The sequence below is a fragment of the Hydrogenophaga sp. Root209 genome (assembly GCF_001428625.1).
GTDB lineage: Bacteria > Pseudomonadota > Gammaproteobacteria > Burkholderiales > Burkholderiaceae_C > Hydrogenophaga.
The window spans coordinates 245,614-301,337 of sequence record NZ_LMIE01000029.1 but is presented as its reverse complement, the minus strand read 5'-3'; the positions used below and the strand labels follow the sequence as shown (position 1 = coordinate 301,337).

General features: G+C 65.6%; 57 protein-coding genes (1 of these 57 running past the window's edge). 41 read left to right on the top strand and 16 right to left on the bottom strand.

Going from position 1 to position 55,724, the window contains the following annotated elements:
- The 17 genes from ASE11_RS14945 to ASE11_RS14865 all read left to right on the top strand — a co-directional run.
- On the top strand, positions 1-219 hold the 3' portion of the coding sequence (locus ASE11_RS14945) for a DUF883 family protein (RefSeq protein ID WP_056273030.1). 102 nt of this gene lie to the left of the window's left edge; only the last 219 of its 321 coding nucleotides appear in the window; its start codon lies beyond the left edge, outside the window; the stop codon is at positions 217-219.
- Positions 220-230: 11 nt separating this feature from the next.
- The gene (locus ASE11_RS14940) at positions 231-605 is read left to right on the top strand and encodes a phage holin family protein (protein ID WP_056273027.1); all 375 of its coding nucleotides are present in this window, start codon (positions 231-233) and stop codon (positions 603-605) included.
- The gene (locus tag ASE11_RS14935; RefSeq protein ID WP_056273023.1) at positions 602-916 is read left to right on the top strand and encodes a YqjK family protein; all 315 of its coding nucleotides are present in this window, start codon (positions 602-604) and stop codon (positions 914-916) included. Before ASE11_RS14940 ends, ASE11_RS14935 begins: the two co-directional genes overlap by 4 nt.
- 10 nt (positions 917-926) lie before the next feature.
- On the top strand, positions 927-1,385 hold the full coding sequence (nudB, locus tag ASE11_RS14930; RefSeq protein WP_056273020.1) for a dihydroneopterin triphosphate diphosphatase: 459 nt from the start codon (positions 927-929) through the stop codon (positions 1,383-1,385).
- 41 nt (positions 1,386-1,426) lie between these two features.
- Positions 1,427-2,155 (top strand): endonuclease/exonuclease/phosphatase family protein, encoded by a 729-nt coding sequence (locus tag ASE11_RS14925; protein WP_056273016.1) that lies wholly within the window; start codon positions 1,427-1,429, stop codon positions 2,153-2,155.
- Positions 2,152-3,468 (top strand): cardiolipin synthase ClsB, encoded by a 1,317-nt coding sequence (gene clsB / locus ASE11_RS14920; RefSeq protein ID WP_235501309.1) that lies wholly within the window; start codon positions 2,152-2,154, stop codon positions 3,466-3,468. The genes ASE11_RS14925 and clsB overlap by 4 nt, the downstream gene beginning before the upstream one ends.
- A gap of 7 nt (positions 3,469-3,475) precedes the next feature.
- Positions 3,476-4,519 carry a ligase-associated DNA damage response exonuclease gene (locus tag ASE11_RS14915; protein ID WP_056273013.1) on the top strand — a complete coding sequence of 348 codons (1,044 nt, stop codon included), beginning with the start codon at positions 3,476-3,478 and terminating at the stop codon, positions 4,517-4,519.
- Positions 4,516-6,369 (top strand): ATP-dependent DNA ligase, encoded by a 1,854-nt coding sequence (locus ASE11_RS14910; RefSeq protein WP_056273011.1) that lies wholly within the window; start codon positions 4,516-4,518, stop codon positions 6,367-6,369. Before ASE11_RS14915 ends, ASE11_RS14910 begins: the two co-directional genes overlap by 4 nt.
- 45 nt (positions 6,370-6,414) lie before the next feature.
- The gene (gene folE, locus ASE11_RS14905; protein WP_056273008.1) at positions 6,415-7,140 is read left to right on the top strand and encodes a GTP cyclohydrolase I; all 726 of its coding nucleotides are present in this window, start codon (positions 6,415-6,417) and stop codon (positions 7,138-7,140) included.
- A gap of 29 nt (positions 7,141-7,169) precedes the next feature.
- Positions 7,170-7,595 carry a BLUF domain-containing protein gene (locus ASE11_RS14900; protein WP_056273005.1) on the top strand — a complete coding sequence of 142 codons (426 nt, stop codon included), beginning with the start codon at positions 7,170-7,172 and terminating at the stop codon, positions 7,593-7,595.
- Between the two features lie 134 nt (positions 7,596-7,729).
- The gene (locus tag ASE11_RS14895) at positions 7,730-8,611 is read left to right on the top strand and encodes a DMT family transporter (RefSeq protein WP_056273002.1); all 882 of its coding nucleotides are present in this window, start codon (positions 7,730-7,732) and stop codon (positions 8,609-8,611) included.
- Between the two features lie 7 nt (positions 8,612-8,618).
- The gene (locus tag ASE11_RS14890; RefSeq protein ID WP_056272998.1) at positions 8,619-9,464 is read left to right on the top strand and encodes a DUF429 domain-containing protein; all 846 of its coding nucleotides are present in this window, start codon (positions 8,619-8,621) and stop codon (positions 9,462-9,464) included.
- A gap of 49 nt (positions 9,465-9,513) precedes the next feature.
- The gene (locus ASE11_RS14885) at positions 9,514-10,017 is read left to right on the top strand and encodes a 6,7-dimethyl-8-ribityllumazine synthase (RefSeq protein WP_056274230.1); all 504 of its coding nucleotides are present in this window, start codon (positions 9,514-9,516) and stop codon (positions 10,015-10,017) included.
- Positions 10,018-10,088: 71 nt separating this feature from the next.
- Positions 10,089-10,370 (top strand): hypothetical protein, encoded by a 282-nt coding sequence (locus tag ASE11_RS14880; RefSeq protein WP_056272993.1) that lies wholly within the window; start codon positions 10,089-10,091, stop codon positions 10,368-10,370.
- 32 nt (positions 10,371-10,402) lie between these two features.
- The gene (locus ASE11_RS26160) at positions 10,403-11,086 is read left to right on the top strand and encodes a preprotein translocase subunit YajC (RefSeq protein WP_082585760.1); all 684 of its coding nucleotides are present in this window, start codon (positions 10,403-10,405) and stop codon (positions 11,084-11,086) included.
- Positions 11,083-11,304: a hypothetical protein gene (locus tag ASE11_RS14870; RefSeq protein WP_056272989.1), complete on the top strand. Its 222-nt coding sequence runs from the start codon at positions 11,083-11,085 to the stop codon at positions 11,302-11,304. The genes ASE11_RS26160 and ASE11_RS14870 overlap by 4 nt, the downstream gene beginning before the upstream one ends.
- 103 nt (positions 11,305-11,407) lie before the next feature.
- The gene (locus ASE11_RS14865) at positions 11,408-11,872 is read left to right on the top strand and encodes a thermonuclease family protein (RefSeq protein ID WP_235501308.1); all 465 of its coding nucleotides are present in this window, start codon (positions 11,408-11,410) and stop codon (positions 11,870-11,872) included.
- A gap of 1 nt (position 11,873) precedes the next feature.
- On the opposite strand, the gene ASE11_RS14860 is transcribed toward ASE11_RS14865, so the two are convergent.
- The 3 genes from ASE11_RS14860 to gpmA form a co-directional block, all read right to left on the bottom strand.
- Entirely contained in the window at positions 11,874-12,626 is a 753-nt protein-coding gene (locus ASE11_RS14860) for a HesA/MoeB/ThiF family protein (protein WP_056272982.1), read from the bottom strand.
- 34 nt (positions 12,627-12,660) lie between these two features.
- A complete protein-coding gene (locus ASE11_RS14855) occupies positions 12,661-14,142 on the bottom strand; it encodes a S41 family peptidase (protein ID WP_056274227.1) in 1,482 nt (493 codons plus the stop codon).
- 147 nt (positions 14,143-14,289) lie between these two features.
- A complete protein-coding gene (gene gpmA / locus ASE11_RS14850; protein WP_056272979.1) occupies positions 14,290-15,033 on the bottom strand; it encodes a 2,3-diphosphoglycerate-dependent phosphoglycerate mutase in 744 nt (247 codons plus the stop codon).
- 115 nt (positions 15,034-15,148) lie between these two features.
- On the opposite strand from gpmA, the gene ASE11_RS14845 reads away from it, so the two are divergent.
- From ASE11_RS14845 to ASE11_RS14830, 4 genes are all read left to right on the top strand, one after another.
- Entirely contained in the window at positions 15,149-15,559 is a 411-nt protein-coding gene (locus tag ASE11_RS14845) for a rhodanese-like domain-containing protein (protein WP_056272976.1), read from the top strand.
- Between the two features lie 40 nt (positions 15,560-15,599).
- Positions 15,600-15,857 carry a glutaredoxin 3 gene (gene grxC, locus ASE11_RS14840; protein WP_056272973.1) on the top strand — a complete coding sequence of 86 codons (258 nt, stop codon included), beginning with the start codon at positions 15,600-15,602 and terminating at the stop codon, positions 15,855-15,857.
- A 104-nt stretch (positions 15,858-15,961) separates the two neighbouring features.
- On the top strand, positions 15,962-16,420 hold the full coding sequence (gene secB / locus ASE11_RS14835; RefSeq protein ID WP_056272968.1) for a protein-export chaperone SecB: 459 nt from the start codon (positions 15,962-15,964) through the stop codon (positions 16,418-16,420).
- 22 nt (positions 16,421-16,442) lie between these two features.
- Entirely contained in the window at positions 16,443-17,465 is a 1,023-nt protein-coding gene (locus ASE11_RS14830; protein ID WP_056272965.1) for an NAD(P)H-dependent glycerol-3-phosphate dehydrogenase, read from the top strand.
- 33 nt (positions 17,466-17,498) lie between these two features.
- On the opposite strand, the gene ASE11_RS14825 is transcribed toward ASE11_RS14830, so the two are convergent.
- Genes ASE11_RS14825 through panB form a run of 3 tightly spaced genes read right to left on the bottom strand, consistent with a single transcriptional unit; the run spans position 17,499 to position 19,504 of the window.
- Positions 17,499-17,744: a DUF1272 domain-containing protein gene (locus tag ASE11_RS14825; RefSeq protein ID WP_056272961.1), complete on the bottom strand. Its 246-nt coding sequence runs from the start codon at positions 17,742-17,744 to the stop codon at positions 17,499-17,501.
- 18 nt (positions 17,745-17,762) lie between these two features.
- Positions 17,763-18,614, bottom strand: coding sequence for a pantoate--beta-alanine ligase (panC, locus tag ASE11_RS14820; protein ID WP_056272954.1), 852 nt, complete (start codon positions 18,612-18,614; stop codon positions 17,763-17,765).
- Positions 18,615-18,616: 2 nt separating this feature from the next.
- On the bottom strand, positions 18,617-19,504 hold the full coding sequence (panB, locus tag ASE11_RS14815; protein WP_056272951.1) for a 3-methyl-2-oxobutanoate hydroxymethyltransferase: 888 nt from the start codon (positions 19,502-19,504) through the stop codon (positions 18,617-18,619).
- A gap of 72 nt (positions 19,505-19,576) precedes the next feature.
- Between panB and nadC the strand changes: the two genes are divergently transcribed.
- Together nadC and nadA are read left to right on the top strand one after the other, a co-directional pair.
- Positions 19,577-20,440 carry a carboxylating nicotinate-nucleotide diphosphorylase gene (gene nadC, locus ASE11_RS14810; protein ID WP_056272947.1) on the top strand — a complete coding sequence of 288 codons (864 nt, stop codon included), beginning with the start codon at positions 19,577-19,579 and terminating at the stop codon, positions 20,438-20,440.
- A gap of 21 nt (positions 20,441-20,461) precedes the next feature.
- Complete coding sequence (nadA, locus tag ASE11_RS14805; RefSeq protein ID WP_056272944.1) at positions 20,462-21,568, top strand: quinolinate synthase NadA; 1,107 nt, start codon at positions 20,462-20,464, stop codon at positions 21,566-21,568.
- A 122-nt stretch (positions 21,569-21,690) separates the two neighbouring features.
- Here nadA and nadB read toward each other — a convergent pair whose 3' ends face one another.
- The 4 genes from nadB to ASE11_RS14785 form a co-directional block, all read right to left on the bottom strand.
- Positions 21,691-23,298, bottom strand: coding sequence for an L-aspartate oxidase (nadB, locus tag ASE11_RS14800; protein WP_056272940.1), 1,608 nt, complete (start codon positions 23,296-23,298; stop codon positions 21,691-21,693).
- Between the two features lie 12 nt (positions 23,299-23,310).
- Entirely contained in the window at positions 23,311-24,162 is an 852-nt protein-coding gene (locus ASE11_RS14795) for a segregation and condensation protein A (protein ID WP_056272937.1), read from the bottom strand.
- A gap of 26 nt (positions 24,163-24,188) precedes the next feature.
- Positions 24,189-24,401 carry a DUF3460 family protein gene (locus ASE11_RS14790; RefSeq protein WP_056272933.1) on the bottom strand — a complete coding sequence of 71 codons (213 nt, stop codon included), beginning with the start codon at positions 24,399-24,401 and terminating at the stop codon, positions 24,189-24,191.
- A gap of 61 nt (positions 24,402-24,462) precedes the next feature.
- On the bottom strand, positions 24,463-26,094 hold the full coding sequence (locus ASE11_RS14785) for a SulP family inorganic anion transporter (RefSeq protein WP_056272930.1): 1,632 nt from the start codon (positions 26,092-26,094) through the stop codon (positions 24,463-24,465).
- Positions 26,095-26,206: 112 nt separating this feature from the next.
- On the opposite strand from ASE11_RS14785, the gene bamE reads away from it, so the two are divergent.
- Positions 26,207-26,725 (top strand): outer membrane protein assembly factor BamE domain-containing protein, encoded by a 519-nt coding sequence (gene bamE / locus ASE11_RS14780; protein ID WP_056272926.1) that lies wholly within the window; start codon positions 26,207-26,209, stop codon positions 26,723-26,725.
- A 5-nt stretch (positions 26,726-26,730) separates the two neighbouring features.
- Here bamE and metG read toward each other — a convergent pair whose 3' ends face one another.
- Complete coding sequence (gene metG / locus ASE11_RS14775) at positions 26,731-28,785, bottom strand: methionine--tRNA ligase (RefSeq protein WP_056272921.1); 2,055 nt, start codon at positions 28,783-28,785, stop codon at positions 26,731-26,733.
- Positions 28,786-28,941: 156 nt separating this feature from the next.
- Between metG and apbC the strand changes: the two genes are divergently transcribed.
- A complete protein-coding gene (gene apbC, locus ASE11_RS14770; RefSeq protein WP_056272918.1) occupies positions 28,942-30,033 on the top strand; it encodes an iron-sulfur cluster carrier protein ApbC in 1,092 nt (363 codons plus the stop codon).
- A 145-nt stretch (positions 30,034-30,178) separates the two neighbouring features.
- A complete protein-coding gene (locus ASE11_RS14765) occupies positions 30,179-31,030 on the top strand; it encodes a GNAT family N-acetyltransferase (protein ID WP_056272913.1) in 852 nt (283 codons plus the stop codon).
- A 15-nt stretch (positions 31,031-31,045) separates the two neighbouring features.
- Here the strand turns inward: ASE11_RS14765 and ASE11_RS14760 are convergent, their stop codons facing one another.
- Positions 31,046-32,608, bottom strand: coding sequence for a benzoate-CoA ligase family protein (locus ASE11_RS14760; RefSeq protein ID WP_056272908.1), 1,563 nt, complete (start codon positions 32,606-32,608; stop codon positions 31,046-31,048).
- A gap of 123 nt (positions 32,609-32,731) precedes the next feature.
- Positions 32,732-34,309, bottom strand: coding sequence for a 3,4-dehydroadipyl-CoA semialdehyde dehydrogenase (locus ASE11_RS14755; protein ID WP_056272902.1), 1,578 nt, complete (start codon positions 34,307-34,309; stop codon positions 32,732-32,734).
- Between the two features lie 176 nt (positions 34,310-34,485).
- On the opposite strand from ASE11_RS14755, the gene ASE11_RS14750 reads away from it, so the two are divergent.
- From ASE11_RS14750 to ASE11_RS14715, 8 genes are all read left to right on the top strand, one after another.
- Complete coding sequence (locus ASE11_RS14750) at positions 34,486-35,439, top strand: helix-turn-helix transcriptional regulator (RefSeq protein ID WP_056272900.1); 954 nt, start codon at positions 34,486-34,488, stop codon at positions 35,437-35,439.
- A 120-nt stretch (positions 35,440-35,559) separates the two neighbouring features.
- Positions 35,560-37,269 (top strand): 2,3-epoxybenzoyl-CoA dihydrolase, encoded by a 1,710-nt coding sequence (gene boxC, locus ASE11_RS14745; protein WP_056272895.1) that lies wholly within the window; start codon positions 35,560-35,562, stop codon positions 37,267-37,269.
- 38 nt (positions 37,270-37,307) lie between these two features.
- On the top strand, positions 37,308-38,735 hold the full coding sequence (boxB, locus tag ASE11_RS14740; protein ID WP_056272892.1) for a benzoyl-CoA 2,3-epoxidase subunit BoxB: 1,428 nt from the start codon (positions 37,308-37,310) through the stop codon (positions 38,733-38,735).
- 144 nt (positions 38,736-38,879) lie between these two features.
- Entirely contained in the window at positions 38,880-40,172 is a 1,293-nt protein-coding gene (gene boxA, locus ASE11_RS14735; protein ID WP_056272889.1) for a benzoyl-CoA 2,3-epoxidase subunit BoxA, read from the top strand.
- Positions 40,173-40,293: 121 nt separating this feature from the next.
- Positions 40,294-40,914, top strand: a complete 621-nt coding sequence (locus ASE11_RS14730; RefSeq protein WP_056272885.1) for a DUF3305 domain-containing protein — start codon at positions 40,294-40,296, stop codon at positions 40,912-40,914.
- Between the two features lie 2 nt (positions 40,915-40,916).
- Complete coding sequence (locus tag ASE11_RS14725; RefSeq protein WP_082585790.1) at positions 40,917-41,549, top strand: DUF3306 domain-containing protein; 633 nt, start codon at positions 40,917-40,919, stop codon at positions 41,547-41,549.
- Complete coding sequence (locus tag ASE11_RS14720) at positions 41,509-43,575, top strand: 4Fe-4S binding protein (RefSeq protein ID WP_056272878.1); 2,067 nt, start codon at positions 41,509-41,511, stop codon at positions 43,573-43,575. The genes ASE11_RS14725 and ASE11_RS14720 overlap by 41 nt, the downstream gene beginning before the upstream one ends.
- A 14-nt stretch (positions 43,576-43,589) precedes the next feature.
- A complete protein-coding gene (locus tag ASE11_RS14715) occupies positions 43,590-44,207 on the top strand; it encodes a molecular chaperone (protein ID WP_056274224.1) in 618 nt (205 codons plus the stop codon).
- Positions 44,208-44,214: 7 nt separating this feature from the next.
- Here the strand turns inward: ASE11_RS14715 and ASE11_RS14710 are convergent, their stop codons facing one another.
- The 3 genes from ASE11_RS14710 to ASE11_RS14700 all read right to left on the bottom strand — a co-directional run bounded on the left by ASE11_RS14710 (position 44,215) and on the right by ASE11_RS14700 (position 49,499).
- Positions 44,215-45,879, bottom strand: a complete 1,665-nt coding sequence (locus ASE11_RS14710) for a hypothetical protein (RefSeq protein WP_162258052.1) — start codon at positions 45,877-45,879, stop codon at positions 44,215-44,217.
- Between the two features lie 94 nt (positions 45,880-45,973).
- A complete protein-coding gene (locus ASE11_RS14705; protein WP_056274223.1) occupies positions 45,974-48,076 on the bottom strand; it encodes a cache domain-containing protein in 2,103 nt (700 codons plus the stop codon).
- 34 nt (positions 48,077-48,110) lie between these two features.
- Complete coding sequence (locus ASE11_RS14700) at positions 48,111-49,499, bottom strand: sigma-54-dependent transcriptional regulator (protein WP_056272869.1); 1,389 nt, start codon at positions 49,497-49,499, stop codon at positions 48,111-48,113.
- A 99-nt stretch (positions 49,500-49,598) separates the two neighbouring features.
- Here ASE11_RS14700 and ASE11_RS25935 point away from each other — a divergent pair, with 99 nt between their 5' ends.
- From ASE11_RS25935 to ASE11_RS14670, 7 genes are all read left to right on the top strand, one after another.
- On the top strand, positions 49,599-49,838 hold the full coding sequence (locus tag ASE11_RS25935) for a hypothetical protein (RefSeq protein ID WP_156406369.1): 240 nt from the start codon (positions 49,599-49,601) through the stop codon (positions 49,836-49,838).
- 139 nt (positions 49,839-49,977) lie between these two features.
- The gene (locus ASE11_RS14695) at positions 49,978-50,208 is read left to right on the top strand and encodes a hypothetical protein (protein ID WP_056274221.1); all 231 of its coding nucleotides are present in this window, start codon (positions 49,978-49,980) and stop codon (positions 50,206-50,208) included.
- Positions 50,209-50,306: 98 nt separating this feature from the next.
- Positions 50,307-53,273: a formate dehydrogenase subunit alpha gene (locus ASE11_RS14690; protein WP_056272865.1), complete on the top strand. Its 2,967-nt coding sequence runs from the start codon at positions 50,307-50,309 to the stop codon at positions 53,271-53,273.
- Positions 53,274-53,288: 15 nt separating this feature from the next.
- Complete coding sequence (fdh3B, locus tag ASE11_RS14685; RefSeq protein ID WP_056272861.1) at positions 53,289-53,891, top strand: formate dehydrogenase FDH3 subunit beta; 603 nt, start codon at positions 53,289-53,291, stop codon at positions 53,889-53,891.
- The gene (locus ASE11_RS14680) at positions 53,888-54,133 is read left to right on the top strand and encodes a hypothetical protein (protein ID WP_056272858.1); all 246 of its coding nucleotides are present in this window, start codon (positions 53,888-53,890) and stop codon (positions 54,131-54,133) included. The genes fdh3B and ASE11_RS14680 overlap by 4 nt, the downstream gene beginning before the upstream one ends.
- 13 nt (positions 54,134-54,146) lie before the next feature.
- Positions 54,147-55,367, top strand: coding sequence for a formate dehydrogenase subunit gamma (locus ASE11_RS14675; protein ID WP_056272853.1), 1,221 nt, complete (start codon positions 54,147-54,149; stop codon positions 55,365-55,367).
- 33 nt (positions 55,368-55,400) lie between these two features.
- Positions 55,401-55,724, top strand: a 324-nt coding sequence (locus tag ASE11_RS14670) for a hypothetical protein (RefSeq protein ID WP_235501307.1), incomplete at its 3' end; no start/stop codon positions are given.

Sequence of the window (55,724 nt, the reverse complement as noted above, 5' to 3'; positions counted from 1 at the left end):
CACCAGACCGAAGGCAAGGTGGTGGAGTTGCGCGAGCGCATCAACGAAAACCTGCGCCTGGCCCGGCACAAGCTGCTGGACGCGGAAGACGCGATCAAGGAAAAGACCCGCGAGATGGCCCGCGCCACCGACGATTACGTGCACGAGCACCCCTGGCGCGCTGTGGGCACTGCTGCCGGCATCGGCTTGGTGATCGGCCTGCTCATCAGCCGGCGTTGAACGGACTCGGCATGTCTGTGCCAACGACCCGCTTGTCGGCCTCGCTCAAGGGGTTGACCGCCACCGTGCTGGAACTGCTCCAGCTGCGGCTGGAGTTGCTCAGCGTGGAAGCGCAAGAGGAAGTGCTGCGCGTCGGTGGCCTGCTGGTCTTTGGTGCCGTGGCGGTGGCCTTCCTCAGCCTGGGGCTGGGCTTTCTGGCCATGCTGATCACCGTGGCACTGTGGGACACCCATCGCCTTGTGCCGCTGGCGGTGTTCGCCGGACTGTTTCTGGGCTTGGGCGGTGTGGCGGCCTGGCTCGCCCGCGAGCGCGTGCACCGCGGAACCCGGCTGTTTTCGGCCACGGTCGAGGAGCTCAAGCAGGACCGGGAGGTGCTTCGCTCATGACCGCACGCAAGCCCGACCGCGCCGAGCAGTTGGCTCGCCGGCGCCAGTTGCTCTTGCACCGGTCCGGGCGCTTGCGCGTTCAGGTGGTTGACCAGCTGCAGGTGGTCCAGCCTGCGCTGGCTTGGGCCGACCGTTTGCAGGACGCCTGGCGCTGGTTGCGGGCGAACCCGCTGGCCGTGGCGGGGAGCGTGCTGGCGGTCGCAGTGTGGCGGCCACGCCGATCGCTGGGGTGGGCGCTGCGGGTGTGGTCGGCCTGGAAGCTGTTGCAGCGGGCACGTTCGGCCGGCAACGCCGCCTCTCGCCTCTTCTGACCTTCTTTTCATGGTGGAGAAGATCCCGCAATCGGTGCTGGTCGTGATCCACACACCGGCGTTGGAGGTGCTGCTGATCGAGCGCGCGGACGCGCCAGGCTTCTGGCAATCGGTGACCGGCTCCAAGGACACGCTGGATGAGTCGTTTGAACGCGCCGCCGTGCGCGAGGTGGCGGAGGAAACCGGGCTGAACGCACGAGCGAGCGGCCACGCGCTCACCGACTGGGCGCTGGAGAACGTGTACGAGATCTATCCGCAGTGGCGCCATCGCTACGCGCCGGGTGTGACGCACAACACCGAGCATCTGTTCGGGCTGTGCATCCCGGAGCCCGTGCCCGTGCTGTTGAGCCCACGCGAGCACCGCGACCAGGTGTGGTTGCCGTGGACGCAAGCGGCCGAACGCTGCTTCTCGCCGTCAAATGCCGAGGCGATCTCCTGGCTGCCCAGAATGGCGGCGAGGTTGAACTGATTTGCACATGTCGCGGGTGGCGTTGGTGGCATGATTTGCTCATGAGCATTCTTCGCGTCGCCACTTACAACATCCACAAAGGCGTACAAGGCCTGGGTCCCGCGAGGCGGTTGGAGATCCACAACCTCGCACACGCGGTGGAGCAGTTCGATGCCGACATCGTCTGCCTGCAGGAGGTGCGTCAACACAACCGCAAGCTTGAGAAGCACTTCACCCGCTGGCCCGACCTGGATCAGGCGAACTACCTGACACCCGACGGCTACGAGGCTGTTTACCGCACCAACGCCACCACGCGCCACGGCGAACACGGCAACGCGCTGCTCTCGCGCTGGCCGGTGATCGACAGCCAGCACTCCGACGTCTCCGACCACCGCTTCGAGCAGCGCGGACTGCTGCACGTGCGGCTGTTGATCGAAGGCATCGACGTGCACGTGGTCGTGGTTCACCTGGGGCTGATCCATTCCAGCCGAGCGCGCCAGGTGCAGCGCCTGGGCGAGTACGTCGCCACCGGGGTGCCCGAGACCGCGCCGCTGATCGTGGCCGGCGATTTCAACGACTGGGGCGCGCAGCTGCTGCGGCCCATGGCAGACCTGGGCCTGCGCACCTTCGAAGGCATCCGTTTGCCGACCTACCCCTCGCGTCTGCCGCTGCTTCACCTGGACCGCATCTTCGTGCGGGGGTTGCGGCCGGTCTCGGCGCAGGTGCCGCACGGGCGGGCCTGGTCGCGCATGTCGGACCACCTGCCACTGATCGCCGAGCTGGAGTTGTGAAAGCCACCGACAAGTTGTTGCGCCGCTCGCGCGCTGTGCGCGGTGCCTTGCGAGGCGGTCACCAGCTGCTGTTGCTGCAGGGCGGCGCCGAGCTCTTCCCGGCCCTGGTGGCCGCCATGGATGCCGCGCGCCGTGTGGTGCATCTGGAAACCTACATCTTCGAGTTCGCCGGCTCTGCGCTCAGCGTGGCTGAAGCGATGGAACGCGCAGCCCGACGTGGCGTGGTGGTGCGGCTGGTGATCGACGGCGTGGGCACGCCGACGGTGCCCACGACCTGGCAACAGCGGTTTGACGAGGCAGGAGTGCGTTGGCACATCTATGCGCCGCTGGGGCGCTTCGGCCTGTTGCTGCCCAGCCGCTGGCGGCGGCTGCACCGCAAGCTCTGCGTGGTCGACGGCACGGTGGGTTTTTGCGGCGGCATCAACATCATCGACGACCAGGACGACGTCGCGCTGGGCAAGCTGGATGCACCGCGACTGGATTTTTCGCTGCGCGTGGCCGGGCCGTTGGTGCGCGACATGGCCGAGACCATGGAGCAGCTCTGGTGGCGCCTGCAAGCCGCTCGCAGCGCACGCCGGCGCGAGTTCAAGGCTGCGTGGGATGCCTTGCGCGAATCGCGTCCCGTGGGGGATTTCTCGCGCCTGCTGCAGAAACTCGACACGGCCCACACCAGCCCGCAGGGCGCGGGCAGCAACAGCACGTTTGGCGACGCGGCCACCATACCCCTGGGCGTGGACAGTGCGCGCGCCACCCTGCTGCTGCGCGACAACGTGAGCCACCGGCACGACATCGAGCGCGCCTACCTCAAGGCCATCGGCGCGGCGCGGCGCGAGATCGTGATCGCCAACGCGTATTTCATTCCCGGGCGCAAACTGCGCCGCGCGCTCATCCTGGCGGCCGCGCGGGGCGTGCGAGTGCGCCTGCTGTCGCAGGGCAAGTACGAGAACTTCTTTCAGTACCGTGCGGCGCGGCCGGTCTACCAGCACCTGGTCAACGCCGGCATCGAGATCCACGAGTACGCACCCAGTGCCCTGCATGCCAAGGTGGCGGTGGTGGACGAGCGCTGGGCCACGGTGGGTTCGACCAACCTGGACCCGCTCTCGATGCTGCTGGCGCGCGAGGCCAACGTGATGACCACCGACCAGCGCTTTGCCCGTCTGCTGCGCAGCCACCTCGATAGCCTGGTGCAGAACGCAGGTGACATGGTCGATGTGCGGGCGTTGAGCAGCCGACACTGGACGCAGCGTGTGCTCGACCGCATTGCATTCGGCATCATGCGCGCGACTTTGTTCGTGACGGGCCACAGGTATTGAGTTGGCCATGCAAGACGACCTGATCGTCCAGCGCCCGCAAGGCTTGTACTGCCCCGCGGGCGACTTCTACATCGACCCGTGGCGCCGCGTCGAGCGCGCCGTGATCACCCATGCGCATGCCGACCACGCACGCCCTGGCCACGCGCACTACCTGGCCACCGCTGTGTCCGAGGGCCTGCTGCGTTCGCGCCTGGGGCAGGGCATCACGCTGCAGGGGCTGGCCTACGGTGAGATGGTGGAGCACAACGGCGTGCGCATTTCGCTGCACCCGGCCGGCCACGTGCTGGGTTCGGCCCAGGTGCGGGTGGAGCATGGTGGCCGGGTGTGGGTGGCCAGCGGCGACTACCGCACCGCACCGGCCGGCTCTACGCCCGACCGGACCTGCACACCGTTCGAGCCGGTGCCCTGCGATGTCTTCATCACCGAGTCCACGTTCGGCCTGCCCATCTACCGCTGGCGGTCGGACGCAGAGCTGTTCGGCCAGATCGACCAATGGTGGGCCGACAACGCCGAGGCCGGGCGCGCCAGCGTACTGATCTGCTACAGCCTGGGCAAGGCGCAGCGCATCCTGGGCGGGGTGGATGCATCCATCGGCGCCATCGTCTGCCACGGTGCGGTCGAACCGCTCAACCGCGCCTACCGTGCCGCCGGTGTCAACCTGCCCGAGACACTGGAGGTGAGTGACGCGAGCGCCAAGGCCAGCCTGCAGCGCGCGCTGGTGCTGTGCCCCGGCAGCGCGCTGGGCACGCCGTGGATCAAACGTTTCGGTGATTTTTCGGACGCGTTTGCCAGTGGCTGGATGCAGGTGCGCGGACAGCGCCGGCGTGGCGGGCACGACCGCGGCTTCGTGCTCAGCGACCACGCCGACTGGCCCGGGCTGCTCGGCGCCATCGGTGCCAGTGGTGCCGAGCGCGTGATCGTCACCCACGGCAGCGTTCCGGTGCTGGTGCGCTACCTGCAGGAGCAAGGGTTGCAGGCCGAGGGCTTCGAGACCGAGTACGGCGACGAACACGAGACCCGCACCGAAAGCACGCCAGCGTCGACCCCATGAAGCGCTTTGCCGACTTGTTCGCCGAGCTGGATGCGACCACCGCCACCAGCGCCAAGGTGACCGCGCTGAGGCGTTACCTGAGCGCCGTGGACGACGCTGACGCAGCCTGGGCGGTGTACTTCCTCTCGGGCGGCAAACCGCGCCAGTTGATCAAGACTGCGCAGTTGCGCGCCTTGGCGCAAGAGGCATCGGGGTTGCCCGAATGGTTGTTTGAAGCGAGCTACCAGACCGTCGGCGACCTGGCCGAAACCATCGCGCTGGTGCTGCCCGCTCCCGAGGGCAGCGAGGGCCTGGTGGCCAGCCTGAGCGACTGGATGGAGCAGCGCCTGCTGCCCCTGCGCGGGCAGGGTGAGGACATCGTGGCCATGGCGGTGCGCGCCTGGTGGCGCGAGCTGGACATGACCGGGCGTTTCCTGCTGGTCAAGCTGGTGAGCGGTGGATTTCGCGTGGGCGTGAGCAAGCTGCTGGTGCAGCGCGCCATCGCTCAACACGCGGGACTGGATGCCAAACAGGTGGCCGCGCGCATGATGGGTTTCACCGACAGCAAGCGCCTCCCGACCGCGGCCATGTACCGCGCCCTGATTGCACCGGCTGGTGAAGCGGGCGGCGAACATGCTGCACGCGAGCCCAGCCAGCCCTATCCGTTCTTTCTCGCCAACCCGCTGGGCATGGATGCCGGCGACGACCTGCTGAGCCTGGAAGTGGCCAGCTCCGACATCGCGCAGGCCATGCAGGCGCGCCTGGGCCCGGCCATCGACTGGCAAGCCGAATGGAAGTTCGATGGCGTTCGCGGCCAGATCGTCAAGCGCGCCGGTCGGGTGTGGGTGTGGTCGCGCGGGGAAGAGCTCATGAGCGAGCGCTTCCCGGAACTGCAAGCCCTCGCCCAGCGTTGGCCCGACGGCACGGTGGTTGATGGCGAGATACTGGTGTGGGACGAGGGTGATGGTGTGAGTGCCTTGCCCGGCAGCGACCGGCTCGGCCGACCCGCGCCGTTTGCCTTGCTGCAGCAGCGCATTGCCCGCAAGACACTGAACGCCAAAGTGTTGGCCGATGCGCCCGTGAGTTTCATGGCCTACGACCTGCTGGAAGCCGATGCGCAAGACTTGCGCGCGCAGCCACAGACCGAACGCCGCGCGCGCCTGGAGACCCTGGCCCGGGGCCTGAACGCCGTGTTGGGCCCGCGCCTGTGGCTCTCACCCGGCATCGCCGCCAGCGACTGGCCCACGCTCGCCGAGCAGCGGTCGAAGGCGCGTGAACTCGGCGTGGAGGGGCTGATGCTCAAGCACCGCCGCAGCACTTACGGCACTGGCCGGCAGAAGCGCTGGACCGGCCCGGGCACCAACACCGAAGACGGGGTGGTGGCCTGGTGGAAATGGAAGATCGACCCGCTGAGCATCGACGGCGTGTTGATCTACGCCCAGGCCGGCCACGGCCGTCGCGCCTCGGTCTACACCGACTACACCTTCGCGGTCTGGAACCGCTTGCCGGCCAGCGCCGAAGAGGCGCAGGCCGTGGTGGACGCGATTGCTCGCCGAGAACCCGCCGTGCCCGGTGCGTTGCAACTGGTGGCCTTCACCAAAGCCTATTCGGGCCTGACCGACGAAGAATTCAAGTCGGTCGACGCCGTGATCCGCCAGCAAACGCTGGAGAAGTTCGGCCCGGTGCGCAGCGTGCGACCGACCCTGGTGTTTGAACTTGCCTTCGAAGGCATCGCCCGCAGCACCCGCCACAAGAGCGGTGTGGCGCTGCGCTTTCCGCGCATGCAACGCATCCGGTACGACAAGCCGCTGCACGAGGCGAGCACCTTGCAGGAGCTGGAAGCCTTGCTGGGCGACTCCCCATCCCGGTAAAAGCCTTATTCATGCTCGAACGAAAAGCGGGTGATAGCATGCCCCATGCTCATGAAATCCGACTCCGCCATGACCCCAGCCGTCCCCGACGACGACCACGGAACACCCGTCTCCGTCAAGATCCGCGAGCGTGTGAAGGCGGCTCGCCAGCGCTTTCACTCGAACGACAACATCGCCGAATTCATCCGGCCTGGTGAACTCGACCTGTTGCTCGACGAGGTGGCCGAGAAGATGAAGGGCGTGCTCGACAGCATGGTCATCGACCTCGACAACGACCACAACACCGGCGACACCGCGCGCCGCGTGGCCAAGATGTACATCAAGGAAGTGTTCAACGGCCGTTACGTCAAGGGTCCGGCGGTGACCGAGTTTCCGAACGCCGAACACCTCAACGAACTGATGATCGTGGGCCCCATCACCGTGCGCAGTGCCTGCAGCCACCATTTCTGTCCGGTGATTGGCCGCATCTGGATCGGGGTGATGCCCAACGAGCACACCAACGTGATCGGGCTGTCCAAGTACGCGCGGCTGGCCGAGTGGATCATGGGCCGCCCGCAGATCCAGGAAGAAGCCGTGGTGCAGCTGGCCGACCTGATCCAGGAGAAGACTCAGCCCGACGGCCTGGCCATCGTGATGGAGGCCAGCCACTACTGCATGGCCTGGCGCGGTGTGAAGGACATGGACAGCAAGATGATCAACTCGGTCATGCGCGGCGTGTTCCTCAAAGACCCCAACCTGCGGCGCGAATTCCTCTCGCTCATCCCTCGCTGAATTCACCGCTCATCCAGAAGAAGACCGCCATGCTTGTCCGCCTCCTCTACGTCAGCCGCGCTGTCGACAAAGACTCCCCCCGCGTCATCGAGTCCATTCTGGAATCCGCGCGTTCGCACAACATGGGCTACGGCATCACCGGTGTGCTGTGCTATGGCGGCGGCGTGTTCCTGCAAGCCATCGAAGGCGGCCGCAGCGCGGTCAACACGCTCTACAGCCACATCGTGGCCGACCCGCGCCACTCGGGCGTGGAGCTGCTGCACTATGAAGAGATCACCGAGCGCCGCTTCGGGGGCTGGACCATGGGTCAGGTCAACCTGTCCAAGCTCAACACCTCCATCGTGCTGAAGTACTCGGAGAAGCCCGAGTTCGATCCGTACCTGGTCTCGGGCAAGGTGTCCCTCGCCCTGCTCGAAGAGCTGATGGCAACCGCGAGCATCATCGGCCGGGCTTGAAGATATCCCCCCTGCGCCGCTGCGCGGCTTCCCCCCACTCTGGCGCGCCTGCGGCGCTTGGCGGGGGGACGACACCTTGGGCCGGCAGAGCCGGACCCTTGGTGCCCCTGGGCTCTCGCTCATCCTGACGCTGCATGTCGCTGACAGCACTGGGTCTGATCGTTCTCGCGGGCCTGATCCACGCCTGCTGGAACATCGCCGCCAAGAAGGCTGGGGGCGACGCGCGCTTCGCCTTCTTCAGCGCCTTTCTCATGATGCTGGTGTGGGCGCCGCTGGGCTGGTGGGTCGGGCGTGATGTGGTGGCCGGTTGGGGCACCATCGAGTGGGCGCTGGTGCTGGCCAGCGGTGTGCTCCACGTCTTCTACTACGTGATCCTGCTGCGCGGCTACCGCAAGTCCGATCTCACGGTGGTCTACCCCATGGCGCGCGGCACGGGGCCGTTGTTGTCCTCGCTGATCGCCATCGTGCTGCTGGGTGAGCAGATCTCCGCCCTCGGCGTGGCGGGCATTGCCGGCGTGGTGGGAGGCGTGTTCCTCATTGCCGGCGGGCCCGGCCTGCTGCGCGCGGCGCACGACCCGGTGGCACGCAAGCGCGTGCACAAGGGCACGGTGTACGGCGTGGTCACGGGTGTTTTCATAGCGGCCTACACGGTGGTCGACGGCTATGCGGTCAAGGTGGTGTTGATGTCGCCCATCCTGGTGGACTACATGGGCAATTTCGTGCGCGTGGCGCTGCTGGCGCCCAGCGTGCTGCGCGACCTGCCCACCGCCCGCCAGCTGTGGCACACGCAATGGCGCTACGCGTTGCTCGTGGCGGTGGTCAGCCCGGTGGCTTATGTGCTGGTGCTCTTCGCCATGCAACAGGCGCCGTTGTCGCACGTGGCGCCCGCGCGCGAGGTGTCGATGTTGTTTGCCGCGCTCATCGGCGGGCAGTTGCTCGGCGAAGGCGACCGGTTCGCGCGCTTGCTCGGGGCCATGTTGATCGCCGCCGGCGTGATGGCGCTCGCGCTGGGATGATCGCGGCATGACGACTTCACCTTCGCCAGTCTTGCTGGGCTGCGATTTCACCAGCGCGCCGAGCCGACGCAAACCGATCGTGCTGGCGGTCGGCCGGACGGAGCGCAACCGCGTGGTCTTGAGTGGCATCGAGCGCTTCGAGACGCTCGATGGCTGGCTGGCGCGCCTGTCAGCACACGGTACCTGGGTGGGCGGCTTTGACCTGCCCTTTGGATTGCCGCGTGAGCTGGTGACCACCTTGGGCTGGCCCACCGACTGGGCCGCCTGCATGGCGCACTACGCCGGCCTCAGCCGGGAATCGATCCGCGCGTCGTTTGCCGGTTTTTGCAACGCACGCCCGGTGGGGGGCAAGTTCGCCCACCGTGCCACCGACGGCCCGGCGGGTTCAAGCCCCAGCATGAAGTGGGTCAATCCGCCGGTGGCCTTCATGCTGCACGCGGGCGTGCCGCGCCTCATGGCTGCGGGCCTCACCTTGCCGGGTCTGCAGCCGGGCGATGGCTCGCGCGTGGGCCTGGAGGCCTACCCCGGCCTGCTGGCGCGCAGCGTGCTCGGTGCCACGTCGTACAAGAGTGATGACAAGGTCAAGCAGACACCTGATCGGCTGATCGCTCGCAAAACGCTGATCAACGCACTGGAAAACGGCCAGGCACCGCTGCTGCTGGCTGGTGGCCTGCGCCTGAAGCTCACGCACGCCCAGCGCGATCAATTGGCCGACGATGCCAGCGGTGACAGCCTGGACGCCGTGCTCTGCCTGCTGCAAGCCGCCTGGGCGCATGCGCAGCACGCCGCGGGCCACCCGCGCTGGGGCCTGCCCGAGTTCGATCCGCTGGAAGGCTGGATCGTGACCGCCTGACACCCCGATACCTACAATGGCCGTGAGCCCCCTTGCCACATTCCACACCATGAACACCACCCCGGCCGAACTCCCCACGCTGCCCGAACTGCCCGCCAGTCTGCGCTTTGCTTTCGTCGAAGCTTCTTGGCACGCCGACATCGTGCACCAGGCCCGTGATGCGTTTTTTGAAGAAATGGCGCGCGGTGGTTTTCAGGCCGATGCCATCGACGTGTTCGACGTGCCCGGCGCGTTTGAAATTCCGCTGCACGCGCAGCGTCTGGCGCGCTCGGGTCGCTACGCCGCGGTGGTGGGCAGCGCGCTGGTGGTGGACGGCGGTACCTACCGCCATGATTTCGTGGCGCAGACCGTGGTGCAGGCGCTGATGGACGTGCAGCTGGACACCGGCGTGCCGGTGATCTCGGCGGTGCAGGCGCCGCACCATTTCCACGAGCACGTGGAACACCGCCGCTACTTCATGCGCCACTTCGCCGTGAAAGGCACCGAGGCCGCACAGGCCTGTCTGCAGACCGTGGCCGGGCTGCGGCGTCTGGACGCCTTGTTGCTGTCCTGAAAGCGGCCCGTCGGCTGTAAGGCTTTCGCCCGCCGCCAGACGAACCAGGGTCTCGTTGAAGGAGTCCTTCCATGTCCGACACCGCCCGCCCCGCTTTTCGCCGCCGCATGCTGATGCTCATGGCGTCGCACGCGCTGGTCTTGCTCGTGGGCTTCGCCGCAGGCATCTATGCATTGCCCATCCTGATCGCACCGGACGGACCCAGCGCCCAGCTAGTGGCTCAAGCCGCCGCGGGCAGCACGTACAGCGGTGAGTTCCGCCGCGACTTGAAGGACAGTGATGCCCTGCACTGGGGCGAGGGCACGGTGACCGTGAGCCCTCGGCAGATCACGAGATCCGGCCTGAGCCGTTGAAGCCGGACTCAGCGCGCACAATCATCGGCACCATGAACCTCGCCAGCTTCGGCCCCTTGTCTCTCACCCTGTTCGCCTCGCTGGTCATTGCGCTGGTGCTGCTCGCCATCCGCATCGTCGTGATGCAGCGCGTGCAGCAGCGGCGTCAGCGGGAAAACCGCCAGGAAACCGAGCGCCTCAAATCGCTGGTGGCGGCTTACCGCGCATTGGCTGGGTCGTTCTCGCCAGCCACGGTGGAGAACGCATCGCAGATGGAAGAAACACTGGCCGAGATCGTGCTGTTCGGCTCCCTGCCGCAGGTGGAGCTGGCAGCGTCTTGTGCGCGTGCCATGCGGCGCGGCGAGTCGCCCGACTACCAGCCGCTGGTGGAGGAACTGCGCTCCGACCTGCGCCGCCAGCTTGGGCTGGATCCGATTCCTGACACGCTGGTGCTGCCGGTCTCGGGGCCGGGGCGTTCCACACGCACGGGCCGTGGTGAAGGCGAGGGCGGCGGTGGCCGGGGTGGTGCCGGCGGCGGTGGAGGGGGGGGGAGGTGGTGGCGCAGGCGCCGGTGGTGCTGCGGGAGGGCTGGGTGCTGGCCTGATCGCGTCCGAGGCCATGAACGGCTGAGTGGGGCAGTCTCGCTTGCAATTGATGCATCATCGCTCCAGCGCTTCGTCGAGGCCGCTCCTGGATCACCGACGCAAGCGCAGACATCAAGAACGGAACAATCATGAACTCGACCAAACTGATCGGCATCCTTCTCATCGCGGCGGGCGCCATCGCCCTCGTGTACGGCAGCTTCAGCTACACCAAGGAAACCGAGGCCGTGAAGCTCGGCCCTCTGGAACTGACGGTGAAAGAAAAGGAAACTGTCAACGTGCCGGTGTGGGCTGGCGTTGGCGCCATCGTCATCGGAGGATTGCTGCTCGTCATGGGTGGCAAAAAAGGCTGAGGCACTTCGCATCCGGTTCGTCGTCCATGCTGCGCCGGTTTGTCGCATGACATTGCGCGGGATGTGCCGGTTTGCACTCGCTGGCGCTTGCGTCTTGGGCGGCATGGCCCACGCTCAGGAGCGGGCGGACGAGGTGTACAGCGCGCGCGTCAGCCGCGTGTTTGACGGTGACACACTTTGGGTCAAACCGCTGCAGGGTGGGCGTTACCGCAAGCTGCGCCTCGATGGCATCGACGCCCCCGAAATCTGCCAGCGTGGCGGAGAGGCGTCGCGCGAGGTGCTGGCCCGACGCGTGCTGAACCAGGTTGTCGAGGTGCGCGTGCGCAGCCAGGATGACTATGGTCGGGGCATTGCACGCGTTGTGCACCAGGGCGATGATGTCGCCGCCTGGCTGGTGGGCAATGGTCAGGCTTGGTCGTACCGCTGGCGGCGCAGCCTGGGGCCGTTTTCTGCCGAGGAGGCCGCCGCAAAAGAGCGTGGTCGGGGCTTGTTCGCAGAGGCTGCACCCGAGCTGCCGCGTGATTTCCGCAAGCGCCACGGGCCGTGCCCGATGCCATCGCGCGGCTGAATCAGTGAGGGTGGCCGCACACCGCGCACTGCGGGTTCTGTGGCAACGTGATCTCGGTGAAGGCGAGGTCGCGCCCGTCGAGCATGAGCAGTTTGCCGGTGAGGCGCGAGCCCAGGCCGGTGAGCAGTTTCAGCGCCTCGGCCGCCTGCATGGTCCCCACGATGCCCACCAGCGGCGCGAACACGCCCATGGTCGCGCAGCGGGTTTCCTCCAAGTCTGCCGATTCGGGAAATACGCATGCGTAGCAGGGGTTGTCCGGGCTGCGCGCGTCGAACACGCTGAGCTGCCCGTCCATGCGGATTGCCGCGCCCGAGACCAGCGGCTTGCGGTGTTTCACGCACGCGCGGTTGATGGCGTGGCGCGTGACAAAGTTGTCTGTGCAGTCGAGCACAACGTCGGCTTGGGCAATCAGTTCGCTCAGCAAGTCCGCGTCGGCCCGCTGCACGATGGGTATGACCCGCACGTCGGGGTTGATGGCGGCGATGGCTTCCACGATGGACTCGGCCTTGGGGCGGCCCACGCGCGCCAGGTTGTGCGCAATCTGGCGCTGCAGGTTGGTCTCGTCGACCACGTCGTGGTCCACCACCGTGATGCGGCCCACGCCAGCGCTGCCCAGGTACAGCGCGACAGGTGACCCCAGGCCACCCGCGCCGATGATGAGCGCGTGGGAAGCCAGCAAGGCTTCCTGGCCCTCGACGCCGAGTTCGTTGAGCAGGATGTGGCGCGAATAGCGCAGAAGCTGTGCGTCGTCCAAAAGCGTCACAGCGGGCTGTCAGCCCGCTGTGTCCTCAGTTTTCTTTTTTCTCTTCGGTGCGCACAGTCTGGCTCTTGCTCACCATGACCGGACGACCCTTGAGCTGGTTGATGGCCTGCATGAGCTGGAAATCTTTGTCGGTGCCGAACTCAGGCACGAGACGCTGGCCCGGATTCTTTCGGGCTTCCTCTTCGAGTCGCTTGCGTGCCAGCTCGCGGTCTTCACTGCGCTGCTGCTCGGCCGCACGCATGGCGTCTGTCATCGGTACCGCCGCGGCCTTGGGGTCCTTGCCGTTGGTCAGGCTGTTCGCCAGATCGGCTTCTCGAGTGCGCAGCGCGGCGAACACGTTGCCTTCCAGCGTTTCGTCCACCAGCACGTCGGGCACGATGCCCTTGCCCTGGATGGAGGTGCCCATCGGCGTGTAGTAGCGCGCCGTGGTCAGCTTCAGACCGGTGTCCGGACCGAGCGGGCGCACGGTCTGCACCGACCCCTTGCCAAAGGTCTGGCTGCCAATGATGGTGCCGCGTTTGTGGTCCTGCAGGGCACCGGCCACGATCTCGCTGGCCGAAGCCGAGCCTTCGTTGACGATCACCACCAGGGGCACGCGCTTCAAGGCGCCTTTGGTGTTGTCGGTCAGGCGCTTGATGGGGTCGTTGCCGCCGCGGCGCAGGTAGTGCTGCGGAATGGCCTTGTAGATGAACTTGCTGTCTTCAAGCTGGCCGTTGGTGGAGACCACGGTCACGTTTTCCGGCAGGAAGGCGGCCGACAGGGCCACGGCGGCATCGAGCAGACCACCTGGGTCGTTGCGCAGGTCCAGCACCAGGCCCTTTAGGTTGGGCTCGGTCTTGTACAGGTCTTCCACCTTGCGGGCGAAGTCTTCGATGGTGCGTTCCTGGAACTGCGACACACGAACCCAGGCGTAGCCCGGCTCCACCACGCGCGACTTCACGCTCTGGGTCTTGATCTCTTCGCGGGTGATGGTCACGGGGAAGGTACGGTCCTCGTCCTTGCGGAAGATGGTCAGCAACACCTTGGTCCTGGGCTCGCCGCGCATGAGCTTGACCGCATCGTTGATCGACAGGCCTTTGACGTTGGTGTCGTCGATCTTGGTGATCAGGTCGTTGGTTTTGAGACCGGCACGGAAGGCGGGCGAATCTTCGATGGGTGAAACCACCTTGACCAGACCGTCTTCCATGGTGATCTCGATGCCCACACCCACGAAACGGCCGCTGGTGCCTTCGCGGAATTCCTTGAACGACTTCTTGTCGAAGTACTGGGAATGCGGGTCCAGGCTGGCCACCATGCCGGTGATCGCCTCGTTGATCAGCTTCTTCTCGTCCACCGTCTCCACATAGTCGGTCTTGACCATGCCGAACACGGCTGCGAGCTGCTGCAGCTCTTCGAGCGGCAGCGGCGCCAGCGTACCGCGGGCCACTGCCTGCAATTGGACCGTGGTCAGTGCGCCCGCGACCGCACCAATGGCCACCCAGCCTGCAATTTTCAGCTTGTGACTCACCTGTTTTGCCATTGAATTACCTCAGTAATGACGCCCATGTCGGACCACTTGACCCGACGGCGGGTCAATATACACCTATGAGCACGGAGAATCGGTTCGGTTCCCCAATGCCCGGCCCGAGGCGCGGACTGTCCCGATCGCCGGTTGTCAGGCCTTGCCTTGCGCTGCCACCGCTGCCGCGGCGCGGGCCGCTGCCTCGGCGTCGCCCAGGTAGTAACTTTTGATCGGTTTGAGGTCGGCGTCGAGTTCGTAGACCAACGGGATGCCGTTGGGGATGTTGACGCCCACGATGTCGTTGTCGCCAATGCCGTCGAGGTACTTCACCAGCGCGCGGATGCTGTTGCCATGGGCGGCCACGACCACGCGTTTGCCCGACTTGATCGCAGGTGCCATGGCTTCGTTCCAGAACGGCAGCACGCGCGCCACGGTGTCTTTGAGGCACTCGGTGAGGGGTATGTCCTGGGGATTGAGGCGTGCGTAGCGGCGGTCGCCGCGCTCGCTGCGCGGATCGCCCACCTCCAGCGCCGGCGGCGGCGTGTCGTAGCTGCGGCGCCAGATCAGCACCTGCTCATCACCGTACTGCTTGGCCATGTCGGCCTTGTTCAGTCCCTGCAGGGCGCCGTAGTGGCGTTCATTGAGGCGCCAGCTGTGCACCACTGGCAGCCAGGTACGGTCCATCTCGTCGAGCACGTGCCACAGGGTGCGGGTGGCGCGTTTGAGGACGCTGGTATAGGCCAGATCGAAGTCGTAACCCTCGGCCTTGAGCAACCGACCAGCGGCTTTGGCTTGCTCCAGGCCGGTGGGGGTGAGGTCGACGTCGGTCCAGCCGGTGAAGCGGTTTTCCAGGTTCCAGGTGGATTCGCCATGGCGAATCAGGACGAGTTTGTGCATGGGGAAGAGGTGGCGTTGGGGCAAGGGAGCAGTGAAATACGGCTGCACTGTGGATCACTTTGGCACAGTGCAGCCCGACATTCTAAAATCGCGGGCTTACTCGAAAGGTGTCCTCGTGAGTTTCTTCATCGATAACTGGATTTTGCTGGCCGTGGCGTTCTCGTCGGGTGCCATGCTGCTGTGGCCCATGGTCTCTGCGGGCGCGCGTGCCGGCTCGCTCACCACGGTGGAGGCCGTGCAGCTCATGAACCGCGACAAGGCGGTGGTGGTGGATGTGAGCGAGCCCGCCGAATTTGCCGCAGGCCACGTGATCGGTGCCAAAAACGTGCCGCTGTCGGAGCTGGAGGCCAAGCTGCCCGGCACCGTCAAGAACAAGGCCATGCACCTGATCCTGGTCTGCCCCAATGGGTCAAAGGCGAACCGGGCCGTGGCCACGGCCAAGAAACTGGGCTACGAGAATGCGCAATCCCTGACGGGCGGCATGGGCGCCTGGCGCGCTGCCAGCTTGCCGGTGCAAAAAACCTGATCATTTGGGCTTCGTTTTTCGTACCGACAGGAGAGTTCGCATGGCCAAAGTCAAGATGTTCACCAGCGCCTATTGCCCTTATTGCAGCGCCGCCAAGGCGCTGTTGCAAAAGCATGGCGTGGCCGATCTGGAAGAGGTGTTCGTCGACGGACAACCTGAACTGCGCGCTCAGATGAGAGCCGTCACTGGCCGCACCAGCGTGCCGCAAATCTTCATTGGCGAGCAGCACGTGGGTGGTTGCGACGATCTGCACGCGCTCGATGGGCGCGGTGGGCTGGTGCCCATGCTGCAAGCCTGAGTCATCGAGTCGCCTTGTCGGGCTGACATAATTCGCCTTGTGCCCGCCGCGGGAACGATCCTCCGGCGGGTTTGTTTTTTCAACGCATTCTTCGAGACAACACCATGGCAGAAAACCAGGAACCCACCTTCCAGATCCAGCGCGTCTACCTCAAGGAAGCGTCGCTTGAGCAACCCAATTCGCCCGCCATCCTGCTTGAGCAGGAGCAGCCCACGGTGGACATCCAGCTCGGCGTGGAAGCCAGCCCGGCGGCCGACGGTGTGTTCGAAGTCTGCGTGACCGCCACCGTGACGACCAAAATCAAGGACCGCACCGTGTTCCTGGTCGAGGCCAAGCAGGCCGGCATCTTCGAGATCCGCAATCTGCCGCAGGAGCAGATGGGTCCGATCATGGGCATCGCCTGCCCGCAGATCGTCTACCCCTACCTGCGCAGCAACGTGGCCGACATCATCCAGCGCGGTGGGTTCCCGCCCGTGCACCTGGCCGAGATCAACTTCCAGGCCATGTACGAGCAGCAGCAGGCGCAGGCCGCCGCCGACGCTCCCCGCATCGTCACGCAATAAGGCCTTGCCCGGCACCAGCCCGATGAACATCGTCGTGCTCGGAGCGGGCGCCTGGGGCACTGCACTGGCCATCAGCGCGGCCACGCAAGCAGGTGAGTCGCGGCGCGTGACGCTCTGGGCGCGAGACGCGCAACAAGCCGCCGACCTGAAACAGCACCGAGAGAACCGCCGCTACCTGAGCGGGGTGTCGGTGCCGCAGGCGTTGCAGATCGCCACGGGCCCGCTGCATGGTGGTGCAACCGCGCTGGCAGATGCCGACCTCGTGATCGTCGGAACGCCCATGGCCGGCCTTCGTGCCATGCTGACGTTGCTGGCCAGCCAGAGCGTCCCGGTGGCGTGGCTGTGCAAAGGTTTCGAAGCTCCTCTGGATGCCGCTCATTCGATCGGTTTGATGGGGCACGAGGTTCGCACTCAGGTGGCACCCCAGCTGCTGGCGGGCGTGTTGAGTGGTCCGAGCTTTGCTCTGGAAGTGGCGCGCGGACAACCCACTGCCCTGGTGGCGGCCAGCGAACACGCCAGCGTGCGCGACACGCTCGTGGCCGCGTTTCACAGTCCCACCCTGCGCGTGTACGCCAACGACGACATCGTGGGTGTGGAGGTGGGCGGCGCGGTGAAGAACGTGCTCGCGATCGCCACCGGCCTGTGCGACGGCCTGGGCCTTGGCATGAATGCGCGTGCGGCGCTCATCACCCGTGGCCTGACCGAAATGACGCGTCTGGGGCTGGCGTTGGGTGCGAGGGCCGAGACATTCATGGGGCTCTCGGGCCTGGGCGATCTGGTGCTCACGGCCACCGGCGACCTCTCGCGCAACCGCAAGGTGGGCCAGTTGCTCGCGCAGGGCATGAACCTGCAGCAGGCGGTGGACTCGCTGGGCCATGTGGCCGAAGGCGTTTACAGCGCTCGTACGGTGGCGCAGCGCGCACGGTCACTGGGTGTGGACATGCCCATCACCGACGCGGTGGTGGCCCTGCTGGACGGTGGTCTGCTGCCGACACAGGCGGTGGCCATGTTGATGGGGCGTGACCCCAAGGACGAACTGCTCTGAAAGACCGGGCCAGGCGCCTGGCCCGACGTCGGCTCACCGGGGCATGCAACCCGACGAGTTGAACACCCGCTCTGTCGATGCAGGGTTGCGAGCCAGCGCAGCAGCCGGTCGGCGCGGGCGGCGCACCAACTCTCCGCTGCAGTTCGGACAGGTGTTGTTCAACTTCGTTTCCGCGCATTCGCTGCAGAAGGTGCATTCAAAGGTGCAGATGCGTGCGTCCAGCGATTCGTTGGGCAGATCGCGGTTGCAGCATTCGCAGTTCGGACGCAGCTGAAGCATGGCGGGACTCTCCGGGGGTCAGATTTCGAAGTTGTCGATGAGCCGGGTCTTGCCCAGGCGCGCCGCGCCCAGCACCACGAGTGGATCACCCGCTTGCGGCGCAAGCAGATCGACCCGGCGGCGCACGGTCAGGTAGTCGGGCTGCCAGCCGCGCGCGGCCAGGTCTTTCATGGCGCGTTCTTCCAGCGCGGGGAGTTGACGCACCAGGCCGTCGGCGGCCGCCAGCGCATCGCGGCCCAGCGCGCGCAGCGCGAGCGAGAGCTGCACCGCCTCGGCCCGCTCGCTCTCGCTGAGGTATCCGTTGCGCGAGCTCAGGGCCAGGCCATCGGGGGCACGTTGGGTGTCACCGCAGACGATGGTGATGGGCAGCGCAAACTGCTTCACCATGCGCCGGATCACCATCTGCTGCTGGTAGTCCTTCTGCCCGAAGATGGCAAAGCGCTCACCCTTGGCCTCGGACAACACACTCTGGAACAGCTTCATCACCACGGTGCACACACCGGTGAAAAAGCCGGGGCGGAAATGGCCCTCCAGGATGTCGGCCAGCTCGGCGGGCGGCTGCACCTTGAAGCCCTGCGGCTCGGGATACATCTCTTTTTCTGACGGCGCAAACACCACATCACAACCCGCGGCGGCGAGCTTGTCGCAATCGGCCTGCAAGGTGCGCGGGTAGGTGTCGAAATCTTCGTGGGGCGCGAACTGCAACCGGTTGACGAAGATGCTGGCCACGGTCACATCGCCCAGGGGCTTGGCGGTGCGCACCAGATCGAGGTGGCCTGCGTGCAGGTTGCCCATGGTGGGCACCAGGGCGGGGCTGTTGAAGGGACGCAGCGTGCTGCGCAGGTCGTCGAGGGTGTGGACGATTTTCATGGTCACCAGGCGTGCAGGGCGTCGTCTGGGAAGCTGCCGTCCTTCACGGCGGCTACGTACGCGGCCATGGCGTCGCGCACGCTGCCGGCGCCCTCCATGAAGTTGCGCACGAACTTGGGGTTCTTGCCCAGGTTGACGCCCAGCATGTCGTGCATCACCAGCACCTGGCCGGCCGTGCCCTGGCCCGCGCCGATGCCGATGGTGTGGCAGGTCGGGAGCTGGCGGGTGATCTCGGCCGACAGGGCCGCGGGCACCATTTCCAGCACGACCATGGTGGCGCCGGCGTCTTGCAGTTCGAGCGCGTGGCGCTTGAGCACCAGAGCCGCCGCGTCGCCGCGGCCCTGCACGCGGTAGCCGCCGAGCGCATGCACTGTCTGTGGTGTCAAACCCAGGTGCGCACACACCGGAATGCCGCGCTCGACCAGGAAGCGCACGGTCTCGGCCGTCCAGCCGCCACCTTCGAGCTTGACCATGTGCGCGCCCGCATGTACCAGTTGGGCCGCGCTGCGCATGGCCTGCTCTTTGGATTCGTGGTAACTGCCGAAGGGCAGGTCGCCCAGCAGCCAGGCCGTGGCCTGCACGCGGCGCAAACCGCGCGCCACGCTTTCCACGTGGTAGGCCATGGTCTCCAGTGTCACGCCTGCGGTGCTGGCAAGGCCCTGGCAGACCATGCCCAACGAGTCGCCCACCAGGATGCACTCCACGCCGGCCGCATCGGCCACGGCGGCGAAGGTCGCGTCGTAGGCGGTGAGCATGGTGATCTTCTCGCCACGCTCGCGCAACTCGTTCAGGCGCGGCAGGCTCACCGGTTTGCGCTGGGGCAGGGGCGAGGCGGTGGGCAGCGTGCCATAGGGCGTGGCCATGGGCGCAGTCGGGGTGGGGGTGCTCATTCGTGATTCCCGCGTGTTTCAGGGGTGGGTGAGAATGCGGGACTATAGACCATCCCGGTATGCTTGCGACCCATGAAACACCTCTCTGAATTCACCCCCGAAGACCTGCATGAACTGGCTCGGCGCGATGTGGCGCTGGCCCTCGCTGAAGACGTGGGCGGGGGTGATCTGACCGCCGCACTGGTGGACGCCACCAAGCCTGCGCGCGCGCGTATTCTGGCGCGCGAGCCGGCGGTGATTTGCGGCGCACCGTGGGTAGAGGCCGCCGTGCTGGCGCTGGACCCGCAGGCCCGGCTCACCTGGCACGTGATCGAAGGCCAGCGCTGCGCGCCCGACCAGGCCGTGCTCACCATTGAAGGCCGGGCGCAGTCGCTGCTCACCGCCGAGCGCACGGCGCTCAACTTTTTGCAATTGCTCTCGGCCGTGGCCACCAAGACCGCGGTGTTCGTGGACGCGGTGGCGGGCACACGCGCGCAGATCGTGGACACGCGCAAGACTTTGCCGGGGCTGCGGCTGGCGCAGAAATACGCCGTCAAGACCGGTGGGGGTGTGAACCACCGCATCGGCCTGTATGACGCGGTGCTGATCAAGGAAAACCACATTGCCGCGGCCGGCGGCGTGGCGCAGGTGCTGCAGCGGGTGCGCGAAACCACGCCCCAGGCGCGATTTGTGGAGATCGAGGTGGAAACCCTGGCCCAGCTCGACGAGGCGCTGACCAGCGGCGCCACCATGGTCTTGCTGGACAACATGGACATCCCCACCTTGCAGGAGGCGGTGCGGCGCAACGCGGGCCGTGCGGTGCTGGAGATCTCCGGTGGTGTGAACCTGCAGACCGTGCGCGCGCTGGCCGAAACCGGCGTGGACCGCATCTCCATTGGCGCCCTCACCAAGGATGTGAAGGCGGTTGATTTCTCCATGCGATTCGCGGCGCTCTGACGCCCAGCCAAGGACCCCCCCATGAGCACCGAAGCCAGTGTCATCGACGTTGAGTACGAACAACCCGCCTGCCCCACGCAGCACGCCTGGGCGCGTGTACCGGTGGAGCCGGGTCCCAAGCAGCGGGCCGAACTGAAGGACAAGATCCGCCGCCTGCTGAAGGAGCGCAATGCGGTGATGGTGTCGCACTACTACGTGCACCCGGACCTGCAGGACCTGGCCATCGAGACCGGGGGCATCGTGAGCGACTCGCTGGAGATGGCGCGCTTCGGTCGCGACCACGCGGCGCAGACCTTGATCGTCTCGGGTGTGCGCTTCATGGGCGAGACCGCCAAGATCCTGAGCCCGGAGAAGACCGTGCTCATGCCCGACCTCGACGCCAACTGCTCACTCGACCTGGGCTGCCCCATCGATGAGTTCAGCGCGTTCTGCGATGCCCACCCGGACCGCACGGTGGTGGTGTACGCCAACACCAGCGCGGCGGTGAAGGCACGCTCCGACTGGTTGGTCACGTCCAGCTGCGCGCTCGACATCGTGAGCGCCTTGAAGGACAAGGGCCACAAGATCCTGTGGGCACCCGACAAACACCTGGGTGGTTACATACAGCGCGAGACCGGCGCCGACATGGTGATGTGGGGCGGCGCGTGCATCGTGCACGACGAGTTCAAGGCCTTCGAGCTGCAGGCGCTGATGAAGGAACACCCGCAAGCCAAGGTGCTGGTGCACCCGGAGAGCCCGGCCGACGTGATCGCGCTGGCCGACTCGGTGGGTTCCACCTCGGCCATCCTGAAAGCGGCGCGCGAAATGGACGCACCCGAATTCATCGTCGCCACCGACAACGGGATGATGCACATGCTGCGCCAGCAGAACCCGGGCAAGGTGTTCATCGAAGCCCCGACTGCCGGCAACAGCGCCACCTGCAAGAGCTGCGCACACTGCCCCTGGATGGCGATGAACGGGCTGGCCGGTGTGGCGCAGATTCTGGAAAAGGGCCTGAACGAGATTCACGTTGACCCGGCACTGATTCCGCGCGCTCGGCTCCCGATCGACCGCATGCTGGCATTTACCGGCGCGCAGCGCCTGGGCAACGACCCGGGTGCGCTGGTGCCCAACATCGGCGCCGCCTGAACCACTTGGAAACGCCCTTTCCGGCGCGACATTCCCGTCCAGGATGCCGCGGAACTGGCTTTGCCAGGCCGCAGGCATCGCCCCCTGGGGGGTGACGCGCGCAGCGCGGCGCGGGGGGAGCGTTATCTTGCGGGTGGCACCAAGATGGTCGGTTTTGCGACCGGCAGCAGTTCGGGATAGTCCCGGCTGAAGTGCAGGCCGCGGCTCTCATGCCGCAGCATGGCCGACATCACGATCAGGTCGGCCACCTGCACCAGGTTGCGCAGTTCCAGCAGGTCGCGCGTGACGTGGAACTGCGAATAGAACTCGTGGATCTCGGCCTGCAGCAGCGCGATGCGGTGCGCGGCGCGCTCCAGTCGTTTGTTGGTGCGCACGATACCCACGTAGTCCCACATGAATCGGCGCAGCTCGTCCCAGTTGTGCGAGATCACCACCATTTCGTCTGCGTCGGTCACGCGGCTGTCGTCCCACTGTGGCATGGCGGGTGTGCCGGCGTCGGCTGCCGAGCGAATCGCATTCACCGCGCCTTGCGCAAACACCATGCACTCCACCAGCGAGTTGCTCGCCAGGCGGTTGGCGCCGTGCAGGCCGGTGCAGGTGGTTTCGCCCACAGCGTAAAGACCGGCGATGTCGGTGCGGCCACCCAGGTCGGTCACCAGACCGCCGCAGGTGTAGTGCGCGGCCGGCACCACGGGAATGGGATCCTTGGTGATGTCGATGCCCAGCTCGGCGCAGCGTGCCAGGATGTTGGGAAAGTGCTCTTGCAGGAACTCGGGCGGCTGGTGTGAGATGTCCAGGTACACGCAGTCCAGGCCGTGCTTTTTCATCTCGAAGTCGATCGCGCGCGCCACCACGTCGCGCGGGGCAAGTTCGGCGCGCGGGTCGTGGTCGGGCATGAAGCGGTGGCCGCCCAGGTGCGGCGGCAGCTTGAGCAGGCCGCCTTCACCACGCACTGCCTCGGTGATCAGGAAGCTTTTGGCGTGCGGGTGGTAGAGGCAGGTTGGGTGGAACTGGATGAACTCCATGTTGCCCACCTGGCAGCCCGCGCGCCAGCCCGCGGCGATGCCGTCGCCGGTGGCGGTGTCGGGGTTGGTGGTGTAGAGGTAGACCTTGCCCGCGCCGCCCGTGGCCAGCACGGTGTGAGTGGCGCTGAAGGTCACGACCTCGTCACGCACGGTGTCGAGCACGTAGGCGCCGAAACAGCGCTCGGCCACCTGGCGTGCCGGATCGTGGCCGGGCAGTTTGTGGTCGGTGATCAGGTCGACCAGCATGTGGTGCTCAAACACCTGGATGGCGGGCGTGTTGCGCACGCGCTCGATCAGCGTGGCCTGCACCGCAGCGCCTGTGGCGTCGGCCGCGTGCACGATGCGGCGGTGGCTGTGGCCCCCCTCGCGCGTGAGGTGCAGCTCGCCCGCCTCCAGCGAAAAGGGCACACCGAGCTCACGCAGCCAGGCAATGGCCGCGGGCGCGTTCTCCACAGTGAATTTCGTGGCTTCAAGATCGCACAGGCCCGCGCCGGCGACCAGCGTGTCATCCACGTGCGAGGCCAGGCTGTCACCCTCGGCCAGCACCGCCGCAATGCCGCCTTGGGCCCAGTTGCTCGATCCATCGAGGAGGGCCCGTTTGGTGATCACGGCCACGCGGTGGGTGGTGGACAGGTGCAGTGCCGCGGTCAGACCGGCCAGGCCGCTGCCGATGATGAGGACGTCGAAGCGGTGAGAGTCGGTCATGGATGAAAAGATCTAGCTGGGCGTGTAGGCCAAGCGGACATAGATGGGTGCGAAGGCCTCGGCCTGAGTCAACTCGATGAGGGTCTCTTTGGCCAGTTCGAGCATGGCGATGAAGGTGACGACCAGCACCGGAGAGCCCTTCGTGGGATCGAACAATTCGCCGAACTCCACGAACTTGCGGCCCTGCAGGCGGCGCAACACGATGCTCATGTGCTCACGCACCGAGAGCTCCTCGCGGCTGATCTTGTGGTGCTGCACGAGCTTGGCGCGCTTGAGGATGTCGCGCCAGGCGCTTTGCAGGTCGATGGCGCTCACGTCGGGAAAACGTGGCGCCAACGCCTGCTCCACGTAGACCTGGGCGCGCAGGAAATCGCGGCCGTATTGCGGGGCATCGGCCAGGCGCTGGGCGGCCAGTTTCATCTGCTCGTATTCAAGCAGGCGGCGCACCAGCTCGGCGCGCGGGTCTTCCGGCTCCTCACCCTCGGCCGTCTTCTTGGGCGGCAGCAGCATGCGCGACTTGATCTCGATCAGCATGGCCGCCATCAGCAGGTATTCGGCCGCCAGCTCCAGGTTGCTGTTGCGGATCTCATCGACGTAGGTGAGGTACTGGCGGGTCACCGCCGCCATCGGGATGTCGAGGATGTTGAAATTCTGCTTGCGAATCAGGTAGAGCAGCAGGTCCAGCGGGCCTTCAAAGGCTTCCAGGAAGATCTGCAGCGCGTCCGGCGGGATGTAGAGGTCGCGCGGCATGGCGAACAGCGGTTCGCCGTACAGCCGCGCCAGCGCCACGTGGTCGACCACGGTGGGCAGCACCGCGTCGAGGCCCTGAGGCGCCTCGTCAAGTGTGTGGACCTCGTTGCCCATGTCGTGGTGAGGCGAGAGCCGTCGGATCAGTTGTGATCGGAACCGGTCTGGTAGACGTAGGGCTGCTGAGGCACGCGGGCTGTCTCGGCTTCGGCCTGGAAGCTGCGGTCGATCTGCTTGTCCCACAACAGCGAGCGGCCCAGACGCTGCGACTGCTCCAGCCCTGGTTTGTCGGCCTTGAGCTTCTCGATGAACAGCGTGGCGTCGGACTTGTAGTGCGGGCGGGCGAAGAAGGACATGGTGGTCGGGGCCTGGTGCGGGGGAAAGGCGCGATTTTACCGGTCTGGGGCTGCTCGCAGGTCACTCGCAAGTATTGAGCCGCGTCGCAAAGCCGGAGCGCACGATCAGGGATCGCGGCTGGGTGTGCAGCCCCACCATGCCCAGATGGCCGCCGCGCTTGTGCACCGCCTTGTGCAGTTGCTCCAGCGCGTCCAGGCCGGTGGTGTCCAGCGAGATCATGTGACTGGCGTCCAGCATCACGTTGATCGGGGTGGGCGCGTTTTCCACGTCGGCCACGATGGGGTCGACCTTGGCCACGGCACCGAAAAACAGCGAGCCATAGAGCTTGTAGGTGGCCTGGTGCTCGGTGCGCGCCACCGGCTCGGCGCGAAAAATCTCGCTCTGGCGGCGCACGAACAGCACCACCGCGAGCACCAGCCCGAGCTCGACCGCCACCGTGAGGTCAAAGACGATGGTGACGAAGAAGGTGGAGAGCATCATCAACCGGTAGTGGTTGCTGAAGTGCTTGAGCCGCGCGAACTCGCGCCATTCGCCCATGTTCCAGGCCACGAACAGCAGCACCCCGGCCAGCACGGACAGCGGGATGTGGTACGCCAGCGGCGCGGCCAGCAGCACCACCGCGGCCAGCGTGAGGGCATGCACCATGCCCGCCACCGGTGAGGCGGCGCCCGAGCGGATGTTGGTCACCGTGCGCGCGATCGTGCCGGTGGCCGGCATGCCACCAAAGAAGGGCACCACCGTGTTGGCAATGCCCTGGGCCATGAGTTCCTGGTTGGGATCGTGCTTGGGCGCGTCGCCCAGCTGGTCGGCCACGCGCGCGCACAGCAGCGATTCGATGGCGCCCAACAGCGCGATGGTGAGCGTGGGCGTGACCAGCAGGCGCACGGTTTCCCAGGAAAAGTCCGGCAGTTCGAAGGCGGGCACACCCTGCGGGATGCCGCCAAACCGGGTGCCCACCGTCTCCACCGGCAGGCTGAGCAGCCAGGCCAGCAGTGAGAGCGTGATCAGCGCCACCACCGGGCCAGGGATGCGCGACGTGGCCTTGAGCGCACTCACCGTCTCGATGGTTTCGAGCTGGCGGCGGAACTGCGAGTCGACCGCCCACAACCGCGGCCACACCACGAGACCCAGCACGCACAGGCCACCGAGCCCGAGTGCGAAGGGATTGAGGCTGTGGATGTGGCCGGTGATGGCGTCGATCTGGCCGAAGAAGCTCGCCGGCATCTTCTCGATGTCCAGCCCCAGCAGATCACGCACCTGGGACAGGGCGATGAGCACCGCGATGCCGTTGGTGAAGCCGATCACCACCGTCACCGGCACATAGCGCACCAGCGTGCCCAGGCGGAACAGACCCATGAGAAAGAGCAGCACGCCGGCGCTCGCAGTGGAGATCAGGAGGTTGGCCACGCCGTAGCGCTCGACGATGCCGTAGACGATCACGATGAAGGCGCCCGCCGGTCCCCCGATCTGCACTGAGGTACCGCCCAGCGCCGAGATCAGGAATCCCGCGATGATCGCCGTCCACAGGCCGGCTTCGGGCTGCAGGCCGCTGGCAATCGCGAAGGCCATGGCCAGCGGCAGCGCCACGATGCCGACGGTGGCGCCGGCCCCCACGTCACGCGCCAGCTTGTCCCGGTTGTAGCCTTTGAGGTCCTGGATCAGACGCGGACGGAACGGGGCGAGGGGCGGCATTCCTTGAAACATGGGTCATGTTACCGTTGGCAACGGTCTGTGAAGCTGACAGGCAGGGGCTCAAACACTGCGGGTTTACACTGAATTTTTCACCCTTGAAGAGGTTGTCCGCATGCGTGGTTTGATCGATGCCTCTCGCCGAGGATCCCTGTTCACCCTGCTGGCTCTGGCCTCGTTGCTGACGGCATGCGACGTGAAGAACATCAGTGAACTTGAAGAGGGCGTGTCCACCGAAGCCGATGTGCGAGAGCGCTTTGGTGCACCCGAGGCGGTGTGGGAAGGTGAAGACGGCGCGCAGATCTACGAATACAACCGCCAGCCCGCCGGCCATGTGAACTACATGATCACCATCGGCCCCGATGGCCGCATGGCCGCGCTGCGCCAGGTTCTCACCGAACGCAACTTTGCGCGGGTGTTGCCCGGCATGGCGATGGAAGACGTGCGACGTATGCTGGGCAAGCCGATGAAGATCACCACGTACGCGCTCAAGCGCGAGACGCACTACGACTGGCGCTACCTCGACGGTGCCGGCGCAGACAGCTCCAAGGTATTCACGGTCGTCTTTGACCCCGACCTGCGGGTGATCCGCACGATGTCGGCCCGAGATCCGGATCTGGACCGAAACCGGTAACGGGCTCAGCGAATGCGCATGCCGGGCGTGGCGCCTGGCCAGGGGTTGAGGATGTGGATGCCTGGCTCGGCGGTCTCGTCGGCGTGGCTGGCGGCCAGCACCATGCCTTCGCTCACGCCGAACTTCATCTTGCGCGGCGCCAGGTTGGCCACCATCACTGTGAGCTTGCCCACCAGGTCTTCGGGGGCGTAGGCGCTGGCGATGCCGCTGAACACATTGCGCGTCCTGCCTTCGCCGACGTCCAGCGTCAGGCGCAGCAGCTTGGTCGAACCTGCCACCGCTTCGCAGTTCACGATCTGCGCGATGCGCAGATCGATCTTGCTGAAGTCGTCGATGGTGATGGTGTCGGCGATGGGTTCGCCACCGGGCACGGTGGCTGCCACTGCCGGGGCCGGAGGCGGTTCGAACAGCGCGTCGAGCTGTTTCACGTCCACGCGCTGCATGAGGTGCTGGTAGGTGTTGATGGTGTGCCCGGCACCCAGCAGGTGGCTCGCATCGGTGAACTGCAGGGGTTCGATCTGCAGGAAGGCCTCGACGTTGACGGCGAGCGCGGGCAGCACCGGCTTCAGGTAGAGCGTGAGCAGGCGGAAGGCTTCGATGCAGGCGGTGCACACGTCGTGCAGGCGCCCGTCCATGTCTTGCTGCTTCGCCAGTTCCCAGGGCTTGTTCTGGTCGACGTAGGCATTCACGCGGTCGGCCAGCTGCATCACCTCGCGCAGCGCCTTGCCGTATTCGCGCTCGGCATACAGCGCCGTGATCGAGGGTGCAGCGGTTTGCAGGTGGTCGATCAGGTTGTCGCCATCGGCCGAGACTTCACCGAGCTTGCCCTCGAAGCGCTTGGCGATGAAGCCGGCCGCGCGCGAGGCGATGTTGATGTATTTGCCGATCAGGTCGCTGTTGACCCGAGCCATGAAGTCCTCGGCATTGAAGTCCACGTCTTCATTGCGGCTGCTGAGCTTGGCCGCCAGGTAGTAGCGCAGCCACTCCGGGTTCATGCCCAGGCTCAGGTATTTCAACGGATCCAGACCGGTGCCCCGGCTCTTGCTCATCTTCTCGCCGTTGTTGATGGTGAGGAAGCCGTGCACGAACACCGCATTGGGCACCTTGCGGCCGCTGAAGTGCAGCATCGCCGGCCAGAACAGCGTGTGGAAGGTGATGATGTCCTTGCCGATGAAGTGGAACTGCTCGGTGGTCGGGTCGGCCATGAAGGCGTCGAAGTCGCGTCCGGTCTTGCCGAACCAGTTCTTCAGCGAGGCGAGGTAACCCACGGGCGCGTCCAGCCAGACGTAGAAGTATTTGCCTGGTGCGTCGGGGATCTCGATGCCGAAGTAGGGCGCGTCGCGGCTGATGTCCCAGTCCCCCATCTTCGGTTTGCCGTCTTCGCCCGGTTCGATCCACTCGCTGATCTTGTTGAGCACCTCGGGCTGCACCGCGCCGCTTTGCGTCCACTGGTCCAGGAAGGCCAGGCAGCGCGGGTCGGAGAGCTTGAAAAAGAAGTGTTCCGATTGCTTGAGCACCGGCTTGGCGCCAGACAGGGCGGAGTAGGGGTTGATCAGCTCCGTGGGGCTGTAGACCTTGCCGCAGACCTCGCAGTTGTCGCCGTACTGGTCTTTGGCATGGCAGTTCGGGCATTCGCCCTTGATGAAGCGGTCGGGCAGGAACATGTTCTTCTCGGGGTCGAAGAACTGCTCGATGGTGCGTGTCTCGATCAGGCCGTTGGCCTTGAGTTCGCGGTAGATCTGTTGCGCGAGCTCGTGGTTCTCGGGCGCGTCGGTGCTGTGCCAGTTGTCGAAGCCGATGTGAAAGCCATCGAGGTAGGGCTTGCGGCCGGCCGCGATGTCGGCCACGAACTGCTGCGGCGTCTTGCCGGCCTTGTCGGCCGCGATCATGATCGGCGCGCCGTGCGCGTCGTCGGCACAGACGAAGTGCACTTCATGGCCCTGCATGCGTTGGAACCGCACCCAGATGTCGGCCTGGATGTACTCCATGATGTGACCGATGTGGAAGTGGCCGTTGGCGTAGGGCAGGGCGGTGGTGACGAACAGGCGTCGCTGGCTCATGGGATGGGCTTTCTTCTGGGGAACCGGCGATTTTAGGGCGTTGGCCTGTCTATGTCCTCATGGCGATTGTGTGAATGACCCCGGTCAGGGTGGGGCGTTAGACTTCAGCCCGTTCGTAGACCCGATACCCCCATCCCCACTGGAGCTAGTTCCCCCATGGCCGTTGATTCCCAGGCGCTCCTGACCGCGCTGCAAGCCGTCATCGATCCGAACACCGGACGCGACTTCGTCACCAGCAAGGCGCTGAAAAATCTCCAGACGCAGGACGGCGATGTGTCCTTCGATGTCGAACTGGGTTATCCGGCCAAGAGTCAGATGCCAGGGTTTCGCAAGACCCTGATCGCCGCGGCCAAGTCGGTGGCGGGCGTGGAGAACGTCTCGGTCAACATGACCATGAAGATCACGGCGCATGCGGTGCAGCGCGGTGTGCAGGTCATGCCCAATGTGAAGAACATCATTGCCGTGGCCTCGGGCAAGGGCGGGGTGGGCAAGAGCACCACCGCGGTCAACCTGGCGCTGGCACTCTCGGCCGAAGGCGCCAAGGTCGGCATTCTGGATGCCGACATCTACGGCCCGAGCCAGCCCATGATGATGGGCGTGGAAGGCCGGCCCGAGAGCGCTGATGGCCAGACCATGGAGCCGCTGGAGAACTACGGCGTGCAGGTGATCTCGATCGGTTTCTTGATCGACCGCGATGAAGCCATGATCTGGCGCGGCCCCATGGCCACGCAGGCGCTGGAGCAGCTGCTGCGCCAGACCAACTGGAAGGACCTCGACTATCTGATCGTCGACATGCCCCCGGGCACCGGCGACATCCAGCTCACTCTGAGCCAGCGCGTGCCGCTCACCGGCGCGGTGATCGTGACCACGCCGCAGGACATCGCCCTGCTCGACGCACGAAAGGGCATCAAGATGTTCGAGAAGGTGGGCGTGCCCATTCTGGGCATCGTGGAAAACATGGCGGTACACGTGTGCGAGAAGTGCGGCCACGTGGAGCACATCTTCGGCGCCGACGGCGGCAAGAACATGGCGGCCGAGTACGGCATGGACTACCTCGGCGCGCTGCCGCTCAACATGAGCATCCGTGTGCAGGCCGACAGCGGCATGCCCAGCGTGGTGGCCGACCCCGATGGCGAGATCGCTGGCTTGTACAAATCGGTGGCACGGCAGTTGGCGATCAAGATCGCGGCCAAAGCCAAGGACTTCTCGAACAAGTTCCCAAGCATCAAGATTTCCAAGGAAACCTGAATCGGCCAACCGACCGTTTCTCCCCCACAAGAGCCGGCCCATCGCCGGCTTTTTTGCGCCTGGGTTCCCCTCAAAGTACTGCCAATGAAGTATGGCGCGACCGTTGGGTTTGCGATGTGATGCCGCATACCCCCTGGAGCACACCTTGTCATTTGCTTCTTACGAGATTCGCCGCATGACCCGCGGCCACCTGTCCACCACCCTCAGCTGGGCTGCACGAGAAGGCTGGAACCCCGGACTGCACGATCTGGAGCCCTTGCACGGCATCGATCCCGACGGCTTTTTCATGGGCTGGCTCGGTGAACGGCCCGTGGCCTCGATCGCCTGCGTGCGCTATGGCGACAGTCACGGATTCATCGGCTTCTACATGGTTGAGCCGACACTGCGACGCCATGGATTGGGTCTGGCCCTCTGGAACGCGGCGCTGGGCCATGTCAAGGGCTGCGTCGTTGGCCTGGATGGCGTGCCGGCCCAGCAGGACAACTACCGCCGCTGTGGTTTCGAACTGGCCTGGTACAACGTGCGATACAGAGGCTGGGGCCGCGAGTCGGTTGCACAGGACCGTCGGGTGGTGTCGCTGTCGTCGCTGCCGTTTGCGCGGCTGGCCGCCTACGACCAGGCCTTTCAACCCGTTGCCCGCCCAGTGTTTCTGCAGGCCTGGATCCAGATGCCGCAGAGCCATGCACTGGGGTGGTGGGAAGACGGCGATTTGAGGGGCTATGGCGTCCTGCGGGCCTGCAAGGAAGGCTACAAGCTTGCCCCCCTGTGCGCCGACTCGCCGGCTATTGCCGAGGCCTTGTTCGAAGCGCTGTGCGCGCGGGCACGCAGGGACCAGCCGGTGTTCATGGACGTGCCGGAGTGCAACTTGCAGGCCACCCGGCTGGCCCTGACCCAGGGCATGGAGGCCACGTTTCCCACTGCACGCATGTACCGCGGCCACGCGCCGCAACTGGCGCTCTCGCGCCTGTACGGGCTGACGACGCTGGAGGTCGGCTGATTCAGGCGCCTGACATCAGGCGTTGGGTGTCTCGCGTTCGCGCAGCCGAAAGCGCTGAATCTTGCCGGTGGCGGTCTTTGGCAGCTCGGGCAGGAATTCGATGAAGCGTGGGTACTTGTAGGGCGCCAACCTCTCCTTCACGAAGGCCTGCAGCTCGGCTTCGGTGGCGTGTACACCGCTCTTGAGCACCACGAACGCCTTGGTCTTGGTCAGACCGTCGGCGTCTGTTTTGCCGATCACGGCGGCTTCGAGCACCGCGGGGTGCTGCACCAGCGTGGCCTCCACCTCGAACGGGCTCACATAGATGCCGCTGACTTTCAGCATGTCGTCGTTGCGTCCGGCGTAGGTGCAGTAGCCCTCGGGGTCGCGCGTGTACTTGTCGCCGGCCTTGGTCCAGCCGCCCTGAAAGGTGTCGCGGCACTTGGCGCGGTTGTTCCAGTACATCAGTGCAGCGCTCGGACCTTTGATGTAGAGGTCGCCGATCTCGCCGTCGGGCACGGGCGTGCCGTCTTCGCCGCGCAGTTCGATTTCGTAGCCTGGCACCGGTTTGCCGGTGGTGCCGTAGCGCACGTCGCCGGGGCGGTTGGAGAGGAACACGTGCAGCATCTCGGTGGATCCAATGCCATCAATGATTTCCACGCCGAAGTGATTCGTCCAGCGCTGGCCGATGTCTTGCGGCAGCGCTTCGCCGGCCGAGGAACACAGGCGCAGTGCGACCTCACTCTTTTTCGGCAGGTCGGGGCTGGCGAGCATGCCGCCATAGCCGGTGGGGGCACCGTAGAACACCGTGGGCTTCAATTCAGTGAAGCGCTTGAAGCAGGCCTGTGGCGTCGGCCGTTCGGCCATCAGCACCACGCTGGCGCCCACGCTCAGCGGGAAGCTCAGTGCGTTGCCCAGGCCGTAGGCGAAGAACAGTTTGGCGGCGGAGAACACCACGTCGTCCTCGCGCAGACCGAGCACGGCCTTGCCGTACAGCTCGGCGGTCCAGTACAGGTTGGCCTGGGTGTGCACCGTGCCCTTGGGCGCGCCAGTGGATCCGCTGGAGTAGAGCCAGAACGCAGGCTCGTCGCCGTGCGTGTCGGCCGCTTCGGCGGGTGCGCTGCTTGCGACCAGTGAGGTGAAGTCGTGCGCGCCTGCCGGCAGGGCCGCGCTGGCGCGCGAGACGATCAGGTGCTTCACCTCGGTGGGCTGCGAGGCCAGCGCGGTTTGCAGCGTGGGCAGCAGCGCCGCCGAGACGATGGCGGCCTGCGCGCGGCTGTTGCTCAGCATGTAGCCATAGTCCTGCGCAGTCAGCAGCGTGTTCACCGCCACCGGCACCACGCCAGCGTGCAGCGCGCCCAGAAAGGCCACCACCCAGTCGCTGCAGTCGTGCATGAGCAGCAGCACGCGCTCTTCGCGGCGCAAGCCGAGTGCGCTCAGCGCGCCGGCAAAACGCCGCACCTGGTCGGCAAGTTCGCCGTAGGTCAGCGTGCCCTGGTCGTCGGTGAGGGCATTTTTGCTGGCGCGGCCGGTGTTGAGCGCGAGCAGGTGGTTAGCGAAGTTGAAGCGCTCGGGCGGCGCCGCGACGGTGGGGGTCATGGGGCTTGTCTCCTGCATTGTTCGTGGGAATTTATCCGTTCGGGTTGAGCCTGTCGAAGCCCCGCGCAAACAGGGTCTGGATGCCCTTCGACAGGCTCAGGGCGAGGGGATGTATGCGGTTGTTCAGAGTTTCAGAGCAATGGCGGATGCCGCCAGCACGTCCAGCGCGGCGCTGCTGGCCTGCACCGCACTGCGGCGGTGGTAGAAGCCCAGCGCGCGCAGGCCGCCGAGTTCTTCACCGCCACCGGCGCGGCCCGGGCCACCGTGCAGCGACATCGGCATCACGTTGCCGTGTCCACTCTGGCTGGCCGCCACGTCAGGCGAGATCGCATGCACGCGGCCGTGGGCCGAGCCGAGTTCGAGCGCGGCGCGGGCGATGAAGGCCGGGTCGGCGCTGTAGACCGAGCAGACCAGCGATCCCTCACCGCGACGGATGAGTTCATAGGCCTGCGCCTCGCTGTCGTAGGCCATGAGCGTAGCCACCGGGCCGAACACTTCCACCTCGTGCAGCAGTTTGGCCTTCGCGGGTTCGCGCGAGCCCAGCAAAGTGGGCGCAACGCAGGCGGCCACCGAGGCGTCGGCGTCCACCAGGGCGGCGCCGCTGCCGTCGAACAGCAGCTCGGCTTCGGTGCGCAGTTTTGCAATGCCTTCGAGCACGCTGGCCTTTTGTTCCTGGCTCACCAGCGCGCCCATGCGCACCGATTCATTGCGCGGGTTGCCCACGCTGGTCTTGGTGAGCTTGGCGCCGATCGCCTGCGCGGCTGCATCAAACAGCGCGCGCGGCACGAACACACGGCGGATCGCGGTGCACTTCTGGCCCGCCTTCACCGTCATCTCGCGCACCACCTCGCTCACCAGCAGGTTGAAGGCCTCGCTGTCGACTGTTGCAGCCGGGTCGAGCAGCGCACTGTTGAGGCTGTCGGCCTCGATGTTGCAGCGCACCGATCGTTCGGCCACGGCCGGGTGGCTGCGGATGATGCGCGCGGTCTCCGCCGAGCCCGTGAACGAGACCACGTCGAAAGGCTGCAGCTGGTCCATCAGGCCGGCGGACGAACCGCAGACCACCGAGAGCGCGCCCGGCGGCAGGATGCCGGCGTCGATCACGTCCTTGACCATGCGCTGCGTGAGCCAGGCGGTGGCGGTGGCGGGTTTCACGATCACCGGCACGCCCGAGAGCAGGGCGGGCGCGGCTTTTTCCCACAGGCCCCAGCTCGGGAAGTTGAACGCGTTGATGAACAGCGCCACACCGCGTGTGGGGGTGAGCATGTGCTGGGTCTGGAACACCGGGTCCTTGCCCATGCGGATGCGTTCGCCATCCAGCAGCGCGTGCGCATCGCCCAAAGCCTCGCCCTGCTTGGCGTAGTAGCCCAGCGTGAAGATGCCGCCGTCGATGTCGACCGCCGAGTCCTTGGTGGTGGTGCCGCAGTTGGCGGTGGCGATCTCGTAATAAGCATCGCGGTTGGCCTGCAGCACCCGGGCGATGGCGCCGAGCAGGCCGGCGCGCTGGCCGTAGCTCAGGGCGCGCAAGGCAGCGCCGCCCTGTTCGCGGGCAAAGGCAAAGCCCGAAGCGAGATCGAGCCCGGTGGTGCTCACGCGGGCCAGTTCGGTGCCGAGCACCGGATCGAACAGCGGCGTGCCCGCGCCGGTGCCGGTCACCCATTGGCCGCCGAGGTGGTTGGGGAGCAGGGAGGTGGTGGTCATGGTGTGGATAGGGGTGGGCGAGCGGCTTGGGCTGTTCGCGGATGGAGAATGGCGCTATAAATGCACTATCTTGCGTGCGTCCAGACGTGCATTAAAGTGCATGTCGCGCGGCTTTGCAAGCCCCCTTGCCGGTTTTTCCCATACCCGATGAATCTGTTTGAAAGTTCAGGCACCCCATGGATGCAGCCGATTCCGGCCTGATGGCCACCGCCCGGCCTGTGGACCCCGCTCCCGTGGACGAGGAGGCGAGAAACCCCTTTCTGGTGGCGTTGGGCGAGCGCGTGCGCACCCTGCGCTCGCGCCGCGGCATGACGCGCAAGGCCGTGGCGGTGGCGGCCGACGTGTCCGAGCGGCACCTGGCCAACCTCGAATACGGCACCGGCAACGCCTCCATCCTGGTGCTGCTGCAGGTGGCGCAGGCGCTGCATTGCTCGCTGGCCGAATTGCTCGGGGATGTGAGCACAAGCTCACCCGAGTGGTTGCTGATCCGCGAGCTGCTCGAAGGCCGTGGCGAGGCCGATCTGCGGCGCGTGCGCGTGGCCATCGGCGGCCTGCTGGGGGGTGGCGCCGTGCCCGGCGGCGACCCGGGGCGCAGCTCGCGCATCGCCCTGATCGGCCTGCGCGGCGCTGGCAAGTCCACGCTGGGCCAGCGCCTGGCCGACGATCTCGGTTTTGCCTTCATCGAACTCAGCCGCGAGATCGAGAAATTCGCCGGTTGCAGCATCCACGAGATCCATTCGCTCTACGGCACGCCCGCCTACCGCCGCTACGAACGCCGCGCGTTGGAAGAGGCGATCCAGATCTACCCCGAGGTGGTCATCGCCACACCCGGGGGTCTGGTGTCGGACGCGGCCAACTTCAACCTGCTGCTTTCCCACTGCACCACCGTGTGGTTGCAGGCCGACCCGGCCGACCACATGGGCCGCGTGGCCGCGCAGGGCGACATGCGCCCCATGGCGGCCAGTCGCGAGGCCATGGAAGATCTGAAGCGCATCCTGGCTGGGCGCTCGGCCTTCTACTCCAAAGCCGACATGAGCTTCAACACCAGCGCCTACAGCCTGGGCGAGGCTTTCGGGGCGCTGAAGACCCAGGTCACTGAACTGTTGGGTTTGGTTACAAAACATGCATAAAAGTGCATTGACCGATTTGGCTTTGTGAATTATTATTCACGTCATTGGGCTCCCGCTGGCAGTTGAATGCCGGTTTGTCGGGGCCCCTATTCAGCCCCGCAGCCCCGAGGAGACAAACCCATGAGTGACACCGCCATCGCCACCGCGCCCGTTGCAGCCGCCCCCGCCACCAGCACCGCGCCCACCACGGTCGATTACCGCACCGAGCCGGGCCAATACCGCCACTGGAAGCTGGCGTTCGACGGCGCAGTGGCCACGCTGTCGATCGACATCAACGAAGACGCCGGCATCCGTCCCGGCTACAAGCTCAAGCTCAACAGCTACGACCTCGGTGTGGACATCGAGCTGCACGACGCGCTGAACCGCGTGCGTTTCGAGCACCCCGAGGTGCGCACCGTGGTGGTCACCAGCGCCAAGGACCGCGTGTTCTGCTCCGGCGCCAACATCTTCATGCTCGGTGTCTCCAGCCACGCCTGGAAGGTGAACTTCTGCAAGTTCACCAACGAGACGCGCAACGGCATCGAAGACTCTTCCAAACACAGCGGCCTCAAGTTTGTGGCCGCGCTCAACGGCGCCTGTGCCGGTGGCGGGTACGAGCTGGCGCTGGCGTGCGACGAGATCGTGCTGGTCGACGACCGATCGTCCGCCGTGTCGCTGCCCGAAGTGCCTTTGCTCGGCGTCTTGCCCGGCACCGGCGGCCTGACCCGCGTGACCGACAAGCGCCACGTGCGCCACGACTTGGCCGACATCTTCTGCACCACCAGCGAAGGTGTGCGCGGCAAGAAGGCGGTCGACTGGCGCCTGGTGGACTCGATCGCCAAACCCCAGCAGTTCGCCGCTCACGTGAAGGAGCGCGCCGACGCGCTGGCTTTGAGCAGCGACCGCCCGGCCGCCGGCAAAGGCGTGGCCCTGCCGCGCATTGAGCGCAACGACAGCGCGGATGGCATTGGCTATGCGTTCGTGAACGTGGCCATCGACCGCACCAGGCGCAGCGCCACCATCACCCTGAAGGCACCCACCGGCGCCCAGCCCAAGGACATCGCCGGCATCGAAGCCGCGGGCGCCGCCTGGTGGCCGCTGCAGATGGCGCGTGAACTCGACGACGCCATCCTCTGCCTGCGCACGAACGAACTCGACATCGGCACATGGCTGCTCAAGACCGAGGGCGATGCCGCCGCCGTGCTGGCCAGCGACGCGCTGATGCTGGCGCACAAGGACCATTGGCTGGTGCGCGAGACGCTGGGCCTGATGCGCCGCACCTTCGCCCGGCTCGACGTGTCCTCGCGCAGCCTGTTCGCCCTCATCGAGTCCGGCTCGTGCTTCGTTGGCTGCTTTGCCGAGCTGGCCTTCTGCGCCGACCGCGCCTACATGCTGGCCCTGCCCGACGACGCCGACAAGGCGCCCAAGCTGCAGCTCGACGAGTTCAACTTCGGCTATCTGCCCATGGTCAATGACCAGTCGCGCCTGCAGCGCCGCTTCTACGAAGAGGCGGCACCGATGGAAGCCGCGCGTGGCGCCATCGGCCAGGCGCTGGACGCCGATGCCGCGTTCGCACTCGGCCTGGTCACCGCCGCTCCGGACGACATCGACTGGGACGACGAGGTGCGCATGGCGCTTGAGGAGCGCGCCTCCATGTCGCCCGACGCGCTCACCGGTCTGGAAGCCAACCTGCGTTTCGCGCAGAAGGAAAACATGGCCACCCGCATCTTCGGCCGGCTCACTGCCTGGCAGAACTGGATATTCATCCGCCCCAACGCTGTTGGCGAAAAGGGTGCGCTCAAGGTCTATGGCAAAGGCGACAAGGCCGCCTTCGATTTCAACCGCGTCTGATTGATTCATCTCCGACACCGAACCCGAGGAAGCACAACATGAGCACGATCGACTACAGCGACAAAATTCCCAACAACGTCAACCTGAGCGAAGACCGCACGCTGCAGCGCGCGCTGGAGCAGTGGCAGCCGAACTACCTGAAGTGGTGGGACGACATGGGCCCGGACGGCTCGCAGAACTTCGATGTCTACCTTCGCACCGCGGTCAGCGTGGACCCGCAGGGCTGGGCGCAGTTCGGTCACGTGAAGATGCCCGACTACCGCTGGGGCATTTTTCTGAACCCGGCCGAGCAGGACCGCAAGATCCACTTCGGTGACCACAAGGGCGAAGCCGCCTGGCAGGACGTGCCTGGCGAATACCGCGCCAACCTGCGCCGCATCATCGTGACCCAAGGCGACACCGAGCCCGCATCGGTGGAGCAGCAGCGCCACCTGGGCCTGACCGCCCCCAGCCAATACGACCTGCGCAACCTGTTCCAGGTGAACGTGGAAGAAGGCCGCCACCTCTGGGCCATGGTGTATTTGCTGCACAAGTACTTCGGCAAGGACGGCCGCGAAGAGGGCGAAGCCCTGCTGGAGCGCAACAGCGGCAACGCCGACAACCCCCGCATCCTGGAAGCCTTCAACGAAGAAACACCCGACTGGCTGAGCTTCTTCATGTTCACCTACTTCACCGACCGCGACGGCAAGTTCCAGCTGTGTGCGCTGGCCGAAAGCAGTTTCGACCCGCTGGCCCGCACCACCAAGTTCATGCTGACCGAAGAGGCGCACCACATGTTCGTGGGTGAGTCCGGTGTGAGCCGCGTGATCAACCGCACCTGCCAGGTGATGAACGAGTTGAAGACCGACGACCCGGCCAAGCTGCGCGCCGCCGGCGTGATCGATCTGCCGACCCTCCAGCGCTACCTGAACTTCCACTTCTCGGTGACCATCGACCTGTTCGGCGCCGACGAGTCGAGCAACGCCGCCACCTTCTATTCCACCGGCCTCAAAGGGCGCTACGAAGAAGGCAAGCGCATGGACGACCACGTGCTCAAGGGCCAGACCTACCGCGTGCTCAACGTGCAGAACGGCCAGCTGGTGGAGAAAGAAGTGCCGATGCTCAACGCACTCAACGAAGTGCTGCGCGACGACTACATCAAGGACAGCGTGGGTGGCGTGGAGCGCTGGAACAAGGTGATCGAGAAGGCCGGCATCCCCGTGCGCCTGACCGTGCCGCACAAGGCATTCCACCGCAACATCGGCTTGCTCAAGGGCGTGAAGGTCGCACCTGACGGCCGCGTGATCTCCGAGTCGGAATGGGCCGCCAACCGCGACAACTGGCTGCCCAGCGAGTCGGACCGCGCCTTCGTGGCCAGCCTGATGGGCCGTGTGGTCGATCCTGGCAAGTTTGCCAACTGGATCGCGCCACCGGTCATGGGTGTCAACCGCCAGCCGGTGGACTTCGAATACATTCGCTTCGCTTGACCCGGTCCACCCCCGCGCCGCGCCTGCGGCGCGTCACCCCCTCAAGGGGGCGTCGCCTGCGGCCTGGCAAAGCCAGTTCCGCGGCGACCTTGGTTGAATGTCCCCTCGCTCCTACACTGTCTCTTGATATTTCGGAGACTTGCCATGAACGCCCCAGCCGAACTCGCTGTCATCAAGCAGCACCTGATCGATCCCGAGATCTGCATCCGCTGCAACACCTGCGAAGCGATCTGCCCGGTGCAGGCGATCACGCACGATTCGCGCAACTACGTGGTCGATGCCTCGAAGTGCAACCTGTGCATGGACTGCATCTCGCCATGCCCCACCGGCTCCATCGACAACTGGCGCACCATGCCCCTGGTGCGCGCCTACACACCCGAAGAGCAGCTCACCTGGGACGAGCTCCCGCCCGAGTTGCCGCCTGAAGAGCTGGAGGGCCTGACGGCCGTCGAAGGCAGCACCGTTCGGGCCGAGCCCGTCCAGGCCCCCGCCAGCCCGATCCCCGGTGAACAGGCCTTCGTGGCCAGCAGCTACGGCGCCACGCTGCCGCCCTGGTCCGCTGCACACGCCTACACCAACCTGTACGGCCCCAAGGCCGCGCAGAAAACCGTGACCGCCACCGTGGTGGGCAACCTGCGTGTCACCGAAGTGGGCAAGACGGCTGGCAGCGACTACGACACGCACCACCTGGTGCTCGACTTCGGTGCCATGCCCTTCCCGGTGCTCGAGGGGCAGAGCATCGGTGTGATCCCGCCCGGTGTGGACGCCAAAGGCAAGCCGCACCATGCGCGCCAGTACAGCATTGCCAGTCCGCGCAACGGCGAGCGCGTGGGTCACAACAACCTGTCGCTCACCATCAAGCGCGTGCTGGAAGACCACCAGGGTCAACCGGTGCGCGGTGTGGCCAGCAATTTCATGTGCGACCTCCAGGTGGGTGACACGGTGGAGGTGATCGGCCCGTTCGGCACCAGCTTCCTCATGCCCAACCACCCGCGCTCGAACATCGTGATGATCTGCACCGGCACCGGCAGCGCCCCGATGCGCGCCATGACCGAGTGGCGCCGCCGCCTGCGGGGTTCGGGCAAGTTCGAGGGCGGCAAGCTCATGCTGTTCTTCGGCGCGCGCTCGCAGGAGGAACTGCCGTACTTCGGCCCGCTGCAGAACCTGCCCAAGGACTTCATCGACACCAACTTCGCGTTCAGCCGCACGCCAGGCGCACCCAAGCGCTATGTGCAGGACGCCATGCGCGAGCGCGCGGCCGACCTGGCCGCGTTGCTGCGAGACCCCAACACCTTCTTCTATGTGTGTGGCTTGAAGAGCATGGAAGAGGGCGTGGTGCTGGCCTTGCGCGATGTGGCCCAAGGCGCCGGACTCAGTTGGGACGACCTCGGTACAGCCCTCAAACGCGAAGGTCGTCTTCACCTGGAAACATACTGAGGTCCTTTGGCCTCAGGGTTTGCCCGCGCAATCTGCAGCCCGGGGCGGGGGGAAGCGCGCGGTGTCGCGCCAGCCCCGGTGGGATGGCTTACATTGCGGTCTTCCTATGAAGACTGAACATATGTCGCCCTCCGCCCCCAGCCGGCCCGCCATCGAGGTGGACGTGGTGATGCGGCGTGAGCCTGTGAGTGGCCCCATGAGCCGCTGGCAGCCGTTTCGCTGGGTGTTGGGCGACGTGTTGTTGCGCGGCAGCCCGGACGAAACCGGGCCCGAAGGTGTGGAGCACGACCACGAGCCGCAGGCGGTCGAACCCGTCGATGCCCCCGCAGATGACGGCACCACCACCCACTGGTTGTTCCCCCGTTTTCGCGTGATGCTGTTTCGCGACGACGCCGAAGGCTATTTCCTCAACCTCAACAGTCCGAATCCCTGCTTCTGGGTGTTCTGGCGTGCCGATGAAGAGCGCCTGCTCGACGGTGAGCCCATGGCTGTGCCGCAGATCGTCACGCTGAGCTACCACGATGCCGGTCGCTGGCTCGACGCACAGGAGCGCGTGGACCAGGTGCCCGCGGCGCCCGAGGTGGTGGACTGGTTGCGCGGCTTCGTGGACGTCACCTACCAGCCCGAGCCCAAGCGCCGCCAGCGCCCCGAGAGCTTCAAACCCTTGACCGACCGTTTTGGCCAGCCCGTGCGCGTGACGACTGAAAAGCGGCGCGGCGGTGGTGGACCTGCGGGACAGTGACCATGGCCACGGACGACGACAACAATTTCTTTTCGCGCTGGTCGCGCCGCAAGGTGCAGGTGCGCACCGGCGAACCGCTGTCGGCCGAGCCACCGGTCCCGGCCGCTGCAGTCGTGCTGCCCGCAGCCGTTGCGGCGCCCGCGCCCGTCATTCCATCGACCGAGCAGCCGCCCGAAGCGCCCCCCGCGCTCACGCTCGATGACGTGGCCCGCCTCACGCCTGAATCCGATTATTCGGCCTTCGTGGCCCGCAGCGTGTCACCCGACGTGCGCAATGCGGCGGTGAAGAAACTCTTCACCGACCCGCGCTACAACATCATGGACGGGCTGGACATCTACATCGACGACTACTCCCAGCCGAGCCCGCTCTCGGCTGCGGACATGGCCAAGATGGTGGGTGCGCAGTTCCTGAAACTGGTGGACGATCCGAACGAAGAGAAACCAGCCGCCGCCGCGGCCGCAGCGCCCCCAACCGAGACCACTGACGCCGCACCCGAAGCTGGCGAGGCCTTGCCAGACGACCACAACGATCCCCCCGTCCCCGAGACACCGGACCCCCACGATGACCACGCTGATCTGCAATTGCAACCAGACCATGCCCCTGAACCCCCGGGTTCTGGGCGAGGCCCTGGATGAAGACCTGACCGTTCACACCACGCTGTGCCGCCGCGACGCCCCCGCGTTCCAGCGCGCCGTGCGCAGCAACGACGATTTGGTGGTTGCCTGCACCCAGGAGAGCCGCCTCTTCACCGAACTCTCCGAACAGACCGAGGGCGCGGTGTCGCTCGACGTGCGGCCGATCAAGTTCGTCAACATCCGCGAAACCGGCGGCTGGAGCCGTGAAGCCAAAGACGCCACGCCCAAGATGGCCGCCCTGCTGGCCGCCGCCCGCCTGCCCGATGCCGAGCCGGTGCCCACCGTCACCTACAAGAGCGCGGGCCGCCTGCTGATCATCGGTGCGCTGCAAGATGCCGAGCGCGTGGCCGATCTGGTGTCCGACACGCTGGAAGTCAGCCTCATGTCCACCGGTGGCAGGGGCATGCAGACCCGCCGCTACCCCGTGATCGCTGGCGACATCGGGGAAGTGCGCGGCTGGCTCGGCGCGTTCACGGTGGACTGGACCACCAGCAACCCGATCGACCTGGACCTCTGCACGCGCTGCAACGCCTGCGTGGCCGTCTGCCCGGAAGGCGCCATCGGTCTGGACTACCAGATCGACCTCGACAAGTGCAACAACCACCGCGCCTGCGTGAAGGCCTGCGAAGCGGTGGGCGCGATCAACTTCCAGCGCGACGCACAAGACCACAGTGAGAAGTTCGACGTGGTGCTCGACCTCCGGGCCGAACCAGCATTCAAGCAGCATGCCCACCCACAGGGTTACTTTCATCTGGGCAGCGGTATCGACAACGCCGCCGGCATGGCCACCGCGCTCAAGCTGCGCGAACTCGTGGGTGAGTTCGAGAAGCCCAAGTTCTTCACCTACAAACAGAAGCTCTGCGCGCACGGCCGCAACGAAACCGTGGGCTGCAACGCCTGCGTCGAGATCTGCTCGGCGCTGGCCATCAGCAGCGACCTCAAGCGCAACCAGATCGTCGTCAACCCCAACCTCTGCGTGGGCTGCGGCGCCTGCACCACCGTGTGCCCGACCGGCGCACTGTCGTACGCCTACCCGCGTGCGAGCGAGCAGGGCGTGAAGCTGCGCACCCTGCTGGCCACCTACGCCAAGGCCGGCGGACAGAACGCTGTGCTGTTGTTGCACAGTCAGGAAGCTGGTACGGCGCTCGTCAACGAACTGGGCCGCGTGGCATCGATGGACAAGGCCTTTCGCGGCGTGCCCGCGCGCGTGATTCCGATGCCGCTGTGGCACACGGCGTCCATCGGCCTGGACGTGTGGCTCTCGGCCTTTGCCTACGGTGCCTCGCAGGTCTGGGTGCTCATGACCGGCGAAGAAGCGCCGCAGTACCGCGAGGCGGTGCGCGAGCAGATGGCGGTGGCCCAGGCCTTGGTGCTCGGCCTGGGTTACAGCGGACACCACTTCCGCCTGATCGAGGTCAACGACATCCAGGCCCTGGACGCCGCACTCGTGCAAGCCCCGGCGCAGACCGTCAAGCGCCGTGCCACCTTTGCCATTCAGGCGGAGAAGCGCGCCACCGTCGAGCTGGCCATCGACCACCTGCTGCAGGACAGCGCCGCCCAGCGCCCGGCGATGGAAGCCATCGCGCTGCCCGGCGCCTCGCTGCTGGGCACGATCGCGGTCAACAAGGACACCTGCACGCTGTGCCTGAGCTGCGTGAGCGCCTGCCCGGCCAGTGCCTTGCAGGACAACACCGAACGCCCGCAACTGCGCTTCATCGAGAAGAACTGCGTGCAGTGCGGCCTGTGCGCCAGCACCTGCCCGGAAGACGCCATCACCCTGCAGCCGCGCCTGTTGCTCGGCGAACAGCGCAAGCAGTTGCGTGTGCTCAACGAAGCCCAGCCCTACCACTGCATCCGCTGCGCCAAACCCTTCGGCACCCTCAAGGGCATCGAGGTCATGCTCGGCAAGCTCTCGGGCCATTCCATGTTTCAGGGCGAAGCGCTGGAACGCCTGAAGATGTGCGGCGACTGCCGCGTGGTGGACCTGTACTCCAATCCGGGCGAGACCCGCATCACCGATTTGTGAATTCCGACGAAGCCATGAACAACGCCATTCCGATCACGTCCACCCTGGACGAAGAAACCGCCCGCGCCGAGGTCTATGGTCTGCTGGCCGCGCTGTACTACGCGCCGCCCTCGCCCGAGCTCATGGCCCAACTGCGCGTGGCCGTGACCGAAGCGCCCGCCGCCGGTGGTTTTCTGGAAGAACCCTGGCGCGACGTGGTGGCCGCCGCGCGCGAGCTGGACGACGCGGGCGCAGTGGCCGAATACAACGCGCTCTTCGGCGGCGTGGGCAAGCCCGAGGTTTACGTCTTTGGCTCGCACTACCTCAGCGGATTCCTGAACGAAAAGCCGCTGGCTGCGCTGCGCAGCGATCTGGCTGTGCTCGGTCTCGGCCGCGACGACACCATGCCCGAGACCGAAGACCACGTGGCCTACGTCTGCGAAGTGATGCGCTACCTGATCGCCGGCGAAGACGTCGAGGTGGCCAACCTCACGCAACAGCAGAAGTTCTTCGTCGCCCATGTGCAGCCGTGGGTTCCGGCCATGTGCGAGGCCATCGTTGCCCATCCGAAAGCGAAGTTCTACGCCACCCTGGCGGCCTTCACCAACGCCTTCGTCGGTGTTGAGGCGCAGGGTTTCGACATGCTGGTCTGATACAGGGTCAGTACAGGTAGACCGCTCCGCTGCCACTGGTCGTGTTGTCGGACTGATCGCCACCGATGCCGGTGGCCGTACTGTCTTCGCCCTCCGCCAGGACCGCCAGAGTCTGACCGTCGCCCGATAGCGCAAGGCTGGTGCCGAATGCGTCTCCATCTTCGGCATTGGGCGCCTTGATGTAGCGTGTTGCGCGCCATGCCGTTCCATCGCGGCGGAAGAGGTAGACCGCTCCCGCTCTGATGCTGGTGTCGTCCTGATCCACCCCCAACCCTTGCCTCGATCCGTCTTCATCCGGAGAACCCACGGCCAACGTGTTGCCGTCGGCCGACAGGCTCAGCGCATGACCGAATTCGTCGAACTCACTGGCATTGAACGCCTTGATGTAGGCCTGTTGCGTCCATGCTCCAGCGTTGAAGACAAAAACATAGGCGGCGCCGCTGTTGAGTCGCCCATTGCCCTGATCCCCATCAATGTCCAGAGCGGGGCTGTCTTCAAATTTGGCGCCGACGGCGGCGGTGAGGCCGTCGCCCGAGAGAGCCACGCTGGTCCCGAAGCCATCGCCGATGCCCGCGTTGGATGCTGTCAGGCGGGTCTGATGGCTCCACACCCCCGCCGTGCGGGTGAAAACATGCACCACGCCCGGTGCATCCGGCGGCGCATCTGCTGTGGAAAAGGGTGCGCCGACGAGCAGGGTGTCTCCCGAGGTGGACAGCGCCAGCGCATCCCCGTAGCGGTCGTGGTCCTGATCGGACACCAATGCTGCGGGTGGGTCCTGCCACCCCAGGGGGCTTCGTGTGTACACGTACACGACGTTGAACTGACCCGCCGAACCGGAGGCCCGCACCGCCAGTGTGTTGCCGTCGCCCGCCAGCGCCAGCGGGGAGCCGAAGGCGAGCAGGAGCAGAGGCTGAGGGTCCGGCAGCACCTCTTCCTGGGCCCAGTGGCTGCCCACGCGCTCGAACACATGAACCTTGCGCGGGAGACCAGAGGCAATGACCATGCGGATGCCATCGGCCGAGATGGCCAGTGACGAACCGAACCTGGCGTTTACTGTGGGCACCGCGGCCTTGATGAACTGCTGCAGCACCCAGCCTGCCGGGCCTTTGGTGAATACAAGCACCGCGCCGCTGGCAGGCGCAGAGACATCGTTGGGGTCGCCAGCCACGCTCTTGTCGTTGGGCACGCCCATGGCCAGGGTGCTGCCGTCGGCCGACAAGACCACGCTGTCCCCCAGGAAGGCGTTCGCGGTTGTCTTGAAATAGCCGGTGGCCTGGTTGAGAGCGGCGGTGGTGACGGTGGTGACCGAGGAGTAGGCGACGCACCCAGCGGCGTTGCAGGCCTGAATGCTGTAGCGCGCATTCAGGCGTTCGGGCAGGAGCACGCTCAGCGCGTGTTGTGTTGTGTTGGCTGGAAGGCTGGCTACCTCCACCGCAGCAAGGGAGCCCTCAAGTTGTTCGAAAACCCGATAGCCGGTTTCTCCCGTGGCGTCGGGCCAGGACAGCAGCAGCGTCTTGATGCCCGGCACGGTGATGTCGAGTGTGGCCAACGGTCCAAAACCGTTGTTGCCGTCGCCACCCACGTTGTCGGTGTTGACGTCGCCATCTCCTCCGCCGCAAGCCGACAGCAGGACGGTGAAGATGGCGATCCATTGGCGAAATCTGGTGTTCACGTGCATTCCCCGGGGAGTAAAAAAAACAGCCCCGATGAAAACGCAGATCACACGTTCAACCTATACCGCGAATATGGTATTTCGAGCCTGCTGTTCAGAGCCCAGTCTCTCGCGACCCTGGGCGCCCATCGCGAGTGGATTGCGCGGCGGGCGCCTGCGGCTCGGTGAAAAGCCGCACGCTGAAGATCGCACCGGACGTGCCGTCGTCGCGGTTGGCGGCCGCTATGTGGCCGCCGTAGCGCTCCACGAGCCCCTGGCTGATCCACAGGCCCAGGCCGTTGCCGTCGTTCTTGGTGGTGAAGAACGGGCGGAACAGACGCTCTTGCGTGGCCTCGCTGAGACCGGCACCGCTGTCGATCACGCGCAACTCGGCGCCCTCGTCGCGGTCGCGCGTTTCCAGCCGCAGCACGCCGCCCTGCGGCATGGCCTGGATCGCGTTGATCAGCAGGTTGATGATGACCTGCTGCAGTTCCTGGCGGTTGCTGCCCACGCGCCGTGTGCACAGCAGGTCACGCTGGACCTCGATCTGGGTCTGCGACATCAGATGTCCCACCAGCACCAGGCAGTCGTTGACCGTGCGGTTGAGGTCAAGCGACTCCACGTAACCAGCGTATTCGGTGGGTCGCGCGTATTGCAGCAGTTGGGTGACGATCAGGCGCATGCGTTCGACCTGCTCGTCGAGCAACTGCAGTTCGCCACGCACCGGCTGCGCGTGCGTGCCCAGGGTCTCGCGCATCAGGTCGAGGTTGCCCTGCATCACCGCAATCGGGTTGTTGATCTCGTGGGCGATGCTGGCGGTGAGCTGGCCGATGGCCGCGAGCTTTTCGCTTTTGACGAGTTGTTGCTGCGCCATCTGAAGCGACTCGTTGCTCATCTCCAGCTCGCGCGTGCGCTCGGCCACCTTGTGGTCGAGCTCCTCGCCCCAGCGCCGCAGCGCCGCAGTCTTGTCGTCGATGACGTCCAGCAGTTCGTCCAGATGACCGGCGAGTGCACCGAGTTCGTCGCGAGCCGAGATATCACCCACACGCGCCTTTGACTGACCTTCTTCCACCAGCTGCATGGTGCGGTTCATGCGCTGCACCGGCTGGAAGATGCTGCGCGCCCAGCGCAGCGAGAACCAGGCCGAGAGCGCCATCACGCCGAGAAAGATCAAGCCCATCACCGCCAGCATCGCGTAGCGCACCAGTCGAAAGGGGGCTTCGGTGAAGCCCACGTAGAGCATGCCGATGCGTGCTCCGGTGGCATCCTGCAGTGGCTCATAGGCGGACACATACCAGTCGTTGACGACGAAGGCGCGGTCCAGCCAGGTGTTGCCACGGCCCAGCACCGCGTCGCGCACCGCCTGCGACACCCGGGTGCCGATGGCGCGCTGGTCCTGGAACAGGCGCACGTTGGTGGTGATGCGCACGTCGTCCATGAACAGTGTGGCCGTGCCCTGGCTGCCGAAAGGCAGGGCGCCTTCGGGGTAGACGATGCGGTTGATGTGGTCGATGAAATCGAGGTTCTGGTTCAGCAGCAGGCCGCCGGCGAGCACCGCGATGGTCTGGCCTCTGGCATCCAGCACTGGGTGAGTGGACAGCATCACCATGGCGCGGCGCTCGACCTCGCGCGTGTCGGGTGCGGCGTTGCGCGTGGCCACCAGCGGAATGCGCAGTCGCGGCGACAGGTGGGGTGCGAGCGCGTCGAGTGCCTCAGGCTCCAGCAGCAGCAGCCGGGCCTGCGTGTTCGTTCGACCGGGCAGCAGCGACGCAGCGAGCCCGGCGGGCATGGGCGGAATCGGCGCGGTGGCGTCAGCGCTGCTGAGGCCCGTGGGCACAGCGCGTGCCAGTGGCTTGCCCTTCGCGTCGTAGAGCAGCAGGAAATCGAGACCGAGCCGTTCGCGCGCCAACGCGAGCTGTTCGCTCAGGCCGTACTTGTCCGTGGGCGCCTGGCGCAACGCTGCGTACAGCGACTGCGAACCCGCCACACCCAGGGTGCCCGAGCCGACCTCACCGAGCACCTGCTCGAAGTAGCCGTGCGCCACCGCGAGGTCGCTGCGCACTTTGGTGATCAGGAGCCGGTCGTAGGCCACGTTGCCCCACAGGGCCAGGGCGATCACCAGCATCGGGAACGCCACCAGCAGCGGCAGCAAGGCCATGGCCAGCAGCTTGTTGCGGACCGAGCCCGCCAGCCAGCGCGGCGTGCGCCAGAGGGTCATGCTGGTGGCCACGCGCAGCGCGGCGGGGGTGTTTTCACAAGCTGTTCCATTCGGCCACGCGGCGCTCCAGCGTGCGTCGCGATACACCGAGCAGTTGAGCCGCGCGCGTCTTGTCGCCCTGCACCGAGTCGAGCACCGTGAGGATGTGCAGCTTCTCCATCGCGTGCAGGTCGGTTGGCTTGGCCGCAGCCGTGGCGCTGCCCTGCGTCTGGTTGACGCCCGGGTACAGGGCCGAGACGTTGAGCGTGCCCAGGATCAGCGAACGCTCGATCAGGTTGCGCAGCTCGCGCACGTTGCCCGGCCAGTCGTACTGAGCCAGAAAGTCCATCTCCTGGGCGCTGATCGTCAAAGGCTCCACGCCGAGCGAGGGCGCGAGCTGAGCCATGAAGTGCGCCACCAGCTCGGGGATGTCCTGTTTGTGCGCGCGCAGCGGCGCCAGGTTCAGGTCGACCACCTGCAGGCGGAAGAACAGGTCCTTGCGGAAGCGGCCGGCTTCCACTTCGGCGCTGAGCTGGCGGTTGGTCGCTGCGATGATGCGCAGGTTGACCGGCACCAGTTGCTCGCTGCCCACGGGGCGGATCTTGAGGTCTTCGATGGCGCGCAACAGCGTGGCCTGGATCGGCAACGGCAGTTCGGCGATCTCGTCGAGAAACAGCGTGCCGCCCTGCGCGTAGTGAAAGAGGCCGTCGCGCGCGCGGGTGGCGCCGGTGAACGCGCCCTTGGCGTGGCCGAAGAGTTCGCTCTCGATCAGCTCGGGCGACACCGCCGCGCAATTGACCGGCACGAACGGTCCGCTGGCGCGACTGCTCTGCGCGTGCAGCTCTCGCGCCACCAGTTCCTTGCCGGTGCCCGACTCGCCTTGCAGCAGCACCGTGCTGTTGACCGGCGCCACACGGGCCATGGCGGTTCGCAGGGTCTGCATGTCCAGCGATTGGCCCACCAGGGCGGTGCCGCGCCCGGGAGGCTGCGAGACGGCGCGGCGCAGCACGAAGTTTTCGCGGCGCAGGCGCGAGCGCTCGTAGCAGTGCTTCACCGCATTGAGGATCTGCGGCACGCGAAACGGTTTGAGGATGAAATCGGAAGCGCCGGCGCGCAGCGCCTCGATGGCGGTGTCCAGGTCGGCGAAGGCGGTGATCAGGATCACCTCGCCGGTGAAGCCGTGTTCGCGCAACTCCTTGAGCCAGACCACGCCGCTTTTGCCGGGCAGCGAGATGTCCAGAATGATCAGGTCGACATGGTGGCCGCGCAACCACTGCGCGCCGTCTTCGGCACTGCCCGCGCTCATCACGAAATGGCAGCGCGGTGCCAGCGTCTTGACGAGGAAGTTGAGCATGCCTTGCTCGTCGTCGACGATCAGGATCGACCAGTCGGGCCAGCCCTCCAAGGATTTGTCGGGCCCGGAGGGCGAAAGTGATGTTTCCACCCGTCGGGATTCTACGGACGTAGCCTACGAAATCAGTGGGGTATTGGCGCAAACCCCACGGTGGTGCGGGGTGCTGCATCAGCGGGGCATGTGCTTCATGTGCGACAAGTTGTCGCGCTGCTGTGTGACAACTTGACCGCATGCGCTGTGGGACGTCGACATTCGCATGCGGGTATTCCCGAGGGCGTCGACCTGCTCGACGACCGGATCGTGAGTGTGCTCAAGGTGTGGCGCGGCATGGCCGCCTGGCTCCACCGCATCGGTACCGAAACCTTTGGCTTATGGCACGCTTCTGGCTATCAAAAGCGCAGCAAGCGGCGATGCTGCAATGCCGCATGAAGAGCGACCGGGCCGCCGGGATCGAAACACGATTGGCTACGTATGAACCACCTTGCAACCCATACACGGTGGGGTTAGATTCCACGTATGCAAAAGGCCCGCACGTTGGTTGGCGGTCCATTTCAACCTGGAGATCTGCATGACCAAGCCCTCCCACCCGACCACAGGTGAAGAACGTTCCGGCCTGAACCGGCGCACCCTGTTTGCCGGAGCCTCCACGGTTGGCGCGCTCGCCGCTGCTGCAGCCTTGATCCCACGCGCACCGGTCGAAGAGACCGCCGCGATCAAGGCCAAACCCGCACCCACCAAAGGTGGCGGCTACAGCCTCAGCGATCACGTCAAACAGTATTACCAGACCACCCGCATCTGAGCGGACGGCTGTTCCTTGAATCCCCACGTTCTCGTTCGTTCGATGCCCCGGACAGGGGCGCAAGCCGCTGCCCCGGCGGCTTCCCAGGAGGCAAAACCATGCTGCTGACCAAAAAATCATCCTCCACGGGTGGACACGCTGCTCGCGTGCATTCCACCTTTGTCCACAACCTGCAGCGCGGCCTGTCGACGGCTCTGCCCACCATGGACCGACGCGCGTTTCTGCGCCGCTCCGGCATGGGCGTGGGCGTGGGTCTGGCCGCGTCTCAACTCGTGCTGGTGAAGAAAGCCAGGGCGGCTGAGGGCAAGTCGATCGACGGCACCGGCAAGATCGAAGTCAAGCGCACCGTCTGCACCCACTGTTCGGTGGGCTGTGCGACCGACGCGATCGTCGAGAACGGTGTCTGGGTGCGACAGGAGCCGGTGTTCGATTCCCCCATCAACCTGGGTGCCCACTGCGCCAAAGGTGCCGCCTTGCGCGAGCATGGCCACGGCGAATACCGCCTGCGCTACCCCATGAAGCTGGTCAACGGCAAGTACGAGCGCATCAGCTGGGACGTGGCCCTGGACGAGATCACCGCGAAAATGAAAGAGTTGCGCGAGGCCAGCGGCCCCGACTCGGTCTACTTCATCGGTTCGTCCAAGCACAACAACGAGCAGTCTTATCTGCTGCGCAAGTTCGTGAGCTTCTGGGGCACCAACAACTGCGACCACCAGGCCCGCATCTGCCACTCCACCACGGTGGCCGGTGTTGCGAACACCTGGGGCTACGGCGCCATGACCAACTCGTACAACGACATGCAGAACAGCAAGTGCGCGTTGTACATCGGCTCCAACGCCGCCGAAGCCCACCCCGTGTCGATGCTGCACATGCTGCACGCCAAGGAAAACGGCTGCAAGATGATCGTGGTCGACCCGCGCTTCACACGCACGGCCGCCAAGGCCGACGAATACGTGCGCATCCGCTCCGGCACCGACATCCCCTTCCTCTTCGGCCTGCTGTATCACATCTTCAAGAACGGCTGGGAAGACAAGCAGTACATCAACGACCGCGTCTACGGCATGGACGCGGTGAAGGCCGACGTGATGGCCAAGTGGACACCGGACAAGGTGGAAGAAGCCTGTGGCGTCGGCGAAGCGCAGATGTTCAAGGTCGCCGAGATGATGGCCAAGAACCGCCCGTCCACACTGGTCTGGTGCATGGGGCAAACCCAGCACTCCATCGGCAATGCGATGGTGCGCGCATCGTGCATCGTGCAACTGGCGCTGGGCAACGTCGGCAAGAGCGGCGGCGGTGCGAACATCTTCCGCGGCCACGACAACGTGCAGGGCGCGACCGACATCGGCCCCAACCCCGATTCGCTGCCAGGCTACTACGGTCTGGCCGCCGGCTCGTGGAAGCACTTCGCCACCGTGTGGGGTGTGGACTACGAATGGATCAAGAAGCAGTACGCCGAAGGCATGATGGAGAAGCCCGGCATCACGGTCTCGCGCTGGATCGATGGCGTGCTGGAAAACAACGAGCTGATCGACCAGGGCCCGAATCTGCGCGGCGTGTTCTATTGGGGTCACGCGCCCAACTCGCAAACCCGCGGTGTGGAAATGAAGCGCGCGATGGACAAGCTGGACCTGCTTGTTGTGGTGGACCCCTATCCGTCGGCCACGGCGTCCATGGCGGCCATGCCCGGCAAGCCCGAAGACCTCAACCCGAACCGCGCGGTGTACCTGTTGCCTGCGGCCACCCAGTTCGAAACCAGTGGGTCCGTCACGGCGTCCAACCGTTCGCTGCAATGGCGTGAAAAGGTGATTGATCCGCTGTGGGAGAGCCGCAGCGACCACATGATCATGCACCAGTTCGCCGAGAAGTTGGGCTTCGCCAACGAGCTCAGCAAGAACTACAAGATGCAGAAGATCAAGGGCCTGGACGAACCAATGCCCGAAGAGATCCTGCGCGAGGTCAACCGCTCGTGCTGGACCATCGGCTACACCGGCCAGAGCCCGGAACGCCTCAAGGCCCACATGCGCAACATGAACGCCTTCGATGTGAAGACGCTCAAGGTCAAGGGCAAGGTCATTGACAAGGAGACCGGCTATGACATGACCGGTGACTACTTCGGTCTGCCTTGGCCTTGCTACGGCACGCCTGAGATCAAGCACCCCGGTTCGCCCAACCTGTACGACACCTCCAAGTCCATGATGGAGGGCGGCGGAAACTTCCGCGCGAACTTCGGCGTGGAGCGTGAAGGCAAGAACCTGCTGGCCGAAGACGGATCGCATTCGTTGAATGCCGAGATCACCACCGGCTTCCCCGAGTTCGACCACATCCTGCTCAAGAAGTTGGGTTGGTGGGGCGACCTTACCGATGCCGAGCAGAAGGCTGCCGAGGGCAAGAACTGGAAGACCGACCTATCTGGTGGCATTCAGCGGGTCTCGATGGCACACGGTTGCCACCCTTGGGGCAACGCAAAGGCGCGTGCCGTGGTGTGGAATTTTCCCGATGCAATCCCTCAGCACCGTGAGCCGATCTACGGCATCCGTCCCGACCTCGTGGCCAAGTACCCCAGCCACGATGACCAGAAGACGCGCTGGCGCATGCCGGTGCTCTACAAGTCGCTGCAGGCCAAGAACATCGAAGACAAGATGCACGAGAAATTCCCGCTCATCATGACGTCGGGACGCCTGGTCGAGTACGAGGGTGGCGGCGAGGAAACCCGCTCCAACCCCTGGCTGGCCGAGCTGCAGCAAGAGATGTTCGTCGAGATCAATCCGGAAACGGCAGCGGCACGCGGCATCCGCAACGGCGAGCGCGTGTGGGTGAGCAGCCCCACCGGTGCGCGTCTCAATGTGCAGGCGCTGGTGACACCACGCGTGGGACCAGACACCGTGTTCCTGCCGTTTCACTTCTCCGGCCGCTGGCAGGGCGTGGACATGAAGCCTTACTACCCGGATGGTGCCTTCCCTGTGGTGCGCGGCGAGGCCGTCAACACTGCGACCACGTATGGCTACGACATCGTCACGATGATGCAGGAAACCAAGACCACCATCTGCAACGTCGAAAAAGCCTAAGACCAGGAGCACACCATGGCAAGAATGAAATTCATCTGTGATGCAGAGCGCTGCATCGAATGCAACGGTTGCGTGACCGCCTGCAAGAACGAGCACGAGGTGCCTTGGGGCGTGAACCGCCGCCGCGTGGTGACGCTCAACGACGGCGTGCCCGGCGAGAAGTCCATCTCGGTCGCCTGCATGCACTGCAGCGACGCACCTTGCATGGCCGTGTGTCCTGTGAACTGCTTCTACCGCACCGACGAAGGCGTGGTGCTGCACGACAAGGACGTGTGCATCGGTTGCGGCTACTGCTCCTACGCCTGCCCGTTCGGCGCGCCGCAGTTCCCCTCGCAGGGCACGTTTGGTGTGCGCGGCAAGATGGACAAGTGCACCTTCTGTGCCGGCGGCCCCGAGGCCCATGGCAGCCAGGATGAGTTCGAGAAGTACGGACGCAACCGCCTGGCCGAAGGCAAGCTGCCGGCCTGCGCCGAGATGTGCTCGACCAAGGCGCTGCTCGCCGGTGACGGCGACGTGGTGGCCGACATCTTCCGCAACCGCGTGTTGCAGCGTGGCAAGGGCGCCGAAGTCTGGGGCTGGGGCACCGCCTACGGCACCGCACAAGGGACCAAATCATGATCCAGCGTTTCACCCTCACCATCGCAGCGGCAGCCCTGACATTGGGCTTGGCGGCCTGCGGCGACCAGCCGCAGGAAATGAACGGCGCAGGCGTCAAGCAGGACGGCGCCCCCTACACCGGCGTGGGCAAGAGCCAGTACGCCCAGGGTGGCTGGAGCGTGGGCGACAAGGCCAGTTGGGAGCAGCAGCTCAAGGCACGCGCTCAGTACGGACAGAACGACTACACCCGCATGTCCAAGTAACAAGGAACGCTGTATGCAACGGTTTTTGACCGCTGGCTTGCGCCAGCTCGCATCACCCGCTTTCCTGGCTGCTGCCTTGCTCGCGCTCAGCGCGGGTGTGGCCAGCGCTCAAGCCGTGAAACCGGCCACGGCACAGGACGACCCGGCTCCGCCGGCCGCGGCCGCACCGGCAGCCGCCCAGCCGGGAGGTATCCGCAGCGCCAACATCTTCGAGATCGCGCCCGATGCGGCCACCGATCCGAAGTACAGCGAGCAGACCAACGCCGAACGTGGCAAGGTCCAGCCGGGCAACAACGCGCCCATGTGGCGTGATGTCGGCAAAGGTGTGACGGGCTATTCGAGCCTGCCCTACCCGGAAGCCGGAAACATGATCCAGGGTTTCGTGCAGTACCCCGGCTCACGCCTGACCAACGCCGGTGAAGCCTGGCGCCAGGTGCGCAACAACTGGATCGTGCCTTACGGGGGCTCGCTGTTGTTGATCGTGTTGGTGGCGCTTGCGCTGTTTTACTTCGGCAAAGGCTCGATCAAGCTGCACGGCAGCGAGACCGGTCGCGTCATCGAGCGCTTCACGTACGTCGAGCGCGCAGCCCACTGGGTCAACGCCATCGCCTTCGTGGTGCTGGCTGTCTCGGGCATCGTCATGGCGTTCGGCAAGTTCTTCCTGTTGCCCGTCATCGGCAGCACGCTGTTTGGCTGGCTGACCTACGCGCTCAAGAACATGCACAACTTTGCCGGTCCGCTGTTTGCGGTGTCGCTGGTGGTGGTGTTCTTCACCTTCCTCAAGGACAACTGGCCCAGCAAGGAAGATTTCGCCTGGCTCATGAAGGCGGGCGGCCTGTTCGGCTCCGCAGAAGTGCCTTCGCACCGTTTCAACGCGGGTGAAAAGCTCGTGTTCTGGGGTGGCGTGTTTTTCCTGGGGCTCATCGTGGTGGGCTCCGGGGTGTTCCTCGACAAGATCGTGCCGGCCGTGGAGTACACCCGCGCCAACATGCAGGTGGCCAGCATGATCCACGGGGTGGCCACCGTGCTGATGATGGCCATGTTCCTGGGACACATCTACATGGGCACCATCGGCATGCAAGGCGCCTACAAGGCCATGAAGACCGGCTATGTGGACGAGACCTGGGCCAAGGAACACCACGAGCTCTGGTACGACGACATCAAGGCCGGCAAGATCCCCGCCCACCGCACGACGGCTGCCACGGCGGCCAGCGATGCGCCCCGCACCGCCTGAACGCATCCCGATTTTCTGAAGCAAGGAAACCCCATGAAACGCAGCCTTCTGTGCCTCTCGATGCTGTTGGCCACGTCCGTGTTTGCCAAGTTGCCCGCACCCGTGTTGACCGAGGAAGCCAAAGCCAAGGCCGAAGAAGCCAAGGCCAAGACCGCCTGGGCCGCCAAGGTCGACAGCTACAAGCTGTGCCTGTCCATGGACCGTGCGGCCAGCAACTACTTCAAGACGGCCGCTGCCAGCGGGAAGTCCGTGAAGCCAGCGGCGGCAGTGCCCGCCTGCGCCGATCCAGGACCGTTCACCTACGTGGCCGCAGCGGCCGCAGCCGTGGCCAAGCCGGCCGAAGCGGCGGGCGCCCAT

Excerpts from the sequence above, each read along its gene's own strand:
- gpmA (WP_056272979.1), bottom strand. The coding sequence starts at position 15,033 with ATGCACAAACTCGTCCTGATTCGCCATGGCGAATCCACCTGGAACCTG.
- ASE11_RS14695 (WP_056274221.1), top strand. The coding sequence starts at position 49,978 with ATGACCAAGCCCTCCCACCCGACCACAGGTGAAGAACGTTCCGGCCTG.
- panC (WP_056272954.1), bottom strand. The coding sequence starts at position 18,614 with ATGAAAATCGTCCACACCCTCGACGACCTGCGCAGCACGCTGCGTCCC.
- ASE11_RS14690 (WP_056272865.1), top strand. The coding sequence starts at position 50,307 with ATGCTGCTGACCAAAAAATCATCCTCCACGGGTGGACACGCTGCTCGC.
- nudB (WP_056273020.1), top strand. The coding sequence starts at position 927 with ATGGTGGAGAAGATCCCGCAATCGGTGCTGGTCGTGATCCACACACCG.
- boxC (WP_056272895.1), top strand. The coding sequence starts at position 35,560 with ATGAGTGACACCGCCATCGCCACCGCGCCCGTTGCAGCCGCCCCCGCC.
- ASE11_RS14750 (WP_056272900.1), top strand. The coding sequence starts at position 34,486 with ATGGATGCAGCCGATTCCGGCCTGATGGCCACCGCCCGGCCTGTGGAC.
- secB (WP_056272968.1), top strand. The coding sequence starts at position 15,962 with ATGGCAGAAAACCAGGAACCCACCTTCCAGATCCAGCGCGTCTACCTC.
- ASE11_RS26160 (WP_082585760.1), top strand. The coding sequence starts at position 10,403 with ATGAACCTCGCCAGCTTCGGCCCCTTGTCTCTCACCCTGTTCGCCTCG.
- ASE11_RS14880 (WP_056272993.1), top strand. The coding sequence starts at position 10,089 with ATGTCCGACACCGCCCGCCCCGCTTTTCGCCGCCGCATGCTGATGCTC.
- ASE11_RS14760 (WP_056272908.1), bottom strand. The coding sequence starts at position 32,608 with ATGACCCCCACCGTCGCGGCGCCGCCCGAGCGCTTCAACTTCGCTAAC.
- ASE11_RS14720 (WP_056272878.1), top strand. The coding sequence starts at position 41,509 with ATGCCCCTGAACCCCCGGGTTCTGGGCGAGGCCCTGGATGAAGACCTG.
- ASE11_RS14940 (WP_056273027.1), top strand. The coding sequence starts at position 231 with ATGTCTGTGCCAACGACCCGCTTGTCGGCCTCGCTCAAGGGGTTGACC.
- metG (WP_056272921.1), bottom strand. The coding sequence starts at position 28,785 with ATGAGCCAGCGACGCCTGTTCGTCACCACCGCCCTGCCCTACGCCAAC.
- fdh3B (WP_056272861.1), top strand. The coding sequence starts at position 53,289 with ATGGCAAGAATGAAATTCATCTGTGATGCAGAGCGCTGCATCGAATGC.
- ASE11_RS14915 (WP_056273013.1), top strand. The coding sequence starts at position 3,476 with ATGCAAGACGACCTGATCGTCCAGCGCCCGCAAGGCTTGTACTGCCCC.
- ASE11_RS14675 (WP_056272853.1), top strand. The coding sequence starts at position 54,147 with ATGCAACGGTTTTTGACCGCTGGCTTGCGCCAGCTCGCATCACCCGCT.
- ASE11_RS14885 (WP_056274230.1), top strand. The coding sequence starts at position 9,514 with ATGAACACCACCCCGGCCGAACTCCCCACGCTGCCCGAACTGCCCGCC.
- nadA (WP_056272944.1), top strand. The coding sequence starts at position 20,462 with ATGAGCACCGAAGCCAGTGTCATCGACGTTGAGTACGAACAACCCGCC.
- ASE11_RS14725 (WP_082585790.1), top strand. The coding sequence starts at position 40,917 with ATGGCCACGGACGACGACAACAATTTCTTTTCGCGCTGGTCGCGCCGC.
- ASE11_RS14865 (WP_235501308.1), top strand. The coding sequence starts at position 11,408 with ATGGCCCACGCTCAGGAGCGGGCGGACGAGGTGTACAGCGCGCGCGTC.
- ASE11_RS14870 (WP_056272989.1), top strand. The coding sequence starts at position 11,083 with ATGAACTCGACCAAACTGATCGGCATCCTTCTCATCGCGGCGGGCGCC.
- ASE11_RS14715 (WP_056274224.1), top strand. The coding sequence starts at position 43,590 with ATGAACAACGCCATTCCGATCACGTCCACCCTGGACGAAGAAACCGCC.
- folE (WP_056273008.1), top strand. The coding sequence starts at position 6,415 with ATGCTCATGAAATCCGACTCCGCCATGACCCCAGCCGTCCCCGACGAC.
- ASE11_RS14895 (WP_056273002.1), top strand. The coding sequence starts at position 7,730 with ATGTCGCTGACAGCACTGGGTCTGATCGTTCTCGCGGGCCTGATCCAC.
- ASE11_RS14785 (WP_056272930.1), bottom strand. The coding sequence starts at position 26,094 with ATGCCGCCCCTCGCCCCGTTCCGTCCGCGTCTGATCCAGGACCTCAAA.
- ASE11_RS14910 (WP_056273011.1), top strand. The coding sequence starts at position 4,516 with ATGAAGCGCTTTGCCGACTTGTTCGCCGAGCTGGATGCGACCACCGCC.
- boxA (WP_056272889.1), top strand. The coding sequence starts at position 38,880 with ATGAACGCCCCAGCCGAACTCGCTGTCATCAAGCAGCACCTGATCGAT.
- ASE11_RS14705 (WP_056274223.1), bottom strand. The coding sequence starts at position 48,076 with ATGACCCTCTGGCGCACGCCGCGCTGGCTGGCGGGCTCGGTCCGCAAC.
- ASE11_RS14825 (WP_056272961.1), bottom strand. The coding sequence starts at position 17,744 with ATGCTTCAGCTGCGTCCGAACTGCGAATGCTGCAACCGCGATCTGCCC.
- ASE11_RS14795 (WP_056272937.1), bottom strand. The coding sequence starts at position 24,162 with ATGGGCAACGAGGTCCACACACTTGACGAGGCGCCTCAGGGCCTCGAC.
- nadC (WP_056272947.1), top strand. The coding sequence starts at position 19,577 with ATGAAACACCTCTCTGAATTCACCCCCGAAGACCTGCATGAACTGGCT.
- bamE (WP_056272926.1), top strand. The coding sequence starts at position 26,207 with ATGCGTGGTTTGATCGATGCCTCTCGCCGAGGATCCCTGTTCACCCTG.
- ASE11_RS14730 (WP_056272885.1), top strand. The coding sequence starts at position 40,294 with ATGTCGCCCTCCGCCCCCAGCCGGCCCGCCATCGAGGTGGACGTGGTG.
- ASE11_RS14900 (WP_056273005.1), top strand. The coding sequence starts at position 7,170 with ATGCTTGTCCGCCTCCTCTACGTCAGCCGCGCTGTCGACAAAGACTCC.
- ASE11_RS14790 (WP_056272933.1), bottom strand. The coding sequence starts at position 24,401 with ATGTCCTTCTTCGCCCGCCCGCACTACAAGTCCGACGCCACGCTGTTC.
- panB (WP_056272951.1), bottom strand. The coding sequence starts at position 19,504 with ATGAGCACCCCCACCCCGACTGCGCCCATGGCCACGCCCTATGGCACG.
- nadB (WP_056272940.1), bottom strand. The coding sequence starts at position 23,298 with ATGACCGACTCTCACCGCTTCGACGTCCTCATCATCGGCAGCGGCCTG.
- grxC (WP_056272973.1), top strand. The coding sequence starts at position 15,600 with ATGGCCAAAGTCAAGATGTTCACCAGCGCCTATTGCCCTTATTGCAGC.
- ASE11_RS14755 (WP_056272902.1), bottom strand. The coding sequence starts at position 34,309 with ATGACCACCACCTCCCTGCTCCCCAACCACCTCGGCGGCCAATGGGTG.
- ASE11_RS14890 (WP_056272998.1), top strand. The coding sequence starts at position 8,619 with ATGACGACTTCACCTTCGCCAGTCTTGCTGGGCTGCGATTTCACCAGC.
- ASE11_RS14680 (WP_056272858.1), top strand. The coding sequence starts at position 53,888 with ATGATCCAGCGTTTCACCCTCACCATCGCAGCGGCAGCCCTGACATTG.
- ASE11_RS14925 (WP_056273016.1), top strand. The coding sequence starts at position 1,427 with ATGAGCATTCTTCGCGTCGCCACTTACAACATCCACAAAGGCGTACAA.
- ASE11_RS14830 (WP_056272965.1), top strand. The coding sequence starts at position 16,443 with ATGAACATCGTCGTGCTCGGAGCGGGCGCCTGGGGCACTGCACTGGCC.
- ASE11_RS14935 (WP_056273023.1), top strand. The coding sequence starts at position 602 with ATGACCGCACGCAAGCCCGACCGCGCCGAGCAGTTGGCTCGCCGGCGC.
- boxB (WP_056272892.1), top strand. The coding sequence starts at position 37,308 with ATGAGCACGATCGACTACAGCGACAAAATTCCCAACAACGTCAACCTG.
- apbC (WP_056272918.1), top strand. The coding sequence starts at position 28,942 with ATGGCCGTTGATTCCCAGGCGCTCCTGACCGCGCTGCAAGCCGTCATC.